The following is a 57671-nucleotide window of genomic DNA, read 5'->3' as shown; positions in this document are numbered from 1 at the left end:
GGGTGCCCACCCCCTCCCCCTGTGCGTCCGGGGCCACGGCGATGAGGAGTTCGGGGATCGTGTCCGCCGCCCAGCCGCGACCGCGCCAGTCCTCCGCGGGCATCCGGACCCAGGCGGCGCCGAGGGGTGCACCGTCATCGTCGACGGCGAACACGCCCATGTCCCCCGAGCGGCCCCAGCCGCGGATGTAGCCCGAGAGCGTCTCATCGGCGAGGATCTCCTCGTCCCCGAGCGGCCTCGCGTCGATGGACCAGTTCACGACCTGTGCGAGGAAGGGCAGAAGGGTCGCTTCGGCCGACTCCTCCGAAGGTATGGGAAGAAGCTTCATGCGTGTATTCTCTCCGACTCCTCCGGCGCGTGCACCGCCGACTGCAGTGTGAGCCCCGCGCGACCGCGAGACGAGAATGACGACTCAACCGCCTTCCTGCATCCGGGGGGTGCGGGCCCTGCGCGACCTCAAGCCGCGAGCGCGACGAGCGGACCGGGCTTCGGTTCGAACATTCCTTCGATTCTCTTGACCTCGACTCATTCGCGGGTGCAATAGAGCTTGCATACGATTCCGTTCGTCTCATCTGAACTTGATATGCATCGCCGAGGCTGCGCGGGATCAGCCCAGGCGGAACACCCGCCCGAGAGGAGGCCCCGGTGGACTCGCACAGACACCCCGCCTCCCTCGACGAGGTCCGAGCGCTCCTGCATGCGCAGACCCTCCCGGATCCGCTCCTCGACTCCCTCCGGGAGCTGCTGTCCTCACTGGAGCAGAGGAGGGGCGAAGGTCACGCGGTGCCGCCTGCGCATGGCGAGCCCGGTGCGGAGCCCCTCGCCGCGGAGGAGCGCAGCCAGGGCAGGATGCTCGCACAGCTGACGGCGGGCAGCCGCGCAGGCGACAGGCTGCGGGCGCATCAGCTGGAGGAGCGTGCGCGGTTCGCGCTCTCCCGGATCCTCTCCACCAGTGCGGGCGAGGACGAGCTCTCCCTGCTCTTCGAACCCGTGGGGGCCTTCCCCTCGCCGCGGGGCATCATGGAACCGACCGCCCGTGTGGGAGAACCGGATGCCTGTGCGGGAGAGAAGCTCACGCCGGGAGCCGATGCTGATGCCGCACCGACAGGGCTCCCCACGGCCTCTCCTCCAGCATGGCCGCCCGCGGGCTCCCCGCTGGCCGCGGCGGCCGGAGCCGTCGATCCCGCATCGGCCCCGGTCGCTCCGGCGTTCGTCCCGAGCCTGCCGGGGCAGAGCGATGGGAGCCTCATGGGCTTCCTCCGCATGCTCTTCGCGCGTGAGGACCTCATGGGCCTCGCAGCCGCGCACGGCTCCACCCTGCAGACGGAGCGCACCGCCTGTGCGGAGGCAGTTCTCGTCCTGCTCGGCATGCCGGACCTCCTGCGGGCCGTGAGCGAGGGCGCGCTGCCGTACAACCGCCTCGGTCGGCTGCTGCCCAAGACCAGGCTGATGTCGCTCGCACAGCTGCAGCTGCTCGACGTCTTCGTCGTGGGTCTCGACAGGAAGCTCTCGCTCCACCGCTATCTCTCCGCCGCCCAGAAGTTCATCTCCGCCCTCGACGGCGCTGCGCTCACCCCCGCTCAGGTGCGCCGCGAGCGCAGGGTCGTCCTCGAGCGGCACGACGACGGCACGGGCTCCCTCACGCTGCAGGGTCCGCTGCTCCTGCTGGAGGCCCTCTACCAGCGCACCCGCGGGATGGCGCGGGCGATCATGCGCAGTCAGATCAGCTCGCTGCAGTGCGAGCTCGCCGGAAACGCTGCCGGAGAGGCTGATGGTGGGACCGCCGGCGACGATGCGGCCCGAGAGGCAGCCGCACAGACCCCGTTCGGCTCACCGGCGCACCCCGGCGGGTTCGATCCCGCGCATGTGACAGCACTCGACGGCCGGGGCTTCGGCCAGCTGATGTTCGATCTCCTCTCGGGGGCTCTGCCCGAGACCACGACGGCTCTGCTGGAGGAGGACGGCGTGCGGCGGCACCATGTGCGCCTCCTGTGCCCCACCGACGGCGAATGGCTCCGTCGGCAGGCCTCGGTGAATGTGACGGTCCCGGTCACGACCCTGCTGCGCGTCGATGACCGGCCCGGCGCGATCGCGGGCGCCTCTCCGCTGCCGGCGGAGTTCGCGCGGGAGATCGCGGCCCGTTCGACCGTGTGGAATCGCATCCTCACTGACCCCGCCCGCGGGACCGTCCTCGACGAGCCCTCGCGCACCTACGCCCCGGATCGCGCGACGCGCACAGTGGTCAACACCAAGTGGCAGACGTGCACGGCACCCGGATGCACGGCGCCGGCGCAGACTGCGGAGTTCGAGCACGCCGTGCCCTTCGACCACTGCGATCCGGCCAGAGGCGGCCCCACCCATCCCTCGAACGGCCACCCGATGTGCCGCAGATGCCATGTGCTCAAGACCGCCGGCATCATCAGGATGGAGCGCGTGGGCGCGGATGAGATCGTCTGGTCACTCCCCCTCGGCGTCACCGCCTCGGTGATCGCCGCACCCATCGACGCAGGTGGAGCGCTGAGATGTGCATCTTCACCGCCGGGGGACAGCTGTGTCCGCGCAGCATCCGAGAACGGTGCAGCATCCGTGAGCGGTGAGGTGCCTCCGGTGATGCTGCCCGGGCACTCGAAGACGCCTCGATCCCTTGGCTCACCTGGTCATGACGACTCCCCTGGTCGCGGTTCCGCTGAGCGTGGCTCCACTGTGCAGGGCTCCCCTGAGCATGATTTCCCCGCCGCGGGAGGCATCACCGCAGTGACGACCCCTTCGCAGGCAGCGCGGCTCGCAGCGCGGGTGATCGCGCGGATGGAGGCCGATGAGGCGCGGCGGGAGTCGATGCGACGGGCAGCGGCAATCGCGGAGGACCGGGCGCTCCGGCACACGCGGCAGGAGGCACGCGTGCTCGGGCGGCGCGAGGAACGGCTCACCGGCAAGCTCGAATCGCTGCGGATCGAGCGCTCCCGGCTCGCCGGTGCGCAGCGGTCCCATGAGCAGAGCCTCCAGCGGATCAGCAGAGACAGGGAGGCACTCGATCATGAGAGCCTGCGCCTCGAACGCATCGGCGAATCCGTCCGGCGGCGGGAACAGCGGGTCGCGCAGGTCGAACGCGCGTGGTGGGAACGCACGCGTGAAGCCCATCTGCGACTGCGCGCTGAGGCCGCAGAACGAGAGGCAGGCGAATGGGAGTCCCCGGAGGAGTTCATGCGTCTCCTCGCCCGGCCGGGCGTATGCCCGCACTCGGACCTCGACGCCGAGCTCGCGCGCATGCGCGCCGAGGAGTCCCGCCAGCATGGGTCCCACATGCTTGGGTCCCACGTGTTTGGACCCCACGTGCAGGAGATGCCGATGCAGGAGGAGGCCGGAGCTCCGAACGACGCAGAAGCCCCCGCATGTCCTCGGTGCGAGGCCGAGTATGCCGCGTTCCTCATGGAGATCAGCGCTCTCAGCAGAGATGACATCGATGAGCTGCTCCGCGAGGAGGAGGCCGCTCTGCGCCACGAGCGGGAGCGAGAGCGGGCACGGGAGACGAAGCGGCAGCGAGAGGCCTTCCGCACCGCGAAGCTCCGAGAGCTCGAGGCCACGCAGATCCGGGAAGCGGAAGCGGCTTACCGGAAGGAAGGGCGGAGACTGGGCCGCGAACGCGCCCACAGCGAGTACGCACAGGCGCTGTCCTCCCTGTGCGCCGCGCAGTGCTGCGTGTCCGCCCGTGCCACAGCTCGTGCCGCAGACGGAGATTCGGACAGACACGCGGACGGAACTGCACAGGCGCACGCACCCGGCACTGGAACCGCCGGGGGAAGCCGTTCGACGGAGCAGGCCGGCGGAGCGCCCGGGGATTCCGCGGCACCCGTGATCACCGCACAGCAGCCGGTCATCACCGAGCCCACGCGGAGGACGGCAGTGACCCGGCGTCGTCGAAGCCGATTCAGCGACGACACGCCCCCGCCGTTCTGAACCCCGCGCTCAGCGCTTCCGGGCCCCACAGACAGCGGCCCCCGCGCTTCCAGATCCACAAGCAGCATTCCCGAGCCGCTCCGCGCTCAGCGGTTCTGAACCTGCGCTCAGCAATCCTTCACTCAGCGCTTCCGGTTCCGCAGGCATCCCTGGCCCTCAGCGGATACCGCGGGCGAGGGCGCGGTCGATCCAGCGACGGCCCCGGGCCCGGAATCCGAGGGTGAGCGCGCGAGCGCCCATGAACACGAAGACGAACGCGGCCCAGATGCCCGCCGCTCCCGCGAGGGAATGGCCGAAGAGCACGGGGGCGGCACCGTTGCCCAGCCCCTCGGCACCCAGCCCCTCGGAGCCCGGTGCGCTGTTCGCTCCCCCGCTGGTGAGCAGCCACAGTGCCGCTGCGAACAGCGCGAAGGAGACGACCTGCGCGAGCGCGAGGTAGCGGGCGTCCTCGGCCCCCATGAGCACCCCGTCGAGCACGAAGACATAGCCGGCCAGCGGCAGGCTCAGCGCGAGCACCACCACGAGCGTGCTCGTGAGCGCCTGCACGGCCGGGTCCTGCGTGAACGCCAGCGGGACCCACGCAGCCCCCAGGGCCAGCAGCAGACCGCACGCCGCGCCGAAGCAGATCCCCCAGCCCGTCAGCCGGCGGGTGACCGCGATCGCCCGTTCCGCATCGGCCGCACCCAGCCGCAGCGCCACGAGCGCCTGCCCCGCGATGGCGAGGGCGTCGAGAGCGAGCGCCAGGGCGAAGAACAGCGTCTGGACGATCTGCACGGCGGCCAGCTGCGTGGTCCCCAGGCCCGTGGCCGTGAACACCAGCAGCACGAGCGCCGCGCGCAGCGCCGCGCTGCGCACGAGGAGCCAGCCCGAGGTCTTCGCAGACGACCACACCCCCGCCCAGTGCGGCGCGAGCGAGGCCCCGTGCCGTGCCGCCGCCCGGAAGGCGATCACGAGGTACACCGCCGCCATGCCCGCCTGCGCGATGACGGAGCCGAGCGCCGAACCCGCCACTCCCAGCCCGAGCCCGTAGATGAGAATCGCATTGAGCCCGATGTTCGCACCGAAGCCCAGCCCGGCGACCAGCAGCGGGGTCTTCGTGTCCTGCAGGCCGCGCAGCAGGCCCGTCGCCGCGATCACGAGCAGCATGAAAGGCAGGCCCCACCAGGAGATGGTGAGGTAGCTCAGCGCCTCCCGCTCCACCTCGGGAGACGGGCCGAATGCCGCCACGACCGGCCCGAGCAGCGGCAATCCTCCCGCCAGCAGCACCGCGGAGGTGAGCACGGACAACCACATGCCGTCGAAGCCCGCGGACACCGCGCCCGGGACGTCACCGGCGCCCACGCGCTTCGCCACCCGCGGCGTCGTGGCGAATGCCAGGAAGATCATGAGCCCGATGACCGTCTGGAGCACCGTCGTCGCGATGGCGAGCCCGCCGAGGCTCTCGGCCCCCAGATGGCCGATCATGGCGGTGTCGGCGAGCAGGAAGAGCGGTTCTGCGATGAGCGCCCCGAGTGCGGGCACGGCGAGGCGGAGGATATCGCGGTCGAGGGGTTTCACCCGCGCGAGTCTAGCCCTGCGCCCAGCCGCGAACTACTCCGGCCGGCATGCGAACTGTTCCGATCGAGGGACAGGCTATTCCGGCCGATGGGCGAGCATGAGCTCCTCGAACACACGGTCGGAATATGCCGCCAGCGCATCCTCATCCGCATCGTGCCACTCCGGATACGAGGTGAAACCGCCCTCGTCCTCGTAGCCGAGCTCAGCGACGATGCCCCGCCATCTCTCCAGCGCAGCGTCGATCCGCCCCACGACCTCCTCGTCGACGGTGCCGTCCGCGATCTGCTCGGCCACGATCGCCTCCGTCGCCTCGCGCAGGGTCCTGCTCGCCTCCTCGTCGAGTTCGTGCACATCACCGCCGGTGTCCGCCAGCGTCTCCATCAGCCTGCTCGTGCCCTCGAGATCCGCCCTCCGCGAGTTCTTGAAGGCCTCGCCCATCTGGTCGAAGACCAGCTGCTGAGCCGCCAGCGGCAGATCGCGGTACTTCCCGCCCGCCACGAAAGCGCCGGCCCCGCGCCCGAACCCCGCGGCCTGCGAATAGGTCACGTGCGGCGCGACCTCGTGCAGGCCGGTCATCGTCGCCGAGAGCGTCGTCGCCAGCGCACAGTCCACGGCGTTGCGCTGCAGCGCCTCGTAGGTCTCCGTGTACTCCAGCGAGGTGCCGGTGGCCCCGAGCTCCTCGACCTGGGCGAGTGTAGCCCGCGATCCGATCGAGACGACCCTGCCCTGCCAGTCATCGAGGTTCGCGGCCGGTTCCGTGCACATCGCCATGACGGAGCTCGTCGCGTTGAAGGGGATGAGCGGCGTCACGCCCTTCTCCTCGTACTGCTCCAGCAGCCCCTCCGTGCCGTAGGCGACCTCCAGCATCGCCGCGTTCACCGTCAACTCCTCCGCCAGCGGCGAGGTGCCCGCCAGGCCCGTGCCCGCCGCGAGCGCAGAGAAGGCGGGATAGTCGTCCGGCTGGTAGATCGGGATCATGTAGGCGAGGTCCAGCCGGCCGTCGCTCAGCGCGGCATCGACCTCGGTGAACGGCGCGACGCTCGGCCCGTAGGCGATGTCGATGGAGATCAGCCCGTCCGAGAGCTCCTCGACGCTGCGCTTGAGCTCCGTCGAGCGGTAGGCGGCGACGTCCTCCGGCGAGGAGGCCGTCGACTGGAGCTTCAGCGTCACCGGCTCCATGTCCCCCAGCGCCGCGAGATACTCCTCCTGCGAGGCCCCGGGAGCCACGCCCTCTCCCCCTCCGGCTCCCCCGCCTCCGCCGGCCACCTTCCCGCCGCACGCGGCCGTGAGTCCCAGAACGGCGCCCGCCGCGACCACGCCCAGCGACCTGCGGGCGCGCGTCCCTTCATATGACCCCATCGTCATCCCCTGTCCCCGTCATCATGCGGCTCGCTGCCCGCTGACAGGAGCCGAGAGCAGCCACGCCGCACCGTGCGGCGTGACCGTGTCACAGCGCCGTCCGCCCGCTCACAGCAGCGTCCGGAGCCAGTCCCGGGTGAGCGCCGGATCGATCACATCGTCGATGTCGAACAGCATCGCCGCACTCATCGCCCTGCCCTGCTCATAGGACTCGGCGATCAGCTCGGCCTCCCGCTCGGCGCGCGACTGCGCATCCCCGATCGCCGCGAGCTCCTTCGCGTACCCCAGCCTCACAGCGCCTTCGAGGCCCATCGGCCCGATCTCACCGCTGGGCCAGGCCACGGTGAACTGCGTCGACCGGAAGCCCCCGGCCGCCATCGCCATCGCCCCCAGCCCGTATCCCTTGCGCACCACGACCGCGCCCACCGGCACCGTGAGCGCCGCACCCGCGACGAACAGATCGCCGAATGCCCGGACGCCGGGCTCGTGCTCGGCCTCCGGCCCCACCATGAAGCCCGGGGTGTCCACGAACGAGACGACCGGCAGACCGTGGTCCTGCGCGAGTCGCAGATGCTGCGTCATGGTCCGCGCGGCATCCACGTCGATCGCCCCGCCGAGGTGGTGGTTGTCGTTCGCGATGACGACCAGGGGCCTGCCCCCGATACGGATGAAGCCCGTCACCGCACCCGGCCCGTACTCCCGCCGCACCTCCGTGAACGAACCCGGATCGGCCACCGCTCCGATCGCCTCCCGCATGGAGAAGGCCCGCAGCCGGTCCGCCGGCACGACCGTCCGCGCGCGCTCGGCCTGCGCGGCGTCCGTCTCCTCAGCGTCCGCCTGCGCCTCCTCCCGGGCGCTGCCGGTGAGCACCGAGAGCGCCTCCCTCACATGGGCGACGGCCTCGGCCTCATCGGCGGCGAGCACGTCGATGACCCCGTTGCGCAGGTGGACTTCGGCCGGCCCGATGTCCTCGGGCCGGTGGCGTCCCAGCCCGCCGCCCTCGATCATGGCAGGTCCTCCCATGCCGAGGTTCACCTCGGGCGTGGCGATGATGAGATCGCACACCCCGGCCAGCGCGGCATTGCCCGCGAACGTCCGCCCCGAGACCACCGTGATGAGCGGCACCTTCCCCCGCAGCCGCGCAAGCGAGGCGAATGTGGGCACCTGCAGTCCGGCCGACGGCCCCTTGTCCGTGTCCCCCGGCCGCCCGCCGCCGCCCTCCGCGAACAGCACGAGCGGCACCTGCCGCTGCTCAGCCACCTGGATGAGCCGGTCCGTCTTCGCATGGTTGCGCGTGCCCTGCGTGCCGGCGAGCACCGAGTAGTCGTAGCTGATCACCACGACCTCGCGGCCGTCCACGCGCGCCGTCCCGCCCAGCAGACCGTCGCCGGAGGTCTTCGCGATGAGCTCCTCGACGCTGCGCCTGCGCGTCTGCGCCGCGATCACGAGCGGACCGTACTCCACGAAGCTCCCCGCGTCGACGAGAGCGGCGATGTTCTCCCTCGCCGTGCGCCGTCCGCGCGCATGGGTCTTCGCGACCGCCTCCCCGCGTGCCTCGTCCAGCACCGCGGCATGGCGCTCGCGCACCTCGGCCACCCCTGGATGGGGCTGCGCACCGCGTTCGGCCGCATCCGCACCGCCGCGGGCACCGCCCAGCACCGCGAGCGCGCTGCCCGCGCTCACGTAATCGCCCACCTCCACGAGATGGCGCACCTCCGCGGCTGCCGGACCGGCCACCGGATGGTGCATCTTCATCGCCTCGAGCAGCACGTACTCCCCCGGCCGCTCCCCCAGCGCCACGACGGTGCCGGTCAGGGGCGCGCGCAGCAGCTCCTCCCCCTCGCACAGCGCGGGCTCGGCCGCGCGGCTCGAGTCACCGGCGCCCGAGACCGGCCCCGATCCCCCGATCCGTCCATCCGTCGCGCCGGCACCCGCCGTGCCGCTGCCCGCCGTGCTCGCGCCGGAGGCCTCCCGCTCCGCGTCGATCCTCCGCGCCCGCTCCGCGATCTCTCCGGCAGCGGCGTCATAGGCGGTCGTGGTCGCCTCGCCGAGTGCGAGCAGCTCGTCGATCGCGAGCAGCAGGCCGATGTTCGTGTCCAGTCCCCGCACCTCGGTCTCGGCCAGCGCCTGTGCACCGGCCCTCCGCGCCGCCGCGAGCCCGGCCGCGTGCACGACGACCTTGCCGAGCAGCGAATCGAAGCCGCCGGTGACGGTGCTGCCGCTCTGCGCCCACGTGTCCACCCGCACACCCGGTCCCGTGGGCCAGGTCAGCGACTCGATCGTCCCGACGCTGGGGCCCGGCTCGCCGGAGTCCAGCACCGTCTCCGCCGTCACCCGCAGCTGGATCGCGCACCCGCGCGGCTGCGGCGCGATGCTCTCCCCGGCCGCGGCCGTCCCCAGCGCCTCCGGCACGCGTCCCGCCGCGACGTCCAGCTGACAGGCCACGAGGTCGAGGCCCGTGACCTCCTCCGTGACCGTGTGCTCCACCTGGATGCGGGGGTTCACCTCGAGGAGCACGTGCTGCCCGCCGTCCGCCACGAGGAACTCCACCGTCGCGAGCGAACGGTACCCGGCGGAGGCCACGAGCCGCTGCGCATCGGCGTGGAGCCGCTCCCGCAGCTCCGCACCGAGACCCGGCGCCGGGGCGATCTCCACGAGCTTCTGCCTGCGCCTCTGGATCGAGCAGTCGCGGTCGCCCAGCACCGCCACGCCCTCCGGCGTGCCGAGCACCTGCACCTCGATGTGCCGGGCACCGGTGACGAGCGCCTCCGCGAAGACCCGGTCGTCGCCGAACCCGGCCGCGGCCTCGGCCGCACAGGCGGTGAGGGCGTCATGCAGCTCCTCCTGCTCCCGCACGAGGCGGATGCCGCGGCCTCCGCCTCCCGCGAGCGCCTTGACCGCGATCCCCGCCGGATGCGCCGCGAGCAGCGCCCGGGCCTCCGCGAGCGCCTCGCCCGCACGCCCTTCGCCGTCGGTTCCCTCTCCCTCCGGGTCCGCTCTCAGCAGCCCCGTCGCGGCGGGCACCGGCACGCCCAGCTCCTCGGCCCGGGCGCGGGTGGCCCGCTTGTCCCCGAACAGCTCGAGCGCCTCCGGCGAAGGGCCCACCCAGGTGAGCCCCGCCTCGGCGCAGGCCCGGGCGAGCCGGGGCGACTCCGCGAGGAAGCCGTACCCCGGATGCACCCACTGCGCGCTGGACTCACGTGCGGCGGCGATGAGCGCGTCGACGTCGAGGTACGCGGCCGCGCCCCGGCCGGGCAGGGTCACGACCTCGTCCGCGAGCCGGATGTGGAGGCCGGCCGCCCCGCCCAGCGCCGCCTCGTCCGCCGAGCGCACCGCGACGGTGCACATCCCCGCGGTCCGTGCCGTCCGGATGATCCGCGCGGCGATCTCCCCGCGGTTGGCGATGAGGAGGACAGGTGTCTCTTCCATGGGTTCCTTCGGTCGGTTCGAGGCGGTCTCGGCGTCTCAGCGTTTCGGCGGTCTCGGTGCAGGGCTCGCGCGCGGCAGTGCTCAGGCGAGATGCTCCTCGAGGAGCACCGCCTTCCTGATCTTCCCCGTCGCGGTCATGGGCATCTCCTCGACGAACACGAACTCCGGCACCTTGTACACGGCCATGTTCTCCCGCGCCCACGCCGTGAGCGCCTCGGCCGTGAGCGGTCCCTCGGCGGGCGCGCCCTCCGCAGCCGGCACGTCTGCTGCCGGCACGACGAACGCGACCGGCACCTGTCCCCTCTCCGGGTCCTCCCGCGGGGCGACGGCCACGGTCTGCACGCCGGGGTGCATGCGCAGCAGGGACTCGACCTCGGAGGGGAAGACGCTCATCCCCTTGACCTTGATCATCTCCTTGGTCCGCGCGAGGTAGGTGAGCGCACCGTGCTCGTCGAACCGCCCCGTGTCCCCCGTGCGCAGCCAGCCCTCCACGAGGGTGTCCGCGGTGGCGCGGGGATTGTGCCAGTAGCCGGTCGTCACCGAGGGCGAGTGCACGAGGATCTCCCCCTCCTGCCCCACCGGCACGGGATGCAGCTCCTCGTCCACCACGACGATCTCCGTGCCGGGGACGGGGAAGCCGCAGTACACCGGCTGCGCGCGCAGATCCATGTCACCGGTCTGCAGTCCGAGCGTGAACGTGTCCGAGGTGTGCGTCTCCGTCATCCCGAAGGACGCCTCGCGCAGGGTGATCCCCGTCCTCGCCTCCCACTCGCGCCGCAGCCCGATGTCGAGCTTCCGCACGAAGGAGACCGCCTGGCACTGCTCCAGCGAGGACAGGTCGAGCTCCCGGCACTCCGGGCTCGCGAGCAGCTCGAGGAGCTCCCCGTAGCCGTCGGCCGGGGAGACGATGCGCGTCACCCCGCGGTCCGCGATCGTCTCCAGGGCCACGCGGGGGTGCCAGCGGCCGAGGACCGCGATCTCCCCGCCGCCGTAGATCGGCAGCAGGAGGCTGAGGTTCTGCCCCGCGATCCAGAACATCGCGAGGAACCCCAGCGTCACCTCGCGCTTCTCACCGGCGACAGCCGTCCCCGATCCGGCCATCGCCGAGGCCGCGGTGTAGGCCATGTGCCCGATCGTGTGCTCGCAGCCCTTGGGCCTGCCCGTCGTGCCGCCGGTGTAGTTGAGGGCGGCGAGGCGGTCGGGGTCAACCGGAACGGGTTCGGCCGGCGCGCTCGCGAGCACCCGCTCCCAGTCGCCGGCGTCCTCACGGGACGGCACTGCCGACGGCAGGCCCGCGGTCGGAGCGGGCGCACCGGGGACCGCGAACACGGCCGCAGGATCCGTCCACGTCACCGCGACCTCGTGGTCGAGCCGGGCGAGGGCGGAATCGACCACCGCACGCGCCGCAGGAGGCGCGAACAGGTGTACGGCGCCCGAGTCCTCGAGCTGATGCCGCAGCTCCTCCGCGCGGTACATCGGATTGCTGGGGACGTACACCGCGCCCAGCCAGGCCACGGCGAGGAAGGTGTGGACGTACTGCGGGCAGTTGCCCATGAAGACGGCCACGCGGTCACCGGTGCCCACTCCGTGCGAGGCGAGCCAGCCGGCCGTCGCAGCGACCCGCCCGGCGAGCTCGGACCACGTCTCCTCCCATCCGTAGTAGCTCACCGCCACGGCGTCGGGGCGCTCGGCCGCCCAGTGCCGCACGGTCTCGGCCAGGCCCGGTCCAGCCGGCAGGACCGCGGGCCTGCGCGGCACCTCGGCCGGCCACAGGGTGCGGAGGGCGGCGAGCTCGGCGGCCGCGGCCTCCCACTCCGCTCGCCGCGACCCGCTCCCGGCGCCCGCGCCCGATCCGCTCCCAGCGTCCACGCCCGGTCCGCTCCCGGCAGGCACCCCGACGCTGCCGCTCACTGCGCCGCCTTCTCCCGGGCGGAGGTCGCCTCGGCCCTCACCGTCCGGCGGAGGATCTTGCCCGAGCTCGTCTTGGGCAGCTCGCCGACGATCCGCACCTCGGAGGGCGCCTTATAACTCGCGAGGTGCGCGCGGCAGTGGGCGATGATCTCCTCACCCGTCGCCTCGGCCCCCGGCTGGAGCGTCACATAGGCGACCACCGTCTCGCCCCGGTACTCGTCCGGCACGCCCACCACGGCGCCCTCCTGGACCGCCGGGTGCGTGTAGAGCACGTCCTCGACCTCACGCGGCCACACCTTGAAGCCGGATGCGTTGATCATGTCCTTCTTGCGGTCGACGATGAAGACCCAGCCGTCCTCGTCCATGAAGCCCACGTCCCCGGTGTGCAGCTCCCCGCCGGGCAGGGAGCTCGCGGTCGCCTCCGGGTTGTTGATGTACTCGGCGGCGATCATGGGCCCGGAGACGCACACCTCGCCCACCTCGCGCGGCCCCAGGGGATTGCCCGCGTCGTCGAGGATCCGCACCATCGCGTCCGCCTGCGGCAGGCCCGTCGAGAGGTTGCCGGACTCGGGATCGACGGGCGCCCGCAGGCCGCGCGGCACCGTCACGCACTGCGCGCAGGTCTCGGTGAGGCCGTAGCCCTGTCCGATGTAGTGCCCGGTCTTCTCCTCGAACCGCTTGACGAGGCCCTCCGGCAGCGGTGCGCCGCCGGACATGATCGAGGTGAACGAGTCGAAGGCATCCGCGCCGAACTGGGGGTGCGCCATCATCGCGGTGTAGACGGTCGCGGGTCCGGCCATGAACGCCGGCTTCTCCCGTCGCAGCAGTTCGAGGAACGAGCCGGGGTCGAAGCGGTGGTTGAGCACGAGGGTGGCGGCACCGGCCACCCCGGCCACGAGCTGGCAGTTGAAGCCCGTGATGTGGAACAGGGGTGCCAGCGAGACGACGCCGGCGCCCGGCCCCAGGGAGGCGTTCCTGGTCGCCATCCGCGAGTTCGAGGACAGCGTCGCGTGCGTGAGCTTCGCACCCTTCGACCGGCCCGAGGTCCCGGAGGTGTAGCCGATGAGCGCGGCGTCCCCGGGCGTGACCTCCACCGGCGCGAAGTCCGCGTCCAGCCGCTCCTCCATGACGGTGCGGAAGTCCGGCAGCGGCACCTCCGGCAGGTCCCGGAATGCGCCGAACACCGCTTCCGGGCCGTTCTCCGCCCAGTCCAGGTCATCGACGAGGACGACGGTCGGCACGCTCTCCGCGTACTCCTTCACCCGCATGAGGTAGAGCGCCTTCGAGACGACGAGGCCCTTGACATCGGCATCGGCGAACACGTGGGCGAGCTCGTCGCGGTACATCGGATTGAGCGGGACGACGACCGCGCCCGCCTTCCAGACGCCGTAGGTCGCGATGAGGAAGTGCGGGCTGTTCTGCAGGTAGATGCCCACGGCGTCGCCGGGGCGGATGCCGCTCTCGACGAGATAGGCGGCGAAGGCGTCCGTCCGCCGGTCGAGCTCGGCATAGGTGACGTCGTGCCCGTAGTAGGCATAGGCGCGGACATCGCCGTGCTCGCGGACGGTGGCCGCGAAGTCTGCGAGGGTGGTGGATTCGGAGAGTCCGTCGGGCTCCGTCCTGCCCAGCGTCTTCAGCCAGGGGCGGTCGTCGAACCAGCTCATGCGGGTGCTCCTTCCTCCGGCATCGGCTCTGACGCCGGATCGCTTCCGCACGGGTTCCTTCGCCCGTGCGGTATGGCGGGAGCGCCGTCCGAGGCGGGCGGACTGCGCTCCCCGGCACCGGTGCGGCACCGGGAGCGCTCTCCCGGTGCCGCACCGATCCCGCGGGTCGTGCTCAGACCACTTCGAAGAGGCCGGCCGCACCCATGCCGCCGCCCACGCACATCGTGACGACCACGTGCTTGACGCCGCGGCGCTTGCCCTCGAGCAGCGCGTGGCCCACGAGGCGGGCGCCCGTCATGCCGTAGGGATGGCCCACGGAGATGCCGCCGCCGTCCACGTTGTACCGCTCGGGATCGATGCCCAGGTGGTCGCGGCAGTAGAGCGCCTGGACCGCGAAGGCCTCGTTGAGCTCCCACAGGCCGATGTCGTCGACCGTGAGCCCGTGCCGCTCGAGCAGGCGCGGGATCGCGTAGATCGGACCGATGCCCATCTCCTCCGGCGCATTGCCGGCCACCGCCATGCCCCGGTAGATGCCCAGCGGCTCGAGTCCCCGCTTCGAGGCCTCGTCCGCGCTCATGAGCACGGACGCCGAGGCGCCGTCGGAGAGCTGCGAGGCGTTGCCCGCCGTGACGGTCGGTGCCGCGGAGGCGACGCCGGGTTCGAGCACCGGGTTCAGCGACTGCAGGCCCTCGAGCGTGGTGGAGGGCCGGTTGCCCTCGTCCTGCTCGAGCGTGACCTCGACCTCGCTCGTCTCGCCCGTCGCCTTGTCCACGACGATCTTCGTCGTGGTGAGCGGCACGATCTCGGCGTCGAAGCGGCCGGCCTCCTGGGCGGCCGCCGTCCGGCGCTGCGATTCGAGCGAGTACTCGTCCTGCGCCTCGCGGGAGACGCCGTAGCGCTCGGCCACGACCTCCGCGGTGTGCAGCATGGGCAGGTAGAGCTCGGGCAGGTTCTCGACGAGCCAGGGGTCCTTCGCGCGGAAGGTGTTCTGCTTGTCGTTCTGGCACAGCGAGATCGACTCGACGCCGCCGCCCACGGCCACCTTCATGCCGTCGTGGACGATCTGCTTGGCCGCCGTCGCGATCGCCATGAGGCCCGAGGCGCACTGGCGGTCCACGGACATGCCTGCCACGGAGGTGGGCAGGCCCGCGCGCATCGCGGCCTGGCGCGCGACATTGCCGCCCTGCGCGCCCTGCTGGATCGCAGCGCCGAGGACGACGTCCTCGATCTCCGCCGGGTCGACGCCGGCCCGCTCCACCGCATGGCGGATGGCGTGCCCGGCGAGCTCCTGCGACTGGGTGTTGTTGAATGCTCCGCGGTACGCCTTGCCGATCGGCGTGCGCGCGGTCGAGACGATGACTGCCTCGGTCATGATGCTCTCCTTCTCACCGGCCTGAGCCGGACTCAGGGCCGGCTCAGGCCTTGGGGCCGCCGGCGACGTAGATGACCTGGCCGGAGACGAAGCCCGCCCCCTCGCTCGCGAGGAACGAGGCGGTGTGGGCGATGTCCTCGGGACGACCGGAGCGGGCCACGGGGATCTGCGAGACCGCACCCTTGATGAAGTCCTCGAACGGCACGCCCACCCGCTCCGCGGTGGCCTTCGTCATGTCCGTCTCGATGAAGCCGGGTGCGATCGCATTGGCCGTGACGCCGAACTTGCCGAGCTCGATGGCGTAGGTCTTCGTCATGCCCTGGATGCCGGCCTTCGCCGCCGAGTAGTTGGTCTGGCCGCGGTTGCCGAGCGCCGAGGTCGAGGACAGCGAGATGATGCGGCCGAACTTCGCCTCGACCATGTGGCTCTGCACCGCCTGGGTCATGAAGAAGTTGCCGGTGAGGTGCACGCCCAGGACGGACTCGAAATCGTCCTTCGTCATCTTGAAGAGCATGTTGTCGCGGATGATGCCGGCGTTGTTCACGAGGATCGTGGGCGCACCCAGCTCCGCGGCGACGCGCTCGACGGCGGCCTTGGCCTGCTCCTCGTCGGCGATGTTCGCGCCCACGCCCAGCGCGGTGCCCCCGGCGGCCCGGATGCGGCCGACGACGTCTGCCGTGTCCTCCTCGCGGAGGTCGATGACTGCGACGCTGTGGCCGTCGGCGGCCAGGCGCTCGGCGATGGCCGCGCCGATCCCGCGGGCGCCTCCTGTGACGATCGCGGTGCGGGGGGTGTCACTCATCGTGCGGTTTCCTTCCTGTGCTTCTTGATCTCGTTGCGGGCGATGGAGCGCTTGTGCACCTCGTCCGGGCCGTCCGCCAGGCGCAGCGTGCGCAGGTGCGCCCACGCCTCGGCGAGACGGAAGTCCTGGGTGACGCCGCCGCCGCCGTGCACCTGGATGGCGCGGTCGACGACCTTGAGCGCCATGTTCGGAGCGACGACCTTGATCTGCGCGATGACGTTCCTCGCGACCTTGTTGCCGTGCTTGTCCATCATGTCCGCGGCGTGCATCGTGAGCAGGCGGGCCTGGTCGATCTCGATGCGGGACTCGGCGATCCAGTCCTGGATGTTGGCGCGCTCGGAGAGCTTCTGGCCGAACGTCACACGCTCCTCGGCGCGCTTGACCATCATCTCCAGCGCCCGCTCGGCCACGCCGATGGAGCGCATGCAGTGGTGGATGCGGCCCGGTCCCAGCCGCGCCTGGCTGATCGCGAAGCCCTCGCCCTCGCCCTTGAGGACGTCCTTGGCGGGCACCCGCACCTGGTCGAAGCTCACCTCCGCGTGGCCCTCGCGGTCGTGGTATCCGAACACCTGGAGGTTGCGCTCGACCGTCACGCCGGGGGCGTCGATCGGCACGACCATCATCGACTGCTGACGGTGCGTGGCCTCATTGGGATCGGTCTTGCCCATGACGATGAGCACCTTGCAGTTGGGGTGCATCGCATTGGAGGTGAACCACTTGCGGCCGTCGAGGATGTACTCGTCGCCCTCGCGCTTCATGAGCATCTCGATGTTGGTGGCGTCGGAGGAGGCCACCGCCGGCTCCGTCATGGCGAATCCCGAGCGGATCTCGCCGTTGAGCAGCGGCTTCAGCCACTTCTCCTTGTGCTCCTCCGTCCCGAAGAGGGTGAAGACCTCCATGTTGCCGGTGTCCGGGGCGTTGCAGTTCGTCGCCTCGGGGGCGAGACCGCTCGAGCGGCCCATGATCTCCGCGAGCGGGGCGTATTCGAGATTGGTCAGGCCCGGCCCCCACTCCTCGTGCGGGTGGAAGAGGTTCCACAGGCCGCGGGACTTCGCCTCGGCCTTGAGGTCCTCGAGGATCTGCGGCTGGAAGTGCGGCGTGGGCGCCGCGGCCATCTGCTCCGCGTACACGGCCTCGGCCGGGTAGACGAACTCATCCATGAACGCCTCCAGGCGCTCCTGGTACTCGCGTCCGCGCTCGGTGGTCTCAAGCACGTGCACCATCTCCTCGTGTCGTGTTCTGCTGTGTGTCGTCTCCTGTGCCGCGCAGCTTCGCCTGGTATCGGCGCATGCCGCGCAGCCAGCGGTCGTAGTCGGAGCCCTTCATGCGGTACATGTCGAGCACCTCGGGGTGGGGCAGCACGAGGAAGGTGCCGGACTCCACGGCGGCCATGACGGCCTCGGCGACCTCCGCCGGCTCCAGCACGCGGCCGGCCTCCGCGACGGCCTGCTGCGAGAGCCGCTCCTCCCCCGTCTTCTCCTTCGTCCCGTCGCCCCACAGGATCTTCGTGTTAACGCCCATGGGTGCGAGCACGGCCACCTGCACGCCCTGGTCCCCGTAGGTCACGGAGAGCCATTCGGCGAAGGCGAGGGCCGCGTGCTTGGTCACGGAGTAGCCCGCGGCGCCGATCTGGGTGAGCAGGCCGGCGGCCGAGGCCGTCGCGACGAAGCAGCCCTCGCCCCTCGCGGTCCACTCCGGCACGAGGCGCTCGGCGGCGCGGATGTGCGCTCGGAGGTTGACATCGAGGATCCGGTCCCAGTCCTCCTCCGTGCCGATCCCCTTGGCCCCGGTGATGCCTGCGTTGGCGAAGTAGAGGTCGATGCCGCCCAGGGCCTCGCGTGCGGTCGCGAGGAGGGCCTCGACTCCGTCCGCGCTGGAGACGTCCCCCGTCCAGTGGTGCTGCCCGAGCGCCGCGGCGGTGCGGGCAACCTCCGGATCGAGGTCCGCGAGGAGGACCGAGGCTCCCCGCTCCGTGAGCGCGGAGGCGAGCGCGGCGCCGATCCCGCCCGCAGCGCCCGTGACGACGGCCCTTCTTCCGGTGGCGTCCATGCTCCTCCTTCTCACTGCCGCCCACTTCCTTGTGAGCGGGGACACCTCTATCTATAGTTGAGGACGGTCTCGATTTCAAGCGCTTGCTAAGCGTTCGTTCAGGAGATCGGCACTCACTCACCGTGATTCGAAGGAGCATCATGGCACCCACCGCGACCGCCCCCGCTTCGCTCACCTCCCTCCTGCTCCCCTGGGCCGCGGAGAGACCGGGGGGCGTCGCGCTCCGGACCCCGCCGGGAGAGGCCCGGGTGGAGGTGACATGGGCCGCCCTGCTCGCCCGGGTGGGACAGGCCCGCGACCGGTTCCGCGCCGCCGGCCTGTCCCCGGGCGAGCGGATCGTCCTCATCGCGCCCACGTGCCCCGAGTTCCTCGCGGAGTTCCTCGGCGCGGATGCCGCCGGCCTCATCGTGGTGGCGGTGAACCCGCTGTCCACGGTGCGCGAGCTCGCCTACCTCATCGAGGACTCCGGAGCCCGGCAGGTGGTGGCGCATCCGGCCGTCGCGACCGCCGGAGAGCGTGCCGCCGCCGAGGCGGGCATCGGCTTCCGGACCGTCCCGCTCATCGCGGCCGGTGCTCCCGCCTGCGCCGCGGACCCGGCTTCCTTCGACATCACTGAGCGCGCGCCGGACGACGTCTCCGCACTGCTCTACACCTCGGGCACCACGGGCCGCCCCAAGGGGGCCATGCTGACCCTGGGCAACCTCACGACCGCCGCGCGCACCGTCAGGGGCCTCGTGCAGGCGACCGAGGACGAGCGCTGGGCCACGGGCCTGCCGCTGTTCCACGTGTTCGGGCTGGCCGCCGTCGTCCTCCCCGCGCTCTCGATGGGCCAGCCCGTCACGCTCTTCCCCCGCTGGGACCCGCAGGAGTTCGTGCGCGCCCTGGAGCTGGACGGGATCTCCATGATCTCCGGCGTGCCCACGATGTGGATGTCGGTGCTCGCGGGAGCCTCCGAGGGCACGGCACCGGCGCTGCGGGCGGTGAGCTCAGGGGGCGCGGCGATCGCCGGCGAGGTGGTCCGGCGGTTCGAGGAGCGCTTCTCCGCCCCCGTCGTGGAGGGCTACGGCCTCACCGAGACGACGGCGCTGGGCACCTTCAACCCCATCGACGGCGAGCGCAAGGTCGGCAGCGTGGGCCGTCCCGTGGGCGAGCAGGAGGTGAGGGTGATCGGACTCGACGGCTCCCCCGTGCCCGCCGGCGAGGTGGGCGAAGTGTGCATCCGCGGTCCCGTCGTCATGAAGGGCTACTGGAACCGGCCGGAGGCCACCGCGGAGGTGCTGAGCCCGGACGGCTGGTTCCGCACGGGCGATCTGGGCAGGATGGACTCCGACGGCTACCTGTTCATCGTGGACCGCCTCAAGGACCTCATCATCCACGGCGGCTACAACGTCTATCCGCGCGAGGTCGAGGAGGTGCTCTACGAGATCCCCGGCGTGCGCGAGGCCGCCGTCGTGGGCACCCCGGACGAGAAGTACGGCCAGCAGGTCACCGCCGTGCTCACGCGGACGGCGGACGACGCCGGTGCGGCGCTGACCGCAGAGGCCGTGGAACGGGCCGCCCGGGAGGCCCTGGCCGCCTACAAGATCCCGCGGATCGTCGAGTTCGTCGAGGAGCTGCCCAAGGGGCCCTCCGGCAAGATCCTCAAGCGGGCCCTGAGCGGGCTCGGCGCGGAGCGGAAGGACACAGGGCAGCCTGTGGCACCGGTGGGCACATGAGGGCGCGCAAGGACCCGGAGGAGCTGGGCGCCAAGGGGATGCGCACGCGCACGCGGCTGATCCGCGCGGCGCAGCGGGTGTTCGAGCGACGGGGCTTCCTGGGCACCACCCTGGGCGAGGTCACGGAGGAGGCGGGCGTCGCCTCGGGCACCCTCTACACCTACTTCACCAACCGGGAGGAGCTGCTGGCCGCGCTCATCGAGGATGCCTATGCGCAGTCCGTGGTCCCGGCGCACTCGCGGCCGGTCGAGGAGGGCGATCCGGTCGAGCGGATCCGGGCCGGGAACCTCGAGTACGTCCGCGCGTTCCGGGCCAACCGCGGGCTCAACAAGATCCTCGAGGAGGCCAGGCACTACGACGAGCGGATCGAGCAGAACAGGCTGCGGCGCGGAGAGGCCTTCTTCAGCCGGAACGCGGAGACGATCAGGGCGCTGCAGGCCGACGGGCGCGTGCCGGAGTCCGTCGATCCGGACTTCACCGCACGCTCGTTGGGGCTCATGGTGAGCCGCCACTGCTACTACGTGTACGTCCACCCCGGCGATGAGCGGTACGACGGGGAGGACGGGGCGGTGCGGTTCGCCGGGGAGCTCACCGAGCTGTGGCTGCGGGCGCTGGGGCTGGAAGCAGGGCCGGACGCAGCGGCGGGTGCAGGGCCGGACGCAGCGGCGGATGACGGCGAGGGAACATCATGACGACGGGGGCAGGGATGACGAGGGCAGGGATGACGAAGAGCGGGCCGGCGAGGGCGCGCGGGGTGAGGACCGCGGTGCTGAGCGCGGGAGCGGCGGGAGCGCTGGTGCTCAGCGCGTGCGCGGGCTCTGCCGGATCCGGCGGGGCGGGCGGCGGTGCCGGAGGGAACGGCTACGAGTACGGTGCCGACGCCGCGGCTGTCGAGGAGGCTCTCACCGACCTCGAACCGGCGACCGTGACCTATCAGATCCCGGCGACCTCGCTGGACTCGCCGCAGGCGCCCATGGGGGTGCGCTACAAGGAGGCTGTCGAGGAGGCCTCCGGCGGGAAGCTCACGGTGGAGCTCGCGTTCAACCAGTCGATCGCCCCGTATGCGGAGCTCCACGACGCGCTCGCGGACGGCCGCGTGGACATGGCGTTCACGCTGCCCACCTACGAGCCCGACCGGTTCCCGGCGGTCAACGCGGTCAACGATCTGCTCGCGGGGCAGGCGGCCTCCCCGTTCGAGGGGGACCTGCTCGCGAACCTGCTGGCCGCGGACCTGGCCTGGCAGTCGCCGGAGGTGCTCGCGGAGTACGAGGAGCTGGGACTCACGCCGTTCACCCCGGTCTCGGCCACGAGCGCCTACCACTCCGTGTGCACGGAGCCCGCGACGGAGGTCGAGGACTGGCGCGGACTGCAGGTCCGCGTGGGCTCCCAGCCCCAGAACGAGCTGGTGGGCGAGCTGGGGTCCGCACCGGTCTCGATCGCGGGCGTCGAGGCCTACGAGGCGCTCCAGCGCGGGACGGTGGACTGCACGCTCGCGGTGCTCTCCGACGTCTCGCAGGGAGGCTTCTTCGAGGTCGCACAGAACCTGGGCTATCCCACCACGACGCAGTTCCCCCGCGTCTCCGGCGCGATCCTGCAGGGCACGGGCGTCGAGAGCCTGCCGCTGGCCTACCGGCAGATCCTGTTCGACTCCTTCCACGCCGCGTTCCAGGGAGGCATGGAGACCTCGATCGGCTCCCAGGCGACGGCGATCGCAGAGGCCGGGGAGCGCGGGGTGGGCGTCGAGCCGCTGTCGGAGGAGCTCCAGACCCGGATCGCCGAGGCGAACGAGGAGCGGATGCAGGAGGTCGCGGACTCCGGCACCCTGGGCGAGGACGTGCGGACGCGGGTCGACGAGTCCGCCGCCTTCTGGTCGGAGCAGCTCGAGGAGCTGGGATACACGGATCGGGGAGGCTTCGCCGAGTTCCACGAATGGTACGACCCGGAGACCGACTACACGCCGCTGTCGGACGTCCTGTTCGAGCGGGTCATGCTCGAGCACCGGCCCGCGTGAGCGCCCGGATGAGCACTCTCATGTGCACCCCGGCTGACCCGCCCGAGGCCCGCATCGCGATCTATCCCGCGCGGCTCATCCGCACGCTGGACCCGGCCGTGCCCACCGCCGAGGCCCTGGCGGTGCGGGACGGCCGGGTGCTGGCGGTGGGCACGGTGGAGGAGCTGCGCGGATACGGCGACCACGTGGTGGACGAACGGTACGCGGAGAAGGTGCTGGTGCCGGGCTTCGTCGAGGCGCACAGCCATGCCGGCTCCGGCGGCATGTGGCGGATGACGTACCTGGGCCGCTTCGACCGGCGCTCCCCCGACGGCAGGCTCTGGACGGGATGCGCGAGCGTGCCCGAGGTGCTGACCCGGCTGCGCGGGGCGGAGGCGGCGCTCGATGATCCGGACCGGACACTGGTCGCCTGGGGCCTCGACCCGATCTACTATCCGGACACCGTCGAGGCGCGCGACCTCGACGAGGTCTCGACCACCCGACCGATCTGCGTCAGGCACGCCAACGGGCACCTCATGGTGGTCAACTCCGAGGCCCTGCGCCGCTGCGGCATCGACTCCTCCACCACGGTGGAGGGCGTCGTCAGGGACAGCTCGGGCCGGCCGACGGGCGAGCTGCGCGAGTTCGCCGCGATGGCACTCGTCTCACCGCTCACCGGCGGAGGCGGTCTCGCCCCGGACCCCGCCTCCCTGCGCGGACTCGCCCAGGACGCGGTGAACACGGGCACCACGACCGTGACCGACCTCGGCTCCCGCGCAGTTCTCGACCCGGAGCGCCGCCGGGCCTACCTCGACGAGGCGGGGCCGGACCTGGGCGTCCGGCTCGACGTCTTCCACTTCGGGGCGGGATTCGGCGGCCCCGCCCCCGCGGAGGCCGCCGCACAGCTTGCCGAACTGCGCACGAGCGCCTCGGACCCGTGGCTGCGGTTCGGGAACGTCAAGCTCATGCTCGACGGCTCCATCCAGGGCTTCACCGCCCGCCTCCGTGAGCCGGGATATCTCGGCGGGGAGCCCAACGGGCTGTGGACGACGTCACCCGAGGAGTTCGAGGAGGCGCTCCTCGCCTACCACCGGCAGGGCCTGCTGGTGCACACGCACTGCAACGGAGACGAGGCCTCCGAGGTCTTCATCAGCGCATTGGAGCGGGTGCTGCGCAGGGCGCCCCGCTGGGATCACCGGCACACCGTCACCCACTCGCAGATGACCACCCCGGACCAGTACCGGCGCATGGCGGCTCTGGGCATGGGGGCGAACATCTTCGCCAACCACATCTGGGCATGGGGCGATCAGCACGTCGAGCTGACGGTGGGGCCCGACCGGGCTCGCCGGATGAATGCCGCGGCGACCGCGCTGGCCGCAGGCGTGCCCGTCGCCCTGCACAGCGACACCCCCGTCACTCCCCTGGGACCGCTCTCGTCCATGAAGCACGCCGTCACCCGGGAGACCCCCTCCGGCCGCGTCCTCGGCGGGACCGAGCGCCTCACCCCGGAGCAGGCGCTCCGCGCAGTCACACTGGGACCTGCGGTCCTCCTCCACCGGGACGGCGAGATCGGTTCGCTGGAGCCCGGGAAATGGGCGGACGCCGCGATCCTCGACGCGGATCCGCTCGACACGGACCCCCATGGACTCCCCGAGATCCGGGTCTCGGGAACCATGGTGGGAGGCCTCCACCGCGCCTCGGCCCTGGAGAGCTGAGGGGGCTCACTCGAACCGGGAGACGTCCCCCGCGCCTTCGCGCCGGACGATCGCCGCACCCTCCGTGAAGTCGATGACGGACGTGGGCTCGGTCCCCGGCTCGCCGGAGTCCACGATGAGGTCGACGTCGTTGCCGATCTCGTCCGAGACCGCGAGGGAGTCCGTCATCGCGTCCGTGTGGCCGGGCAGGATGAGCGTGGAGGAGAGGAGGGGCTCGCCCACCTCCTCCACGAGCGCGAGCGCCGTGGGGTTCTGCGGGATCCGCGCGCCCACGGAGTGCTTCTTGGGATGCATCATCTTCCGCGGCACCTCCTTCGTCGCCTTCATGATGAAGGTGTACGGCCCCGGCGTCAGCGACTTCACGGCGCGGAATGCGGCATTGTCGATGATGACGAACTGCCCCAGCTGCGCGAAGTCGTGGCACATGAGCGTGAAGTGGTGCTTCTGGTCCAGACGGCGGATCCGGATGATCCGGTCGACGCCCGACCTGTTCTCCAGCGCACACCCCAGCGCGTAGCCGGAGTCCGTGGGATAGGCGATCAGCCCGCCCGAGGCGATGACCTCTGCGGCCTGGCGGATGAGACGCGGCTGCGGATCCACAGGGTGGATCGTGAGGATCTTCGCATTCATGCGCCCATCCTAGTGCCCTCGCCCTCCGGCGTCCCGTCCAGCGCCACCACGATCTCGCGGCCGCGCCGTGCCTCGCGGCGCCCGCCTCCGGGCACCCCCGCCACCGGCAGGCTGGCCCCCGTCCGGAGATCGGAGGCGATGAGGCTGTTGATCCACCGGGCTCGCGGATCCGCATCCACCAGCAGCGCCTTGATCAGCAGCGTCGCCGGCAGCGCCAGCAGCGCCCCCAGCCAGCCGAGCACCCAGTACCAGAACAGCAGCGACAGGAAGCTCACGAGCGGCGTGACGCCCACGGACTCCCCCGTGAACTTGGGCTGGATGATCGACTGGATGACGAAGTTGAGCACGCAGTATGCGACCACCACCCAGACCGCCGCCGCCCAGCCCTGGTCCACGAGCGCGAGCAGCGCGGGAGGCACGAGGCCGATGACGAAGCCCACGTTCGGGATGTAGTTCGTGAGGAACGCCAGCACTCCCCACACGAGCGCCAGCGGCACCCCGATGACCTCGAGCGCGACGACGTCCAGCACCGCCACGATGAGGCCGAAGACCGTCGCGACCACCCAGTACCGGCGCACCCCGGCCGCGAACGAGGTCATGGCCTCGGCGAAGCCCGGCCGCTCCCGTCCCAGCGAGGCCAGACGCTGCGGGAACGACATCGTGTCCAGGGCGACGAAGAAGACCGCCATCACGACGGTGACGAGCAGGGTGAGCACCAGCGTGGCGTTCGAGAACAGCGGTGCGAGCGTCGAGATCACGCGGGAGGCGTCCAGCGCCGCGAGCTGCTGCTGCAGGACCCCCGGGGTGAGCCCCAGGGTCTCGAGCCACTGTCCCGTGTCCTGCACGATCGCCACGACCTCGCCCGCATAGCCCGGCATGATGAGCACGAGCTCCGCGATCGACCATGCGGCGAGCGCGAAGAACGCCGCGAGCACCACGAGCACGATGAGCACCGTCGCCATCGCCGCGAGGAACCGCGGCACCTTCGCCCGGACCAGCAGCGCCTGCAGCGGGTGGACGATGATGACGAGGTTGAGCGCGAGGAACACCGGTGCCACGATGTCCTGCAGCTGCCGGAACACGACCATGACGACGGCGAGCCCCGCGAGCCCCAGCGTCACCGTCGCGAACCGGGGCAGCGCCGGCGGCGGTGCCGTGGCCGACGGCGATGCCCCGGCACCGGCCGCGCTCATGTCCGCTTCCGCTTCTCCCTGATCCGCATGCTGATCTCGATGGGCGTGCCCTCGAAGGCGAAGGTCTCGCGCAGCCGGCGCGTGATGAAGCGCCGGTAGCCGGGATCGAGGAAGCCGGTCGTGAACAGCACGAAGTGCGGGGGCCGGTTCGAGGCCTGCGTGCCGAAGAGGATGCGCGGCTGCTTGCCGCCCCGGAGCGGGTGCGGATTCGCCGCCACGAGCTCGCCGAGGAACGCGTTGAGCCGGCTCGTGGGGATGCGCCGGTCCCAGTTCTCCAGCGCCCTCTCCATCGCCGGCACCAGCTTCTCCGCGTGCCGGCCGGTCTTCGCGGAGATGTTCACACGCGGGGCCCACGCCACATGGGCGAGGTCCTTCTCGATCTCCCGCTCCAGCCAGTCGCGGCGCTCCTGGTCCGTGAGATCCCATTTGTTGAACACGAGCACGAGCGCCCGGCCGGCCTCGGTCGCGTTCCGCACGATCCTCACGTCCTGCTCGCTCAGGGGCTCACTCGCCTCGAGCAGGACGAGCGCGAGCTCGGCCCGCTCGAGCGCCGTCTGCGTCCGCAGTGCCGCGTAGTAGTCCGCGCCCGAGGCCTGCCGCGCCCGCTTCCTGATGCCCGCCGTGTCCACGAACCGCCACGGGCGCCCGCCCAGCTCCACGAGCTCGTCCACGGGGTCGCGCGTGGTCCCGGCGACGTTGTCGACGAGGACGCGCTCGCTGCCGAACAGCTTGTTGAGCAGCGAGGACTTGCCCACATTGGGCCGGCCCACGAGCGCGATCCTGCGGGGGCCGCCGGGCTCCTCGGCGTCGTCCACCAACGAGTTCTCCGGCAGCATCTCCATGATCTCGTCGAGGAAATCCGCCACGCCGCGCCCGTGCATCGCGCTGATGGGGTGGGGCTCGCCCAGGCCCAGCGACCACAGCTCCGCGGCCTGGAGCTCGCCGCGCTCGTCGTCGACCTTGTTGGCCGCCAGCAGCACGGGCTTGCCCGCGCGCCGCAGCATCCGCACCACGTGCTCGTCCGTCGAGGTGACCCCCGTGGCGACGTCGACGACCAACACCACGCCGTCGGCCTGCTCCACGGCGATCTCCGCCTGCTCCGCGATCCTCGAGGCCATGCCCTTCGCATCGATGTCCCAGCCACCGGTGTCCACGAGGGTCAGCGGCCTCCCGCCCCACTCCCCGCGATAGCGCACACGGTCGCGGGTGACGCCGGGGACGTCCTCGACCACCGCCTCCCGCCGGCCCAGGATGCGGTTGACCAGTGTGGACTTGCCCACATTGGGCCGGCCCACGATCGCGAGCACGGGAGCCGGCCGGACCAGCCCGCCGGCCGCCTCGGGGTCCTCGAGATCGGCCAGGAGCTCCTCGTCCTCGGCCTCGAGGTCGTAGTCGGCGAGCCCGGAGCGCAGGGACTCCGCGCGCCTGCGGGCATCGGCCTCGTCGATGTCCGCGAGCCGCTCGGCGAGGTCCTCGTCGGGGAGCGGGATGAAATCATCCGCCTCGGGCATCGGCTCGGTCATGAGGCCTCCTTCGCGAGAGTGAGGACCGCTTCGACGGCCTCGTCGAAGCCCACGTGCGTCGTGTCCAGCGTGTGCACGCCGTCGGCGGCGGTGAGGAAGCTCGTGGTGGCCGAGTCCTTCGCATCGCGCTCGGCCACGAGGGCGCGCGTCGCGGCGAGCGCGGCGGCATCGGCCGTGCCGTGGTTCTCACCGGCACGGCGCGCGATCCGCACCTCCTCGTCCGCCGTCATGAGGATCCGCACCGGCGCCTCAGGCGCCACCACCGTCGTGATGTCGCGGCCCTCGACGACGATCCCGCCGGCGGCATCGGCGATGACCTCGCGCTGCCGCTCGATGAGCTCCTCGCGCGCCTCCGGCACCGCGGAGACGGTCTGCACGCCCGCGGAGACCTCGTCGGAGCGGATCTCGAGCGTGACGTCGATGCCGTCGACCTCGACCCGGAAGTCGTCCGGATCCGTTGAGATCTCGAGATCGGCACCGCGCACCAGTTCGACCACGTCGCCGGGATCGCTCACCCCGCGGTTGAGCGCCAGCCAGGCCATCGCCCGGTACATCGCGCCCGTGTCGAGGTAGGCGCATCCCAGCCGGCGGGCGACCTCCTTGGAGGTGCTGGACTTGCCCACTCCGCTGGGGCCGTCGATGGCGATGACTGTCATGTGCGTCCTTCGTTCGGGGTGTCTGGTTCGGTGGTCGGCCCGGGCAGCTCCGCCTCCGCATGCTCGGGCAGCCGCCAGCCGCGGGCGAGCAGGCCCGTCACGAGGTCCTGGGCATGGGCCGGCAGCACGAACAGGTCCAGGCTTCCCAGCCTACGCCCTGTCGCATGGTCGATCCGCACGTCCTCGATGTTGATGCCCAGCTCGCCCACCTCGGCGAACAGGCGCCCGAGGTTGCCCGGCTCATCGCCGATGACCACGGTGACCGTCGCATAGGCCGTGGGCGCCTGACCGTGCTTGCCCGGGATCCGCAGCCGGCCCTCGTTGCCCGCCGCGAGCGCACCGGCGAGGACGGCGAGCGCCCCGGGATCGAGCGCGAGCGCGTCGATGACTCGGTCGAGGTCCTCCCGGAACTCCGCCAGCACCGCGCGCACCTCGGCGGCGTTGCCGGCCAGTATCTGGGTCCACAGCCCCGGATCCGAGGCGGCGATCCGGGTGACGTCCCGCAGCCCCTGACCGGCCAGCGCCACACCCTCGACGGGCATGCGCGCGAGCCGGGCGGCCATGAGCGAGGACACCACCTGCGGGGCGTGGGAGACCCGGGCGACGGAGGAGTCGTGGAACTCCGGTTCGAGATGGAGCACGGTCGAGCCCACGGCCCGGGCGACCGCCTCGACCTGGGCCAGCCGGTCCGGTGGCGTGTCCGCGTCCGAGCAGATCACCCACGGCCGGTCGCGGAACAGGTCCGTGCGCGCCCAGGTCGCGCCCGAGCGCTCGCGGCCGGCCATGGGGTGCGAGCCGATGTAGCGGTCGAGCTCACTGCGCTCCGTCGCCCGGCGCACCCGCTCCAGCAGCACGCCCTTGACGCTCGCGACGTCCGTGACGGTGGCCTCGGGCAGCCGGCGCAGGTGCTCGACGACGAGCCCGGCGGTCACATCCGGGGGTGCGGCGACGATCACGAGGCCGGTCTCCGGCGGGGCCTCGCCCACGCTGCCCGCGCCCAGGTCCGCGGCGAGCCGGGCCGAAGTGGGCGAGACGTCGGCGAGCGTGACGGTGCAGCCGGCGCGGGTGAGCGCCAGTCCCAGGGAGGTCCCCAGCAGCCCCGCACCCACGATGTGCACGCGGGCGGGAAGGTGCGGATCCGCCGGACCAGCGCTCACAGGCCCACGGCCTTCATGAGCTCGCCGACCTCGTGCGGACGCAGATCGCGCATCTTGCCGGGCCGCTGCTCCGCGAGCGCGATGGGGCCGAACTGCGTGCGCACGAGCCGCTCGACCGGCGTGCCCACGGCCTCGAGGAGGCGGCGGACGATCCGGTTCCGGCCCGAGTGGAGGACGACCTCGACGAGCGCCCGCCCCGGCGTCGAGTCGAGGAGCCGGAAGGAGTCCACGTGCGCCATCCCGTCCTCGAGCTCGATGCCGTCGCGCAGGCGCGCGCCCGCGTCCTTGGGCACGGGGCCGCGGACCTGCGCGAGGTAGGTCTTGGGCACCTCGTAGCGGGGGTGCGTGAGGCGGTTGGAGAGCTCGCCGTCGTTCGTCAGCAGCAGCAGGCCCTCGGTGTCGTAGTCGAGGCGGCCCACGTAGAACAGCCGCTCGGGGCGGTTCCTGAGGTAGTCCGCCACCGTCTTGCGGCCCTCGGGATCGCTCATCGAGGTGACGACCTTCGCGGGCTTGTTGAAGGCGAGGTACACCTTGTCCGTGTGCGCCGTGATGCGGAGGGTGTCGACGTGCACCGTCTGCTTCTCCGGGTCGATGCGCGTGCCGAGCTCCGTGACGATGACGCCGTCCACCTCGACGCGCCCCTCCTCGATGAGGCGCTCGCACGCCCGGCGGGAGCCGAGCCCGGCGTCCGCGAGGACCTTCTGCAGACGGACGCCGTCCGCGGCGTGCACATCGGAGACCGCTCCGTGCCCCGTCTGCGCCGGCTTGCGGGGGTTGCTGCGCACGCGACGGGCGGGACGCTTGCTGCGGTGGCCCGGCGAGCGGGGATCTGAGGAGTTCATACGTCTATTATCCCGAACTCCCGCTCGGATCCGGCACCTGCCTCGCCTGTGCGATTCGCCTCATCCCCCTCCGGCAGGAACGGAGCGATGTCCGGCAGGTCCTCGATGCGCCCGAGTCCTGCCGCCTCGAGGAACGCCGGGGTCGTGACGAACCGGACCGCGCCGGTCAGCTCCTCCGTGCCCGATTCCACGATGAGGCCGCGCATGAGCAGCGTGCGCACGACCCCGTCGACGTTGACCCCGCGGATCGCGGAGACCCGCGCCCGCGTCACCGGCTGCCGGTAGGCGATGATCGCGAGGGTCTCCAGCGCGGCCTGGGACAGCTTCGCGCTCTGGCCCGCCGTGAGGAAGCCCGCCACCGCATCATGCTGCTCGGCACGGGTGTAGATGCGCCAGCCGCCGGCCGCGCGCGCCAGCCGGAAGCCGCGCGCCCGTGCGCCCCGGTGCCCGTCGAAGTCCGCGGCGAGCTCCTCGAGGGCCGCGGAGACCTCGGCCTCCTCGACGCCGAGGCCCTCCGCCAGCTCGTGGGCGCCCACCGGCCGGTCAGTCACCATGAGGATCGCCTCCAGTGCGGTCAGGAGCTCCGGCGCAGTGCCGTTCCCCGGTCCCTCGGCCTCATGCCTCATGGCTCTCCTCGTCCTCGTGTGCCTCTTCGCCTTCCGCACCGTCGGAGCGGCTGCGTTCCTGATCCTCCCGCAGACCCACGCTGAGCGGACCCAGCGGCTCGGGCTGGTCCACCTCGATCAGCCCTGTCCGGATGAGGTCCAGCACGGCGAGGAAGCGGGCGACGACCACGAGCCGCGACTCCGCGTCCGCGACGAGGTCTGCGAAGTCCGCGCGCTCGGCCTCCCGCAGGCGCGCGAGCAGGACCGCCCGCTGCTCCGGCACGGAGACATGGGCCTCGTGCAGGTGGTCGAGCGCAACCTGCGGCGGTGTCCTGTCGCGGGAGACGACGGCGGCGAAGACCGCGGCGAGCACCGCGGGCGAGGTCGAGAACTCGAGCGGCGGCAGCAGGCCCGCGAACTCCGCCTCGAGCCCGGCCGAGCGCGGCACCGCTCTGGCGGCAGCGCCCATCCGCTCGCCCAGCACCTGCGAGACCGCCTTGAAGGCCCGGTACTGCAGCAGGCGCACGAAGAGGAGGTCGCGGGCCTCGAGCAGTTCGAGGTCGAGCTCGTCGTCGACCTCTCCCCCCGGCAGCAGGCGCGCGGTCTTGAGGTCGAGGAGCGTGGCGGCGACGACGAGGAAGTGCGTGAGCTCGTCGAGCGACCGCGTCCCCCGCAGCGCGGACACGTAGTCGAGGAACTCGTCCGTGACCTCTGCCAGGGCGATCTCCGTGACGTCGAGGGACCGCTTGGCGATGAGGTCGAGCAGCAGGTCGAAGGGCCCCGAGAAGTTCTCCAGGACCACGGTGAAGCCGGTCCGCTCGCGCCCCTCCCGGTCGCTGTGCGCCCCGGGGCTGCGCTTCAGGGCGAGCCCCCGCGGGAGATCAGCTCCCTCGCCAGCCTGCGGTAGGCGTCCGCCCCGGCATGGGAGGGCGCGAAGGTCGTGATGGGCTCGGCGGCGACGGAGGCGTCGGGGAACCGGACGGTGCGGCTGATGACGGTGTCGAAGACCGTCTCCCCGAAGGCCTCGACGATGCTCGCGATGACCTCGCGCGAGTGCAGGGTGCGGCCGTCGTACATCGTCGCGAGGATGCCGTCGATCCTGAGGCTCGGGTTGAGGCGGTCCTGGACCTTCTCGATCGTCTCCACGAGCAGCGCCACGCCGCGCAGCGCGAAGAACTCCGTCTCCAGCGGGATCACGACGCCGTGCGCGGCGGTGAGCGCGTTGACGGTGAGCAGGCCCAGGGAGGGCTGGCAGTCCACGAGGACCACATCGTATTCGTCGGCGACCTTCGCGAGCGCCCGCGTGAGCACCTGTTCGCGGGCCACCTCGCCCACGAGCTGGATCTCCGCGGCGGAGAGGTCGATGTTCGCCGGCATGACGTCGATGCCCGTGTGCGCCGTCGAGTGGATGACCTCGCGCGGGTCGATGCGCGAGCTCATGAGCACGTCGTACACGGTGCGGTCGAGCGCATGCGGGTTGATGCCGAGCCCCACGGACAGGGCGCCCTGCGGATCGAAGTCGACGAGGAGGACCCTGCGTCCGTAGCCGGCGAGCGCGGCCCCCAGGTTGATCGAGGAGGTGGTCTTGCCCACCCCGCCCTTCTGGTTCACCATCGCGATGATGCGCGCGGGACCGTGCCCGTCGAGTGCGGGCGGCACCGGGAACTCTCGGACGGGCCGGCCGGTGGGCCCCATCTCGTCTGTCACGATGTCGAGCCTCTCGTCTGCCACGGACTGCCTCATCTCCTGTCTTGCCTGTCTGGAGCCTGCCGCCGCGCGTGCGCGCACACCCGGCCGCCTGCGTCCAAGCCTATCTCGGACGCGGGGCGGCTGCGCCCGCACGCGGGTGCGAGACGGCGTAGACCTCGCGCAGCGTCTGCGCCGTCACCCGCGTGTAGATCTGCGTCGTCACGACCGAGGCGTGCCCCAGCAGCTCCTGCACGACCCGGATGTCGGCCCCGCCTTCGAGCAGGTGGGTGGCGAAGGAGTGGCGCAGGGTGTGCGCGGTGACATCGGCGATGCCGGCCCTGTGCGCGGCCTCCTTGACGATCGCCCAGGCCGACTGCCGGCTCAGCCGGGTGCCGCGCTGGTTGAGGAAGACCGCGCCGCGGGAGGCGTCCGAGGCCGCGGCGAACCCGGGCCTGACCCGCACCGTCCACGCCTCCAGCGCGGCCGCGGCGTGCGAGCCCAGGGGCACGAGGCGGTCCTTGCCGCCCTTGCCGTAGAGGCGCACCACGCGGTGGTCGAGGTCGAGGTCGTCGAGGTCGAGGCCCACCGCCTCGCTGATACGCGCACCCGTCGCGTAGAGCAGCTCCAGCAGCGCCGCGGCCCGGCGGAGGACGGGAGCGTCCCCCGCCGTCTGTGCGAGCAGCGCCTCGACCTCGTCGATCCGCAGCGCCTTCGGCAGGCTGTCCCGCAGGGCCGGGGGCGGCAGCTGCGCGAGAGGATCGCCGGGGGCGGCGCCCTCCGCGGCGAGGTGGTCGTGGAAGCGCCTCACCGCCACGACGATCCGCGAGACGGAGGCCGGGGCGAGCCCCGCCTCGTCGAGGGCGCGGCGGAAGCCCAGCGCATCGGCTTCGGTCACGGCACCCGGCTCCGCGATCCCCTGCGTCTCCAGCCACAGGAGATAGCGGCGCAGATCGCGCGCATAGGCGTCGACGGTGTGGGCCGAGAGCCCGCGCTCGAGCTGCAGGTGCGCGAGATAGTCCCCCGCCGGGGAGACCAGGGATCGCGGTCCCTCCGGCAGCAGCTGGGCACCGTGCCGGGCCACGTCAGTGCGCCCCGGTGCCCGTCGGTCCGGTGCCCGTCGGCCAGGGCTCGTCGGCGGAGCGCAGCCCCGTCCAGCCCCGGCCCCGGGCCGCGTGTGCGTGGAGCACCGCGAGCTGGGCGATCGCATTGCGCACCCGTCCGGTGAGGACTGCCTCGAGCGCCTCGTCCAGCGGGACGCGGCGGAGCACGATGCCGCGCTCCTCCCCCTCCCGCTCCGTGAGCGCGTGCGCGGGCAGCCGGCTCAGCCCCCGCGCGAGGTAGATGCGGACCCTCTCGTCCGAACCGCCCGGGGAGGTGAACAGATCGGCGAGCGTGTGCCAGTCCTCGGCGCACAGGTCCGCCTCCTCCCCCAGCTCGCGCCGTGCGGCCACCGCGGGATGCTCCCCGGCCACGTCGAGAAGACCCGCGGGCACCTCCCAGTCGCGGGTGCGGATGGGGTGCCGGTACTGCTGGATGAGCAGGATGCGATCGGCCTCGTCCACCGCGGCGACGGCAACGGCACCGGGATGGGCCATCGTGTCGCGGGTGAGCGGCTCCTCGGACTCCGGCAGGGAGAACGTCTCGCGGACGATGTCCCACACGAAGCCCGAGTAGACCGTCTCCCGCTCCGTGACCGGGACCTCGACGGGCTCATCGGCGATCATGCGGACTCCTGCCGCTGCGCGAGGGCCGCGCCCACGAGGCCGGCGAAGAGCGGATGCGGGCGGGTGGGCCGGCTCCGCAGCTCGGGGTGCGCCTGCGTGCCGACGTAGTAGGGATGGACCTCGGCGGGCAGCTCCACGTACTCGACGAGGGCCCCGTCGGGCGAGGTGCCCGAGACCACGAGGCCGGCCTCCACGAGCCGCTCACGGTAGGCGTTGCCCACCTCGTAGCGGTGCCGGTGGCGCTCCGAGGCCTCCTCGGCCCCGTAGGCCCGCGCCACGACGGATCCCGGACGCAGGACGGCGGGGTACAGGCCCAGCCGCATGGTCCCGCCGAGGTCTCCCGCGCCCTCGACGACGGCGCGCTGCTCGTCCATCGTCGCGATGACGGGTTCGGACGTGCCCGGATCGAACTCCGTCGAGGAGGCGTGCGCCAGGCCGAGTTCGGTGCGCGCGTACTCGATGACCATGCACTGCATGCCCAGGCACAGGCCGAGGGCGGGCACGCCGTGCTCGCGCGCCCAGCGCAGGGCGCCGAGCTTGCCCTCGATGCCGCGGATGCCGAAGCCGCCGGGCACGCAGATCGCGTCGAGCCCGGAGAGCTGTTCGGCCGCGCCGTCGGCCGTCTCGCAGGTGTCCGAGGCGATCCAGCGGATCTGCACGCGCGTGCTGTGGGCGAAGCCGCCGTGGCGCAGCGCCTCGGTGACGGAGAGATAGGCGTCGGGCAGGTCCACGTACTTGCCCACGAGGCCCACCGTGACGGTGTGCTCCGGTGCGTGCACCTGGGTCAGCAGGCGGTCCCAGCGGCTCCAGTCCGCGTCCCGCAGCGGCAGGCCGAGGCGCCGGATCGCATACGAGTCGAGGCCGCCCGCGTGGATGACGCTGGGGATGTCGTAGATGCTGCGCGCATCGACGCACGGGACCACGGCCTCGGCGTCGACATCGCATGCGGCGGCGATCTTGCGGCAGATGGACTCCGGCAGCTCGCGGTCCGCACGCAGCACGATCGCATCCGGTGTGATGCCGATGCTGCGCAGCTGAGCCACGGAGTGCTGCGTGGGCTTGGTCTTGAGCTCGCCGCTGGGGGCGAGGTAGGGCACGAGGGAGACGTGGACGAAGAAGACGTCGTCGCGGCCGAGGTCGTGGCGCACCTGGCGCGCGGCCTCGAGGAACGGCAGCGACTCGATGTCGCCCACGGTTCCGCCGATCTCCGTGATGATGACGTCCGGGGCCTCGCCGGCGGGCCGTGCGGCCTGCGCGCGCATGCGGGCCTTGATCTCGTCCGTGATGTGCGGGATGACCTGGACCGTGTCGCCCAGGTAGGCTCCGCGGCGTTCCTTCGCGATGACGGAGGAGTAGACCTGTCCGGTCGTGACGTTTGCTCCGGCGTCGAGCGAGCGGTCGAGGAAGCGCTCGTAATGGCCGATGTCCAGGTCGGTCTCCGCGCCGTCGTCGGTCACGAAGACCTCGCCGTGCTGGAAGGGGTTCATCGTGCCGGGATCGACGTTGAGATAGGGATCGAGCTTCTGCATCGCGACGCTGAGTCCGCGCTGCGTGAGGAGCTGTCCGAGGCTCGAAGCCGTCAGTCCCTTCCCCAGGGACGAGGCCACGCCGCCGGTGACGAAGATGTGTCGGGTTCTGGTCGCACCATCTGTGCTCAGTCGGTTCACCACGGACTTCCACCCTACCAGCGAGTCGGGCCCGGCACGGGGGTTCACGGTTACCGCTGTGTGAACTCCCAGGCTCGCGCGCCGTCAGCGGCGGTGCGCGAGCGCCGCGGCGTAGGTCTCGAGCAGCTCCTCGGCGAGGAACTCCGCGCCGGAGACGTCGTCGACCCGGCGGCGGACCGCGAAGCCGGCCTCGACGCGCTTGGCCGGCGAGTCGAGCAGATCGCTGATCGCCCCGTTGAGCCCGGCGGGATCGTCGACGTCCACGCGGACGGCCGCCTCGCCCCACACCCGCGCCGTGCGCTCGCCGCCGAGCACCACGACGGGCCTGCCCAGCTGCATGAGGGACTCGGGCTCCGCGAGCGTCATGTCCGCGGTCGCGACGACGACGTCCGCGGCCGCGAGGACGTCCACGGCCGTGCCCTCGGGGGCGAGCACGACGGGGTGACGGCCCACGAATGCCTGGCGCACCGTCGAGCGCTCGCGGCCGGCGCCCGTGAGCGCGAAGACGACGCGCCGGTCGGGACGGTGGTCGAACATCGTGACCGCGGCCTCGAGGAAGGTGGTGAGCTCATCGCCGTCGGTGACGGACATCGGAGCGGCGACGAGGAAGGCGCCCGCGGGCACTCCCAGGTTCTCGCGCACCTGCTTCCTGCCCACCGCCGGCGCCAGGCGCTCGGAGACGTCCGGGGAGAGCAGCCGTGCGCGCTCGGCGACGGGCACGGCGTCTGCGAAGCGGTCGACGACGGGCGCGGTGGTGCCGAGGACGACGGCGGCGGTGCGAGAGACGATGCCTGCGGCGGCCGCGTCGAGCGTGCTCTGCGGACGGAAGCGGCCCACCGTCGCGACGAGGGCCGGGCGCAGGCGCGCGGGCAGTCCGGTCATGCCGAGGCCCGCGAGCGCGGCGGCGTGCAGGCCGTGGGCGTGGACGACGTCGACGTGCCGGTAGAGGCGGTGGAGGTCGAGGGCGATGCCGGGGTCCGCGAGCCCGATGTGGTCGCGCAACGGCAGGTGCACGGCGACGAGCTCGCTGCCGCGATCGCGGCCGACTGCGGGTGCGGAGCCCGAGGAGGGGACGACCGCGGGCAGGAACCCGAGGGCCTCGAGAACGGAGTGCCGGGCGGCGACGCCGACCCGGTGGCCCCCTCCCGTCTGCGCCTCGGCCACGACGGCCCCGGCCTCGCCCACAGGGCCCCGCGTGCCGGCGAGCACGTGGAGGATGCGGGTCTGCGGCGGCAGCTGGGCCTGCTCGTGGTCTGCGTGCATGTGCGGTTCCCTCCCGGACGTCACGGACGTGATGCGGCCGGGTGCCGGCCGCGCTGGTGACAAGACTACCGGCTGCGTACCTTCGACGATCACCGGTCCGCCGGCGCGGCCCCCGCCGCGGCATAGGCCTCGAGCAGGATCTCCGCCGCGCGGGCCTCGTCCGGGAGCTCGAGGGCGCGCTGGGCGGCCCTGTGCCCGAGCTCCTCGCGGAGGGCGGGATCCTCGATGATCCGCCTGAGCGCGGCGGCGAAGGCGGCGGAATCGCCCTCCGGGACGAGGATCCCGGCATCGCCGACGAGCCCCGGCGTCCCGCCCGTCGCGGTGGCGACGATCGCCTTGCCCGCGAGCATCGCCTCCTGCAGGACGAGGGCGCGGGCCTCCCAGCGGCTCGTGAGCACGAAGGCGTCCGCGAGCTGGTTGAGCGCACCCACATCGCCGCGCTGGCCGAGGAAGTGTACGGAGGGCCGGCGCCCGGCGGCCGCGAGCTCCGCGACCCGGGACCTGAGGCGATCGAGCTCCTCGGGATCGGCGGCTCCGGCGATGAGGCAGTGCACTTCGGGGTGCTCGGGGGCCAGCAGCGCCAGCGCCTCGAGGAGGAGGTCGTAGTCCTTCTGCGGGGCGACGCGGCCCACCGCGAGCAGGATGAGCCCGCGCCGGTCGAAGGCCAGCTCGCGGGCCAGGCGCGAACGCAGCAGGGCCGAGTTCACGTCCTCGCTGAACCGCGGAGGCGGCGCGGCGGCAGGAGCGAGGGAGGCGCGTGAGGCGCCGAGCTCCCGGGCGAGTCCGACGAGGTCCTCGCTCGCGCCCAGCACGGCGTCCGCGGAGCGTGCGATGCGCCGGGCGACGAGGCGCTCGGCGGCCGCTCTGCGGCCCGTGCTCATGATCGTGTTGTGCCAGCTGGAGAGGAACCCGGGTCTCGGCCGCAGCCCCGCAAGGGCGGCGGAGACCAGCAGCGAGGCACGGAAGCCGTGCGCGTGCACGACGTCCGCGCGGAAGGCCGCGATGAGGCGGCGGAGGCGCCGCACCGTCCGCACGTCCCGCGGGCCCACGCCCACGGGGATCTCGAGCGGGGCGAACATGACGCGCGGCCGGTCGTCGAAGCCGAACTGCTCCTCTGTGGCCGCGGGACCGATGACGCCCACGCGATGGCCGGCCTCGGCGAAGCTCCTGGCAGCGGCGGCGACATGGGTTCCGACCCCGCCGGTGGAGGTTCCGAGCACAAGGAGAATCCGCATGGGTCGAGTCTAACGGCGAGCGGTGCGCGCACGGGCTCGCCGCGCGGCCCTCAGCGCAGCTGCTTCCCCGGGCTCAGCGCAGCTGCTTCACCTGCATGAGCGCACGGCGGTCCGCCGCGAAGGCGGTGAGGACGACGACGGTCAGGCCCACGAGCCCCGCGCAGACGCCCGCGAGAACGGCGACGACGGCCGGGTGCGGAGAGAGGCCTGAGAGCAGGGCGGTGAGGCCGGAGGCGGCCAGCTGCGCCGTGAGGAACCCCGCCGCGCCGCCTGCCGCAGCCCCCGCCAGACCCACGACGAGCGTGCGGCCCAGGCCTGCGAGCGCAGCTCGGCCGCGCACCCGCGCGATGCCGACGAGCAGGCTGATCCCCGCCGCGCTCATGCCCACGGCGTGCGCGAGCCCGAGCGCCACGAGGGTCTGCCGTGCCGGGTCCGCCGCGATGAAGGGCACGGCGGCGAGCACCGCGAGCGCCACGAGGGACCAGCCGATCACCGCGGCCGCCGTGGCATGACGGGAGCGCTCCAGCGCGTAGAAGACGCGCGTCCCCCAGGCCATGAGGCACCAGCCCGGCACCGCCGCGGCGATGAGCAGGACCGTGAGCCCGAGGGCGCTCAGCGAGGCGGCCGATTCCGCACGGGCCACGTCCAGGACGGAGAAGAAGGTCTGCAGGGGCGCCGCGGCCGCGGCCAGCACGGCCGCGCCCGCACAGCCGAGCAGCACGACGAGCCGCGTGGTGCCGGCGATGAAGGCATCGGTCGCGGCATCCGCGTCCGGTTCCGCCTCAGTGCCGCCGGCCTCGGCGCGCTCCGGGGCTGATTCCGTCCGCTCCGCGACGAGGGCGGCGAGCTTGGGGAAGGCGACGGTGGCGACCGGGACGGCCAGCACCGCGTACGGCAGGAGGTACACGGCCTGGACGTAGCCGAACACCACGAAGACCCCGCTGCCGCCCACGCGGTTGGACACGAGCATGATGACGAGCGTCGCCGCCTGCTGCGCGAGGAGGACGGACATGCCCGCCGCCGCCAGCCGCACCGCGCGGTGGGCCACGCCCTCCGGGAAGCGCCATGTGGGCCGCACCCGGATGCCCGTCCCGCGCACCGGCAGCGCGAGCGGCAGCGTCATCGCCGCCACGCCCGCCGTGGTGCCCCAGGCGAGCAGGGCGAGCGCATCGCCGCCGGCCTCGGCACCGGGCCCGCGCATCTGGGCATAGCCCGCGTAGACGCCGATCACTACGACCGAGGACACGAGCGGCATGAACGCCGGCCACAGGAACCGGCGGTGCGCCTGCAGCACGCCCGTGAGCACTCCCCCGATCCCGTAGAGCACGAGCTGCGGGGCGAAGACCAGCAGGAAGCCTGCGATGAGCCCGGCGGCCTCGGGGGAATCGGCCGGGGCGAGCGCGGCCGCGAGCGGTTCGCGCAGCACCGCGACGAGCACCGCGAGCGGCAGGGTGAGGGTGACCGACCACGTGAGCAGCGCCGAGGCGATGCGCGAGGCCGTCTCCGCGTCCCCGCCCGCCCGGGCCCGCGCCGCCAGCGGTGCCGCCAGCAGCGGCACGACCGCACCGGCGAGCGCTCCCCCGGCCACGACCTCGTAGAGGATGTTGGGCACCTGGTTCGCGGACTGGTAGGCGGTGCCCACCGCGCCCGCGCCCACCGTGGGCGAGAAGACGATCCAGCGGATGAAGCCGAACAGCCGCGCGGCCAGGGTCGCGAGCGAGACGAGGAGCGCGGCCGAGGCCGCGAGGCGGAGGAGTCGGGGCATCAGCGGCCGAGGGCGTCGAGTTCGCGCAGCCCCGGGGTGGATTCGATGACCCGGGTGAAGGAGACCTTCTCGCTGGCGAGGGTGAGCGCGGCGAGGACCGCGAGCTCGCACACGAGCCGGCCGCGCGAGGCCGTCAGCGCACTGCGCAGGCCGAGGGCCGCACCCAGGGCGTTGGCGCCGGTGTCGCCGAGCATGCTCCGCCCTGCCAGATCGTCCGGCAGCAGCACGCCCGCGGTGCCGAGGACTCCGCCGGCCAGCACTGCGGAGGCGCTGCGCGCCTGCGCGGGAACCGTGCCCGTCCCACCAGCGCCCGTCCCGGCACCGCTCGTCCCGACCGTGCCGCCCGGGAGCGCCGAGGCCGCCGTCTGCAGCCCCAGGATGACGCCTGCCGCCTTGAGGGCGCGGCCGGGCCGCAGATCGAAGAGGTTCATGAGGTTCGCGGTGCCGGCCACCACACCGCCGGCGAGCACGGCATCGCAGGCGCGGCCGAGCACGGTCTGCGCATCCCTGCGCAGGAGCGCGCAGGCGGCGACGGAGGCGACCGGGATGCCGATCACCTTGAGCGCGCCCGTCGTGACCTCGCCGCGGGCGAGCGCGCTGAGATGGCCGCGCAGGCCCTTCGAGGACCCCGTCTCGTGGAAGTCGTCATTGGCGCCGAGCGCACCGGACGCGCCCACCGCGAGCAGGCACGCCGCGCGCACGCGACCCCCCGGAGCGAGCACGCAGGCGGCCAGCAGACCTGCCGTCTGCGCGGGCCCCTCGAGCAGGGACACGGGGGCACCGGCGTGGTTCTCGCGGACGAGGTCGGGGAAGCGCTGGGCGGCGGTCTCACGGAGCGCGTTCACACCCCGGGCGGCGAGCGCCCCGGCTGCGGCGGCCAGTCCCGTCCGGACCAGGCTCGCGCGCACGGTGCCCCTGTGCATCGGTCCTGTGCGGGTCATGAGGCCTCCGGCAGGACGGAGTCGGCGGACTGGGTGGTGCCGTAGTGCCCGCGGGTCCCGGCGTCGGCGGCCCGCACCGCGAGCGGCACGAGGACGGGGCCGGCGGCCAGGTCGAGCGAGTCCACCGTCGTGAGCCCCTCGCCCTCGCTGCGCAGCTCCGCGATGAGCCCCTGGACCGCCGAGGCGCGGGAACCGGCGATCACGGCATCCGCGGAGTCCCCGAGCTCGCGGGAGAACGCCGCGGCTGCGGCGATGTCCGCCTCCGTCGGCGCGTCGGCCCCGGCATCGCCCGCCTCGTCCGTGGGCGCGGCCTCCTCGGCGGAGTCCGTGGCCTCGGTTCCGTCCGCCGCAGGCCCCTCGGCCTCGGCGGGATCCGCCGGTGCGATGACGACGACGGCATCGGCGGCTGCGCGCTCGCCGGAGGTGAACCGTCCGGCGTCCGCGAGGACGGAGAAGAGCGCCTCGGCGGTCTGCTCGTCGACCCCGCTGCTGCGCGGGGCCTCGGTGCCCTCACCCTCCTCGGCGCCCTCCGTCGGCTGCGTCTCGGAGCCTGCGCCCTCCTCGCCCTCTGCAGGGGCGAGCGCGCGCACGACGGCGACGCGCACCGCCTCGGCGTCATCGGCCGGCAGGGAGGCATCGGCCTCGCGCAGCGCTGCGAGGAGCTCTGCGTCCCCCGCATCGAAGGCGGTGTCGGAGAGCGCGACATCGGAGGCGACCGTGCCGCCGGCCGTGCCGATCGACTCCGCGACCGCGTCGCCGGCCGGAGCATCGGCGCCGGCCAGGCGCACGAGCGCCACCGAGGTCCCGCTCAGGGCGTCCTCGGTCAGCTCACCGGCGCTCGCATCGATGAAGGCGGAGAGCTGCGCGGCGTCGTTGCGCGCGTGGTCGAGCTCCGCCCGGAGATTGTCGCGGTCGGTGCGCAGCGCATCGACCTGCCCCTGCAGGGACGTGCCGATCGGCTCCTGGAGCGGGCCCGCTCCCAGGACGATGCCCACCGCGAGCGCGAGGAACACCGAGATGAGGGAGACGAGGTGGTAGCGGAAGTCGATCACGGGTGGCTCAGTCCTCGGGGATGTGCGATGGCGGTTGCGGAGGGGGTCTCGGACGCGGGCGGGGCGAGGCTCACCGGGTCGGCGGCACCGCCGCCGAACAGCGAGGAGACCCACTGGAAGAAGCCGTCGAGCTGGGCCATGACGAGACCCAGCAGGGTCTGTCCGGCTGCGGTCGCCGCGAGCGCCGCGCCCAGCGCGACGAGGCCGGCCACGGCGAGCAGCACGAGCTGCCAGGCCCCGATCCGCTGCCGGTAGAGCAGTGAGACGCCCTTCGCGTCGATGAGCTTGCTGCCCACGCGCAGGCGTGTGAGGAACGTCGAGGCCATGCCCTTGCGACCCTTGTCCAGGAACTCGATGAGGGTGTCGTGCGTGCCTACCGCGACGATGAGCTCGGCGCCCTTGTCGTCGGCCAGCAGCATCGCGATGTCCTCGCTCGTGCCCGAGGCCGGGAACTTCACGCAGTCGAGGCCCAGCTCCGTGAGCCGCTCCACACCGGGAGCCCGGCCGTCGCGATAGGCGTGGACGACGAGCTCCGCGCCCGAGGTGAGCGCGGCATCGGAGACCGAGTCCATGTCGCCGACGATCATGTGCGGGGTCAGCCCCGCCTCCATGATCGCATCCGCGCCGCCGTCCACGCCGATGAGGACCGGCCGGTGCTCGCGGATGTAGGTCGCGAGCATCGCGAGGTCCTCTTTGTAGTGGTACCCGCGCACCACGATGAGCGCATGGCGCCCCGTGAAGGAGGTGCGGACGAGCGGGACCTCGAAGTCGTCGGCGAGCAGGTCCGAGTCCTTGCGGATGTACTCGATCGTGTTGTCGACGAAGTCCGTGAGGACCTCGCCCATGCCGGCCTCCGCCGCCTTCGTCGCCTTCTCCACCGTCCCGGCGGTCTGCACCGTGCCCCTGGCCACGGCCTCGTCTCCGGAGAGGAGGACGCCGTCCTCCAGCACGTACTCCTCGCCCTCCGTGAGGCGTCCGTCGAAGAGCTCCTCACCCGCATCGTCCACGAGCGGGATGCCCGCGGCGACGATGATGCCGGGGCCCAGGTTGGGGTAGCGGCCGGACACGGACCTGTGCGCGTTGACCACGGCGGCGGGCCGGCAGGCCACCAGGGCCTCTGCGGACACGCGGTCGATGTCCGCGTGGCGGATGACGGCGATGTCGCCGGGCTGGAGTCGTTTCGTGAGGTCCTTGGTCCGGCGGTCGAGTCGCACGACGGCGGGCCCCACCCGCTGTTCGACCTCGACCCGCTCACGTGATCTGCGCAGAATCATGGTGGCGTCATTCTCTCACGGGTGCGCTCATGCCCGGTCTGCGGTGCGCGGGAAGTCCGCCTTCGCCTGCGCCGCCGCGCCCATGAGCTCCTCGGCGTGCTCACGCGCCGAGGACGAGTCCGCGACGCCGGCGAGCATCCGGGCGAGCTCCTCGGTGCGGTCCTCGCCGGCCAGCTCCCGCACGCCGGACACGGCCCCCGTGCCCTCATCCGTCTTGCGCACCACGAGGTGGTGGTCGGCCCAGGCGGCGACCTGCGGCAGATGCGTGACGACGATGACCTGGGAGGATGCTGCGAGCCGGGCGAGTCGCCTGCCGATCTCCACCGCCGCCTTGCCGCCCACCCCGGCGTCGACCTCGTCGAACACGAAGGTGGGGAAGGCCTCGGTCCGGGCGCGGACCACCTCGATCGCGAGCATGACGCGGGAGAGCTCACCGCCCGAGGCCGTCTTCCCGATGTCATCGGGCTCGGCGGCCGCGTGCGAGGTGAAGAGGAGCCGGACGTCGTCCGCCCCGTGGGCGGCCGGAGCGGTGCGCTCGACCCGGAAGCTCAGCGCGGCGTGCGGCATCGCGAGCGCGGAGAGCTCATCTCCGACCGCCGCGGCGAAGGCCTCGCCCGCCTGTGTGCGGACCGCGTGCAGCTCCTCGGCGGCGGCCTCGAGCCGGGCGCGCGCGGCCTCGACGGTCGCGGCCATGTCCGTGAGGGAGGCCTCCGAGTTCTCGAGCTCGAGCAGCTCGCGGCCGGCCTGCTCCTCGAATGCGAGCACCGCCTCGAGGTCCTCGCCGTAGGCCGAGAGCGAGCCCAGCGCGGCCCGGCGGGCCTCGGCATCCTCGAGCGACATGCCCTCCTGGTCCGCGAAGCCCGCGAGGTAGGACGAGAGCTCCGCCCCCAGGTCGGCGGTGCGGACGGAGACGTCCTCGAGCGCCTCGAGCCGGGCCGCGAGCGTCTCGTCCACCCCGGCGGCGCGCGACAGGGACTCCCGCGCCTCGGCCAGCAGCGCGACCACGCTGGTCCGCTCCGACCAGTCGTCGCCCATGAGCAGCGCGTGCGCGCCTCCCACCGCCTGCTGGAGGTCCTCGGCCGCGCCCAGCCGGGCGGCCAGAGCCGCGAGCTCCGCGTCCTCGCCGGGCTGCGGCCGCACGGCGTCGATGGTCTCGAGCGCCCTGCGCAGGAAGTCCAGCCGCGCGGCCCGCTCCGAGCGCGTCTCCTCGAGCCTGCGGTGCTCGGCCTCGAGCTCGCGGTGGGCGGCGTAGGCCTCGGCATAGGCTGCCCGCGCCTCGGCGCCGCGCGCGCCTGCGACACCGTCGAGGAGCGCACGCTGCTGGGCCTGTCCGCGCAGGGTGAGCTGCTCGGCCTGCCCGTGCATGCTCACGAGCTGGGAGCCGACCTCGCGCAGCACCGCGGCCGGGACCGTGCGGCCGCCTGCCGTGGCCCGGGCGCGCCCGGAGCGGGGGATGATGCGGGTGAGGACGGCCTCGGCATCGACGTCGCCGCCGGCCTCGGCGATGCGGGCGGCGACGGCGGAGACCTCCCGTCCCTCGGCGTCGATCGCGCTCGCGGGGTCCACCTCCTCATCGGCGCCGGGCAGGGCGAAGATGCCTTCGACGACCGCCCGGTCCGCGTCCCGGCGGACGGCCGAGGTCTCCGCGCGCTGCCCCAGCAGGAGGTCGAGCGCCGTGACGAACATCGTCTTGCCCGCCCCGGTCTCGCCCGTGACGACCGTGAGCCCGGCGCCCAGGTCGATCCGGGCGTGCGTGATGACGCCGAGGTTCTCGATGCCGATCGATGTGATCATCGTGCCTCCGCCGCCGGTCCCCGCCAGCCGGCCACCGGGAGCCGGAACTTCTTGACGAGCCTGTCGGTGAAGGGCCCCCGGCGCAGGCGCGCGAGGAGGAGCGGCCGGGGCGAGCGGCAGGCCTCGATGTGCGCGCCCACCGGCAGCTCGAGCTCCTGCCGGCCGTCGCACCAGAGGACGGCCGTGTCCTTCGCGGGCCGGGGCAGGTACTCGACGGCGATGACGGAGTCCGGCGAGACGACGAGCGGCTTGGCGAAGAGCGCGTGTGCGCTGATCGGAACCATGAGCAGGGCCTCGACATCGGGCCAGACGATGGGGCCGCCGGCGGAGAACGCATAGGCCGTCGAGCCGGTCGGGGTGGCGAGGATCACCCCGTCGCAGCCGTACGTCGAGACCGGCCGGTCGTCCACGCCGGTGCTCAGCTCGATCATCTGGCTGCCCGGCCCCTTCTCCACTGTGGCCTCGTTGAGCGCCCAGGCGCGGTGGATGAGCTCCGCGCCGCGGCGGACCGTGATGTCGAGGGTGAGGCGCGACTCGATGTCGTACTCGCGGGCGGCGGCGCGGGCGACGGTCTCGTCGATGTCGTCCGACTCGCTCTCCGCGAGGAAGCCCACGTGCCCGAGGTTCACCCCCATGATCGGCACGCCTGCGGGGTGGTACAGCTCCGCCGCGCGGAGGATGGTGCCGTCGCCGCCGAGGACGATGATGAGCTCGCAGCCCGCTGCAGGTGCGACCGCGGCGGGCTCCGGTGAGGTCCGCGGCCCGGCAGCTGCCGACGGTTCCGGCGGTTCCGGCGGTGGGACGATCCTCACCCCTTCGGGCAGCCCCTCCTCCGCGGCGGGCCCTGCGGCGGCGACCACGGCCTGGTGCTGGTCCGCCGACATCACCGGCGTGATGCCCTTCGCCACGAGGGCGCGGCACACCCGCACGGCGGCCACCCTCGCCCTCTCCCTGTGGGGGTGGAGGACGACCAACATCTGTCTGCTCACGCGGTATCCCTCTCCGTCACCGATGTCCTCGCTCCGGACCGATACTATGCGGCACCTCTGCTGCGCGTCGCGTCCGCGGCCGTGCAGGCGGCGCGCTCATGCCCCTTCCGCACCGGCGAGCCGCACGGACAGTGCGGCGGAGACGGCGGCCTCGGTGTCGGGGCGGAGGGCGAACGCGCGTCCCGACACCACTTCGACGGCTGACGGGGCGAGGCTCGAGACCGGTCGGGCTGCAGCCCCGGGGCTGCCTGTCGGGACGGACCCGTGTGCCGCCCGCGCCCAGACGAAGGCCTCGCGGTTGCCGGAGGGGCCCGGCAGGTGCGAGGCGGAGACGGCGAGCGGTGCGGCGCCCGCCTCCCGGAGCGCGTCGACCACGCCGAGCACGGCGCGCACCCGGTCCGCATGCCCCGTCACGACGCCGTGCTTGTCGAGGGCCGCGCGGCCCAGCTCGAACTGCGGTTTGACCATGAGGCCGAGGAGTGCGCCCTCACGGCACACCGAGAGGAGCCCGTCGAGCACGAGGGTGAGCGAGATGAACGAGAGATCGGCCACGACGAGGTCGACCGTGCCGTCTGCGTGGAACGGCGGTGCGGGCGCTCCGGAGAGGGTCTCGGGTGAGAGCGCGCGCACGTTGGTGCCGGGGAGGTCGCTGACGCGGGGGTCCGCGCGCAGCTGCTCCGCCAGCTGTCCGCGTCCCACGTCCACGGCGTGGACTGCTGCGGCTCCGTGTGCGAGCAGCACCTGGGTGAAGCCTCCCGTCGAGGCGCCCGCATCGAGGCAGATCGCACCGGTGAGGGAACTGCGCAGACCCGCGTCCTCGAGCGCGCCCAGCAGCTTGTGCGCGCTGCGGGCCACCCACGCGTCCGGTGCGTCGAGGCGCAGCACCGCACCGGCGGCGACGCGGTCCGAGGGGCGCACGGCGGCGGCGCCGTCGACCCGCACCCGGCCGGCGCGGATCTCGCGTGCGGCGCGGTTGCGCGAACCGGCGAGGCCCGCGGCGACGAGGGCCACGTCGAGGCGGGCCGCGGCGAGCGCGAGGGCGGAGCCGCCGGGGAGGTCCGCGCCGGAGCTCACAGCTCCTCCAGGGCCGTCTCGATCTCCCCGAGCAGCGCCTCGGCGCCCGCGGTGAGCGCGCTGCCGTCCGCAGCAGAGGCCGCGCCGTCCTCGGTCGGAGGGCTGCCTTCGGCATCGGCCGAGGCGCCGCCCGCGGCCAGGGCGTCGAGTTCGCGCAGGCGCTGCTCCCATGCGCGGACGGGCACCCCGTCTCCCGGCAGGGGCGCGTCCGCCTGCTGCGGTGCCTCTCCGCTCATCCGAGCCTCCGCAGCCGCCCCCGGTGCTCGGGCACGAGGGCGGTGAGATCGTCGAGGACGAAGTCCGGACGCCGGTCGGCGGGCGCCGTGCGCGCGGCCTCCTCGGTGTCCACGCCCGTGAGCACGAGTCCGGAGGGGAAGCCAGCGGCGTGTGCACCCGCGATGTCCGTGTCGAGGCGGTCCCCGACCATGAGCGGTCGCTGCGCTCCGATCATGCGAGCTCCTGCGGCCATCATCGCCGCCGAGGGCTTGCCTGCGACGCGCGGTCGCTGCCCCGTCGTCTCCGCGACGATCCGGACGAATGCGCCGTTGGCGGGCATCGGGCCGCGCTCGGTGGGCAGGGTGGGATCGAGATTGGTCGCCCACCACTCCGCGCCCGCGCGGACGGCGACGCAGGCCTCGGCCAGCGCATGCCAGTCCGTGTCCGCGGCGAAGCCCTGCACGACGGCGGCAGGCGCCTCGGCCGCTGAGGCGACGGGGACGAGTCCTGCGGCCTCGATCTCGCCTGCGAGCGCGGGAGCGCCGACCACCAGCACGCGCGCGCCCGCAGGCACCGAGGCGGCGAGCGCCTGGGCCGCGACCATGCCCGAGGACATCACCTGCTCGGCGCGGGCGTCCACGCCGAAGCTGCTGATGTGGGCCGCCGCCTCCGCCGCCGTGCGCGAGGCGTTGTTCGTGAGGAAGCCATAGGGCACGCCGGCCGCGGCGAGGCCGCGCAGGACCTCGGCCGCGCCCGGGATGGGCCGGGCACCGGCGTACACGCAGCCGTCGAGGTCGAGCAGGATGCCGTCGAACGGCTCCCCGACCGCGACCTGCGGGTGCGCGACCTCAGTCCTCACGGTGCGCGTCCTCCGTGTCCTCCGCATCTTCCTCTGCGAGGAGCTCATCGAGCTCGTCGACGATCGCGGGATCGAACTCGGCATCGACTGCGGAGAAGTCGGCGGCCGGCTCCTCCGCCTGCTCGCGGTGCGCGTCGTCCGGACGGTCCTCCTGTGCGTCCGCAGGAGCGTCGTCCGGAGTCTCGGCGACCGTCAGTCCCTCCTCGGAGACGGAGTCCGCGGTCGCCGTGGGGGCCTCGGCGGTGTCATCACCTGTGGCGTCGTCAGCGGCGAGCTCGGGCTCCGCCTCTGCTTCTGACTCTGCGCCCTCCTCGTCCTCGGGCAGCTCGATCTCCTCGAGGGTGACGATCTCGACGCCCTCGTTCGGGTCGATCTCCTCGTCGCCGAACAGTGTGCCCGTCGCCTTGGCCGTGCGGCGGGCGAGCTCCTCGTAGCGGTCCGCGAGATCGGCATCGCCCTCGAGGCGGATGACATCCGAGTACACGGACAGCAGGCGGACGAGGGTGCCGTTGGCGTTGCCGGTGAAGGGGCGGGTCTCGAGCAGCCTGCGCGCGGCTCCGATGTCGCCCTGGTCGATGTGCGCGCCGGCGGCGACCATGAGCAGCTCGGTGTAGAGATCGGAGCCCAGCTCCTTCTCCTCGGCCTCCTCGAACAGCTCGAGCGCCTTGGCGGGCCGGCCGCGACCCCGTTCGGCGTCCGCGATCAGGGGCAGATTGTCGTTCGACCCGGAGATGCGGCGATGCGTGCGCAGCTCCCGGGCGGCCTCGTCGAAGAGGTCGAGCTGATAGGCGATGATGCCCGCGGCCTCGCGGACGGCGCCCACGCGGGAACCGCGGCGCACCGCGGCCTGCGAGTGCTCGTGCGCGAGCTCCGGATCCGTCTCGATGAGGACGCTGGCGGCGGCGAAGTGCTTCGCCACGGCCTCGGCGGCCTCCTTGGACAGCGTCCGCAACTGTGAGCGGAACTCACCGGGCAGCTCTCGGCCTGTGATGTCCTCGGGGATCTGCGGGGCACGCGGACGGGTCTCGCGCCGGGGCGCCCTGTCATCGCGACGGGAGCCACCGCGGCGGTCGTCGCCACGGCCGAAGCCCCGGCGGTCTCCCCCGCGACCCTTCCTGTCATCACCACGGCCGGCCCGGTCATCCCGGCGCGGCCCGCGATCATCCCGGCCGTGCCCGCGGTCGTCCCGGCGCGGCCCGCGATCACCGCGGTCCTCCCAGCGGCGGTCACCACCTCGGCGGTCGTCGCGGCCGAAGCCACGGCGATCCTCTCCGGCCCCCGCCCGATCCTCACGGCGGGGAGCTCGATCGTCACGGCGCGGCCCGCGATCCTCATGCCTGGGGCCGCGGTCGCCGCGATCCTCCCAGCGGCGGTCACCGCCGCGCTCATCACGACCGGAGCTCCGGCGGTCACGTGAGTAGCCGTTCCGGTCATCCCGGCGGGGACCGCGCTCACCGCGGTCCTCCCACCGACGATCGCCGCTGCGACGCTCGTCGCCGCGCCGCTCATCGCGGCCGTACCCACGGCCGCCGCGGTCCGCTCCTCGGTCGTCCCGACGCCGGTCGTCGCCGCGCCGGTCGTCCCGACCGTACCCGCGATCGTTCCGGCGCTCACCGCTCCCGCCGCCGCGGGACTCGCCGCCCCGGCCACCCTGGCGGTTGTCACGGCCCCGGCTGTCACGCCCCTGGCCGCCGTTTCCCGGCCGCCCTCGGTGCCCCTGTGGACCGCGCCCCTCGCGTCGGGGGCCCCGTCCGCGGCCTCCGCCCTCTTCTGACCTGTGCTCCTGTGACTCAGCCATCGCCGTCCTCGGTCGTCGCTATTGAAGTTCTCTCTCACCGGCCATGCGTCCGAGATCTGTCCTTCGATCCAGTTCTGCGCAGAGGGGCGGCGCCCGGCTGCCGCCGGGGTCCGATCAGCCAGTCTATAGGCGCGCCGGGCTCGTATCACGCCGCCGAAGCACCCCCACGACGTGCCGTTCCCCACTCGCGTCACCGCGCTCAGCCGTCGCGCCCGAGCATCGTCGCCGGCAGGTGCCCCTCACCCGGACCACCTTCCACCCCCGCCCACTCGCATCTTTCCCGACCCGCCCGCCTTCCCCTCCGGTTCCTGGCATCACAGTCGGCCGATACCTGCGAGCGGGATCGGACTCTCCGAAAGTTCACTAGTGAGGACTGCTTGAAAGCATCAATTTCATCAGTGACGCATGAGCCAGGGCGAGGCAGGAGGCGGCAGGGATGAAGGCTTTGATCCGCAGATACGCAGGGGTCTATCACTCAGGGAGTGTTGCCCCTCACACCGCACGGAGCGTTTCATATCAGCAGGCCCCGCAGGCGCAGAAGTTCCACTTCACCAAGGTCTTTTGTTACTGTCGAAGCCGAAGCGGGTGCCTCGCGGATGCTCCGAGGGCACGCCGAACGAACGATCTTCTGCGAAGGACTGCTGTGATGAGCTCTGCTGCAGCTCAGGAAAACCATGCCGGCACGGACGACGAACCGGACGTCAGAATCAACTGGCGGGTGCTCATCGCCTCCGGCGTGATCATCCTCGCGATCGCACTCTGGGCGATCCTCTTCCCGGAGAACGCGGACACGGTCATCTCCTCCACCGTGACCTGGGTCTCCGCCAATTTCGGGTGGTACTACATCCTCACCGCCACCCTCATGATCGTGTTCGTCGTCGTCATCGCCGCCTCCCGGGTGGGCCGGGTGCGGCTGGGCCCCGACCACTCCCGCCCGACCTACAACCTCTTCACCTGGACGTCCATGCTGTTCGCCGCGGGCATCGGCATCGACCTCATGTTCTTCTCCGTCTCCGAGCCCGTCGCCCACTACATGCAGCCGCCCACGGGCGAGGGCCAGTCGGTCGAAGCTGCCCGCCAGGCAGTGGTCTGGACGCTCTTCCACTACGGGATCACCGGCTGGGCGATGTACGCGCTCATGGGACTGGCCTTCGCATACTTCGCCTACCGCCGCAACATGCCCCTGTCCATCCGCAGCCTGCTCCAGCCCCTCCTGGGCCGGTGGATCAACGGCGTCGCCGGAGACGCCGTCGACGTGGCCGCGGTGCTGGGCGCCGTGTTCGGCATCGCGACCAGCCTGGGCATCGGCGTCGTCCAGCTCAACTACGGCCTCCATGTGATGTTCGGCCTGCCACTCGGCACAGGTGCGCAGATCGGGCTCATCGTCCTCGCCGTCGTGCTCGCCACCGTCTCCACCGTCTCCGGCGTCGAGAAGGGCATCCGGCGCCTCTCCGAGCTCAACGTCGTCCTCGCGATCGTCATGCTCGTCTGGATCGTGCTGGCGGGCAAGACCCGGTTCCTCCTCGACGCGCTCGTGATGAACGTGGGCGATCTCGTCGCCCGGTTCGCAGACATGACGCTCGAGACCTTCGCCTGGGAGCAGCCGGACGAATGGATGAGTGCCTGGACGCTCTTCTTCTGGGCCTGGTGGATCGCCTGGGCGCCCTTCGTCAGCCTCTTCCTCGCCCGCATCTCACGCGGCCGTTCGATCCGCCAGTTCGTCACCGGCGTGCTCATCGTCCCGCTGCTCTTCATCGTGGTCTTCATCTCCGTGTTCGGCAACAGCGCCCTCGACATCGTGCGAAGCGGTGGAGAGGCCTTCGCGGCCTCGACCATCGAGCTGCCAGAGCAGGGCTTCTACGATCTCCTCGCGCTCTATCCCGGTGCCCCGTTCCTGGTGGGGCTGGCCACCGTCGTGGGACTCCTGTTCTACGTCACGAGCGCGGACTCCGGCGCCCTCGTCCTCTCGAACTTCACCTCGACGATCAGGGACCCCAAGCTCGACGGCGCCAAGGGCGTGCGCGTCTTCTGGTCGGTCACCACGGGCCTGCTCACCCTGGCGATGCTGATCGTGGGCGGCGTGCCCACTCTGCAGGGGGCGACGGTGATCATCGGGCTGCCCTTCAGCATCGTCCTCTACCTCGTGATGTTCTCCCTGTTCAAGGCCCTCCGAGTCGAGCGGCATCAGATACAGGGCTACTATGCCGCCCTGCCCGCCAACCTGTCCGCCGGCGGCAGCACCCTCAGCTGGAAGCAGCGGCTCAAGCGGACCATGGCCCATCCCACCGCGGCCCAGGCCCAGCGCTTCCAGTCCGCCGTCGTCGAACCGGCCCTCAGCGATGTCTGCGAGGAGCTGTGCGCCAACGGCCTCGAGGCCACCGTGCGGCGAGAGCCGGTCGCGGACATGTCGGTCGACTACGTGGAGATCTGCGCCGTGTTCGACGGTGAGCGGCCATTCACCTATCAGGTGCACCCGGTCCCCCGCAATGCACCCGGAGTGGGAGGCTATGCGGGCGCATCGACGCAGAGGACCTTCCGGCTCGAGGTCTTCACCGAGTCCGGATCGCTCGGCTACGACGTCTATGACTACTCGCGCGACCAGATCATCACCGATGTCATCACCCGGTACGAATCGCACATCGAGTTCCTGCGGATCGCTGCCTCGGACTCCGGCACGCTGGCCGTCGACGGCGCTCCCGCGGAGAACCCCGACTGGCAGGACGACTTCGCCCAGGAGACCTGACAGCATGGTCGGGGACCCTGACAGCGCGGCTGCGCGCTCCCCCGGCCTCAGCCGCACACGACGATCCGCACCACGCTCACGAGAGCACAGCCCCCGTGACCCACTTAAGGAGAGAACCCATGCCCACTACCCTGTACATCGACGGTCAGTGGACCACCGCGCAGGCAGGCGGCACCCGCGAGATCCGGTGCCCGGCCGATGGCGAACTCGTCGCCGTCGTCGACGAAGCCACCGAGACCGACACCCTCACCGCGATCCAGGCCGCCCGCCGCGCTTTCGACGCAGACACATGGTCCTCCGTGCCCGCCGCCCGGCGCGGCGACTTCCTGCTGGCCGTCGCCGGCCGCCTGCGCGAGAGGAAGGAGGAGTTCGCGAAAGCCGAGACCGCCGACACCGGCAAACGCATCGATGAGTCCCGCACGGACATGGACGACATCGCGAACTGCTTCGACTACTTCGGCAAGATCGCGGACTCCCACGCCGGCCGGGTCGTCGACCCCGGCGACCCGGCCGTGCGCAGCCGCATCGATTACGAACCCGTCGGCGTGTGCGCACTCATCGCCCCCTGGAACTACCCCCTCCTGCAGGCGGCATGGAAGATCGCCCCCGCCCTGGCCGCAGGCAACTCCTTCGTGCTCAAACCCTCCGAACTCACACCCCACACCGCGATCCTCATCATGGACGTCCTCGACGAGCTCGGCCTGCCCGCCGGGGTCGGCAACCTCATCCTCGGCGCCGGCCCCACCGCCGGCGGGCCCCTGTCCACCCACCCCGACGTCGATCTCGTGTCTTTCACCGGGGGTCTGGAAACCGGGCGGCTGCTCATGGCCAATGCCGCAGCCACCGTGAAGAAAGTCGCGCTCGAACTCGGGGGCAAGAACCCCAATATCGTCTTCGCCGATGCCGATTTCGACGCGGCCCTGGACAATGCCCTCAATGCCGCGTTCGTCCATTCCGGCCAGGTCTGCTCCGCCGGCGCCCGCCTCCTCGTCGAGGAATCCCTCGCCGAACGATTCACCGATGAACTCGTCCGCCGGGCGCAGGCGATCCGCGTGGGCGGACCCTACGACGAACGCTCGCAGACGGGCCCGCTCATCTCCGCCGCCCACCGGGACAAAGTCACCGCCTACGTACAGGCAGGCATCGACGAGGGTGCGCGCCTGCGCTGCGGCGGGACCTGGGGCACCGGGGACCTGGAGAAGGGCTTCTACTACATGCCCACCGTCCTCGACCGGGTGGAACGAGGCATGTCCGTCGTGACCGAGGAGGCCTTCGGACCGGTCGTCACGGTCGAGACTTTCACCAGCGAGGACGAGGCCGTCACGATCGCCAATGACACGATCTACGGGCTCGCAGGGGCGGTGTGGACGCAGGATGCGGGCAAGGGCCAGCGGATCGCCAAGCGGCTGCGGCACGGCACCATCTGGATCAATGACTTCCACCCCTATCTGCCCCAGGCCGAATGGGGCGGGTTCAAGCAGTCCGGGTTCGGCCGGGAACTCGGTCCCACCGGTCTGGGCGAGTACCTCGAGGCCAAGCACATCTACCAGAACACCGAACCGGCCGTCACCGGCTGGTTCGCCGAAGACTGAAACGGCAGAGCACAGGGACAGCCGAGAACAGGGACAGCAGACGACCGCGCCGGCAGCACGCACCAGCGCACGGAAGGCAGCACACACTCATGGAGACACTCCACACCTTCGACTACCTCGTCATCGGCGGCGGCAGCGCAGGCGCGCCCCTGGCCGCACGCCTGAGTGAGAACCCAGACGTCACGGTCGGGCTCCTCGAGGCCGGGCCCACCGATGTCGATGACCCGGCCGTTCTCACCCTCGAGGACTGGCCAGCCCTCCTGGAATCCGGGTACGACTGGGACTACCCCATCGAGGACCAAGAACGGGGGAACTCCTTCATGCGCCACGCCAGGGCCAAGGTCCTCGGCGGCTGCTCCTCCCACAACTCCTGCATCGCGTTCTGGGCCCCGGCCGAAGACCTCGACGCCTGGGAACACGAATACGGGTGCACCGGGTGGGGCTCGGAGCACACCTTCCCCCTCTACACCCGCCTGGAGAACAACGAGGACACCGACGGCTCTCATGGCAGGCACGGCCCCGTCGAGCTCATGAACGTCCCACCCAACGACAAATCCGGAGTCAACCTCCTCGATGCCTGCGAACAGGCCGGCATCCCCCGCGCCCGCTTCAACACCGGTAAGACCGTGGTGAACGGGGCGAGCTTCTTCCAGATCAACCGGAAACAGGACGGGACCCGCGCCTCAGCCTCCGTGTCCTACCTCCACCCCGTCCTCGACCGGGAGAACCTCCAGGTCCTCACCGACACCCACGTGACGAAGATCGAACTCGATGAGGACAACCGGGCCACCGCCGTCCACATCGTCGCCGATGCCCACGGCCGGCAGGCCCGCATCGCAGCCAGCAGGGAGATCATCATCTCCGCCGGCGCGATCGATTCCCCCAAGCTGCTCATGCTCTCCGGGATCGGCCCGGCACAGCACCTGCGCGAGGTCGGGGTGGAGGTCCGCGTGGATTCCCCCGGGGTGGGCTCCCACCTGCAGGACCACCCCGAGGCGGTCATCCGCTGGGAATCGAAGAAGCCCATGCCGCGGACCTCGACCCAGTGGTGGGAGATCGGCATCTTCCACCCCACCGTCGAGGGCCTCGACCGGCCCGACCTCATGATGCACTACGGGACCGTGCCCTTCGATATGCACACCCGCCGCCACGACTACCCGAGCGCGGACGAGGAGTTCTGCCTCACCCCCAACGTCACCCGGGCGAAATCCCGCGGCACCGTCCGCCTGCGCTCCTGCGACTACCGGGACAAACCCAAGGTCGACCCCCGCTACTTCACCGACGAGGAAGGGCATGACCTGCGTGTGGCCGTCGAGGGCATCAAGCTCGCCCGCCGGATCGTCGCCCAGCCGGCGATGGCCGAATGGGCCGGCCGTGAGCTCTCTCCCGGCAGTCAGGCAGTCACGGACGAGGAGATCGGCGAGTACGTCCTCAAGACCCATAACACCGTCTACCACCCGGCCGGCACCGTGCGCATGGGCGCCCCCGACGACCCCGACTCCCCGCTCGACCCACAGCTGCGCGTGAAAGGGGTGACAGGCCTGCGCGTCGCCGATGCCTCCGTCATGCCCGAGATCGTCACCGTCAATCCCAACATCACCACGATGATGATCGGGGAGAAAGCCTCCGACCTCATCCGCGGCGGGGCCTGACACCGGCGCCCCGCGCCCGCGGATCGCAATGCCCGCGCACAACGGCTCATCGTGCGCGGGCATCGTGCTGTCCGCACCCCGGCGCGGATCCGGGACGGGGTGCCGAGGCGGTGCGGAGCTTGTACCGTGGACACGTCAGCAGTCGCACACCCGTGAGGAGACCCCACCCCATGTCGCAGACGGCAGCCCACCCGCTCTCGCTCCCGTCCATCGGCCTCGGCACCTACCGGCTGCGCGGTCTCGACGGTGCGCGGGCAGTCGCTCGGGCGGTGGAATCCGGCTACCGACTCCTGGACTCCGCGTTCAACTACGAGAACGAGGCCGCTGTCGCCGAGGGCGTCCGGCTTTCGGGGATCGACCGCGACGAGATCTTCTTCACCTCCAAGCTCGCCGGTCGGCACCACGCACGGCCGCTGGCCGACGAAGCGATCCAGGAGTCCGTCCTCCGCACCGGCCTCGGCCGGATCGACCTCATGCTCATCCACTGGCCCAACCCCTCGCAGGGCCTCTACGTCGAGGCCTGGGAGGCGCTCGTCGACGCACGCGAGGCGGGCCTCGTGCGCCACATCGGCGTCTCGAACTTCCTGCCCGAGCATCTGGAGCGGATCGAGGCCGCGACAGGCGTCATGCCGGAGGTCAACCAGATCGAGCTCCACCCGCGCTTTCCACAGGCGGAGCAGCTCGCGCACCACAGGGAGAAGGGGATCATCACGCAGGCCTGGAGTCCTATCGGCCGCGCCGGTGCCTACGGCAGCTCGGTCCTGGACGAGCCCGTGGTGCGGGAGGTCGCCGAGGCACACGACATCACTGCGACCCAGGCTGTGCTCGCCTGGCATGCGGCCCGCGGCGTCCTCCCCCTGCCCAAATCGGCACATCCGCAGCGGCAGCGCGAGAACCTTGCCGCGCTGGACGTCGCGCTCGGGGAGGACGAGACAGCGGCGATCACCGGTCTCGGCCGTGCTGACGGGCGCCTCAAGGACCAGGACCCCGCCGTCTACGAGGAGTTCTGACTACCAGGAGGCTGAGGCCTCTCGCACCGGCTCACAGCCGGGCGAGGAGCGCCGGCAGCTCCTCCTGCAGGTCGCCGCGGAGCGTCTCCTCTGCCAGGTCGTCGTACGGGGTGGGTTCCGCGTTGACGACGAATGCCCGGGCTCCCTGATCGCGCGCGAGAGGGAACAGCCCCGCGACGGGATGGACCGTCAGTCCCGTGCCGACTGCGATCATGACATCGCAGCGCTCGGCCGCCGCGATCGCCGCGTCGATGACCGCCGGTTCCAGCACCTCCTCGAAGAGGATCGTCGCGGCTCGAATGATGCCGTCGCAGTGCGGGCACGGAGGATCGGTCTCTCCCGCCGCCACGCGGCACATGGCCTCCTCCATGGGGCCTGCGGCGCCGCAGTCCTCACACCGCCATGTCCGTGCACTGCCGTGGACCTCGTGCACGGAGCTCGGGGCGGAACCGGCGGCCTGATGCAGACCGTCCACGTTCTGCGTGATGATCTCTGTTTCATGGATGCGGGCCGCCTCCGCGATCGCCCGGTGCGCGTCCGTGGGCTCCTTCTCCCAGACCGCGGCCTCGGCCCTCTGACGCCAGGCGCGCTCCCGCACCGCTCTGTCGCCGAGGTACCAGGACAGCGTCGACGTCCGCTCGGCCTCGGGGTCCCTCGTCCACACGCCCTGCGGACCCCGGAAGTCGGGGATCCCCGCAGCCGTCGAGATGCCTGCTCCGGTGAGAAGGGTGAGCTTCATGCCCCCGACCCTAACGGACCGGGACGGCCTGGACTCGCCCGGACGCGGAGCCGAGCACACCTCTGGCCGATCGTTCGCCGGAGCCGAGTCCACACGGCGGGCACTCCCCATACCCTCGGTCCTGTGGGGTCCTCGCGGGCGGGGCTGCTCTTGGAAGCAGTTTGAGGTCCTCACGACCACCACCCTGGCCACCAGGGCAGGGGGTTGCGTCTGGTGAATAGGGAAAGGCCCCAACCCCCCACACAAGGGGATCAGGGCCTCTCAACCATACAAAACATTGCGGCAGTGACTTACTCTCCCACACCCCCTAGGGTGCAGTACCATCAGCGCTGGCAGGCTTAGCTAACCGGGTTCGGAAAGGATCCGGGCGTTTCCCCACCGCTATAACCACCGCAAAACCACAACCACACACAATCCCCACACCCACAACCATAAAGGAAAGGAGAAGATCATACCGTGTGGCAGGAAACCA

General features: G+C 72.0%; 45 protein-coding genes and 1 rRNA gene (1 of these 46 running past the window's edge). 10 read left to right on the top strand and 36 right to left on the bottom strand.

The genetic code is table 11. The features are described 5' to 3' along the window. A protein-coding gene (locus K318_RS0113390) for a GNAT family N-acetyltransferase (protein ID WP_029089846.1) crosses the window boundary here: on the bottom strand, positions 1–328 show its 5' portion. Its footprint begins 161 nt before the window's first position; only the first 328 of its 489 coding nucleotides appear in the window; it begins with the start codon at positions 326–328; the stop codon falls past the left edge of the window. Positions 329–645: 317 nt separating this feature from the next. Between K318_RS0113390 and K318_RS0113385 the strand changes: the two genes are divergently transcribed. After that, positions 646–3954 carry an HNH endonuclease signature motif containing protein gene (locus tag K318_RS0113385; protein WP_029089845.1) on the top strand — a complete coding sequence of 1103 codons (3309 nt, stop codon included), beginning with the start codon at positions 646–648 and terminating at the stop codon, positions 3952–3954. A 156-nt stretch (positions 3955–4110) separates the two neighbouring features. On the opposite strand, the gene K318_RS0113380 is transcribed toward K318_RS0113385, so the two are convergent. The 9 genes from K318_RS0113380 to K318_RS21955 form a co-directional block, all read right to left on the bottom strand. Continuing rightward, positions 4111–5511, bottom strand: a complete 1401-nt coding sequence (locus K318_RS0113380; protein WP_029089844.1) for an MATE family efflux transporter — start codon at positions 5509–5511, stop codon at positions 4111–4113. A gap of 75 nt (positions 5512–5586) precedes the next feature. Continuing rightward, positions 5587–6876, bottom strand: a complete 1290-nt coding sequence (locus K318_RS21960; RefSeq protein ID WP_156914021.1) for a TRAP transporter substrate-binding protein — start codon at positions 6874–6876, stop codon at positions 5587–5589. A 102-nt stretch (positions 6877–6978) separates the two neighbouring features. Further along, on the bottom strand, positions 6979–10299 hold the full coding sequence (locus K318_RS0113370) for an acetyl-CoA carboxylase family protein (protein WP_029089843.1): 3321 nt from the start codon (positions 10297–10299) through the stop codon (positions 6979–6981). Positions 10300–10380: 81 nt separating this feature from the next. Next, positions 10381–12210, bottom strand: coding sequence for an AMP-binding protein (locus K318_RS0113365; RefSeq protein WP_211233335.1), 1830 nt, complete (start codon positions 12208–12210; stop codon positions 10381–10383). Then, positions 12207–13874 (bottom strand): class I adenylate-forming enzyme family protein, encoded by a 1668-nt coding sequence (locus tag K318_RS0113360; protein WP_029089841.1) that lies wholly within the window; start codon positions 13872–13874, stop codon positions 12207–12209. Before K318_RS0113360 ends, K318_RS0113365 begins: the two co-directional genes overlap by 4 nt. A 172-nt stretch (positions 13875–14046) precedes the next feature. Further along, a complete protein-coding gene (locus K318_RS0113355; protein WP_029089840.1) occupies positions 14047–15246 on the bottom strand; it encodes an acetyl-CoA C-acyltransferase in 1200 nt (399 codons plus the stop codon). A 43-nt stretch (positions 15247–15289) separates the two neighbouring features. Then, the gene (locus K318_RS0113350; RefSeq protein WP_029089839.1) at positions 15290–16048 is read right to left on the bottom strand and encodes an SDR family oxidoreductase; all 759 of its coding nucleotides are present in this window, start codon (positions 16046–16048) and stop codon (positions 15290–15292) included. Then, positions 16045–17262: an acyl-CoA dehydrogenase family protein gene (locus K318_RS0113345; protein ID WP_211233334.1), complete on the bottom strand. Its 1218-nt coding sequence runs from the start codon at positions 17260–17262 to the stop codon at positions 16045–16047. Before K318_RS0113345 ends, K318_RS0113350 begins: the two co-directional genes overlap by 4 nt. Beyond that, positions 17255–18097 (bottom strand): SDR family oxidoreductase, encoded by an 843-nt coding sequence (locus K318_RS21955; RefSeq protein ID WP_051298010.1) that lies wholly within the window; start codon positions 18095–18097, stop codon positions 17255–17257. The genes K318_RS0113345 and K318_RS21955 overlap by 8 nt, the downstream gene beginning before the upstream one ends. Positions 18098–18237: 140 nt before the next feature. Between K318_RS21955 and K318_RS0113335 the strand changes: the two genes are divergently transcribed. Genes K318_RS0113335 through K318_RS0113320 form a run of 4 tightly spaced genes read left to right on the top strand, consistent with a single transcriptional unit; the run spans position 18238 to position 23517 of the window. Continuing rightward, positions 18238–19812: a class I adenylate-forming enzyme family protein gene (locus tag K318_RS0113335; protein ID WP_029089837.1), complete on the top strand. Its 1575-nt coding sequence runs from the start codon at positions 18238–18240 to the stop codon at positions 19810–19812. After that, entirely contained in the window at positions 19809–20504 is a 696-nt protein-coding gene (locus K318_RS21950) for a TetR/AcrR family transcriptional regulator (protein ID WP_051298009.1), read from the top strand. The genes K318_RS0113335 and K318_RS21950 overlap by 4 nt, the downstream gene beginning before the upstream one ends. Continuing rightward, entirely contained in the window at positions 20501–21823 is a 1323-nt protein-coding gene (locus tag K318_RS0113325; RefSeq protein WP_245579912.1) for a type 2 periplasmic-binding domain-containing protein, read from the top strand. The genes K318_RS21950 and K318_RS0113325 overlap by 4 nt, the downstream gene beginning before the upstream one ends. A gap of 8 nt (positions 21824–21831) precedes the next feature. Next, positions 21832–23517, top strand: coding sequence for an amidohydrolase (locus K318_RS0113320; RefSeq protein ID WP_245579911.1), 1686 nt, complete (start codon positions 21832–21834; stop codon positions 23515–23517). 6 nt (positions 23518–23523) lie between these two features. Here K318_RS0113320 and K318_RS0113315 read toward each other — a convergent pair whose 3' ends face one another. From K318_RS0113315 to K318_RS21890, 24 genes are all read right to left on the bottom strand, one after another. Beyond that, complete coding sequence (locus K318_RS0113315) at positions 23524–24147, bottom strand: L-threonylcarbamoyladenylate synthase (RefSeq protein WP_029089834.1); 624 nt, start codon at positions 24145–24147, stop codon at positions 23524–23526. Beyond that, positions 24144–25340 (bottom strand): AI-2E family transporter, encoded by a 1197-nt coding sequence (locus K318_RS21945; protein ID WP_051298008.1) that lies wholly within the window; start codon positions 25338–25340, stop codon positions 24144–24146. The genes K318_RS0113315 and K318_RS21945 overlap by 4 nt, the downstream gene beginning before the upstream one ends. Continuing rightward, on the bottom strand, positions 25337–26863 hold the full coding sequence (der, locus tag K318_RS0113305; protein WP_029089833.1) for a ribosome biogenesis GTPase Der: 1527 nt from the start codon (positions 26861–26863) through the stop codon (positions 25337–25339). Before der ends, K318_RS21945 begins: the two co-directional genes overlap by 4 nt. Beyond that, on the bottom strand, positions 26860–27519 hold the full coding sequence (cmk, locus tag K318_RS0113300) for a (d)CMP kinase (protein ID WP_029089832.1): 660 nt from the start codon (positions 27517–27519) through the stop codon (positions 26860–26862). Before cmk ends, der begins: the two co-directional genes overlap by 4 nt. Continuing rightward, positions 27516–28676 carry a prephenate dehydrogenase gene (locus tag K318_RS21940; protein WP_084500219.1) on the bottom strand — a complete coding sequence of 387 codons (1161 nt, stop codon included), beginning with the start codon at positions 28674–28676 and terminating at the stop codon, positions 27516–27518. The genes cmk and K318_RS21940 overlap by 4 nt, the downstream gene beginning before the upstream one ends. Beyond that, positions 28673–29518, bottom strand: a complete 846-nt coding sequence (locus tag K318_RS0113290) for a pseudouridine synthase (protein ID WP_029089831.1) — start codon at positions 29516–29518, stop codon at positions 28673–28675. Before K318_RS0113290 ends, K318_RS21940 begins: the two co-directional genes overlap by 4 nt. Continuing rightward, positions 29515–30144 carry an SMC-Scp complex subunit ScpB gene (gene scpB, locus K318_RS21935; protein ID WP_035282035.1) on the bottom strand — a complete coding sequence of 210 codons (630 nt, stop codon included), beginning with the start codon at positions 30142–30144 and terminating at the stop codon, positions 29515–29517. The genes K318_RS0113290 and scpB overlap by 4 nt, the downstream gene beginning before the upstream one ends. Beyond that, on the bottom strand, positions 30134–30925 hold the full coding sequence (locus tag K318_RS21930) for a segregation and condensation protein A (protein WP_051298007.1): 792 nt from the start codon (positions 30923–30925) through the stop codon (positions 30134–30136). The genes scpB and K318_RS21930 overlap by 11 nt, the downstream gene beginning before the upstream one ends. Before the next feature lie 56 nt (positions 30926–30981). Further along, a complete protein-coding gene (locus K318_RS0113275) occupies positions 30982–31866 on the bottom strand; it encodes a ParA family protein (protein ID WP_029089830.1) in 885 nt (294 codons plus the stop codon). Positions 31867–31933: 67 nt separating this feature from the next. Next, positions 31934–32893 (bottom strand): tyrosine recombinase, encoded by a 960-nt coding sequence (locus tag K318_RS0113270; RefSeq protein WP_029089829.1) that lies wholly within the window; start codon positions 32891–32893, stop codon positions 31934–31936. A gap of 1 nt (position 32894) precedes the next feature. After that, a complete protein-coding gene (locus tag K318_RS21925) occupies positions 32895–33536 on the bottom strand; it encodes an NUDIX domain-containing protein (protein WP_035282033.1) in 642 nt (213 codons plus the stop codon). Next, entirely contained in the window at positions 33533–35206 is a 1674-nt protein-coding gene (locus K318_RS0113260; protein ID WP_051298006.1) for a CTP synthase, read from the bottom strand. The genes K318_RS21925 and K318_RS0113260 overlap by 4 nt, the downstream gene beginning before the upstream one ends. An 81-nt stretch (positions 35207–35287) precedes the next feature. Next, entirely contained in the window at positions 35288–36466 is a 1179-nt protein-coding gene (locus K318_RS0113255) for a glycosyltransferase (protein ID WP_051298005.1), read from the bottom strand. Between the two features lie 89 nt (positions 36467–36555). After that, on the bottom strand, positions 36556–37701 hold the full coding sequence (locus K318_RS21920) for a glycosyltransferase family 4 protein (RefSeq protein WP_035282029.1): 1146 nt from the start codon (positions 37699–37701) through the stop codon (positions 36556–36558). Positions 37702–37774: 73 nt separating this feature from the next. Then, a complete protein-coding gene (gene murJ / locus K318_RS21915) occupies positions 37775–39466 on the bottom strand; it encodes a murein biosynthesis integral membrane protein MurJ (RefSeq protein ID WP_051298004.1) in 1692 nt (563 codons plus the stop codon). Next, positions 39466–40407, bottom strand: a complete 942-nt coding sequence (locus tag K318_RS0113240; protein WP_245579910.1) for a hypothetical protein — start codon at positions 40405–40407, stop codon at positions 39466–39468. The genes murJ and K318_RS0113240 overlap by 1 nt, the downstream gene beginning before the upstream one ends. Next, positions 40404–41459, bottom strand: coding sequence for a copper transporter (locus tag K318_RS0113235; protein WP_029089825.1), 1056 nt, complete (start codon positions 41457–41459; stop codon positions 40404–40406). The genes K318_RS0113240 and K318_RS0113235 overlap by 4 nt, the downstream gene beginning before the upstream one ends. Continuing rightward, positions 41456–42733 carry a putative cytokinetic ring protein SteA gene (steA, locus tag K318_RS21910; RefSeq protein WP_051298003.1) on the bottom strand — a complete coding sequence of 426 codons (1278 nt, stop codon included), beginning with the start codon at positions 42731–42733 and terminating at the stop codon, positions 41456–41458. Before steA ends, K318_RS0113235 begins: the two co-directional genes overlap by 4 nt. Positions 42734–42760: 27 nt before the next feature. Beyond that, positions 42761–44527: a DNA repair protein RecN gene (gene recN, locus K318_RS21905; RefSeq protein WP_035282027.1), complete on the bottom strand. Its 1767-nt coding sequence runs from the start codon at positions 44525–44527 to the stop codon at positions 42761–42763. Continuing rightward, complete coding sequence (locus K318_RS0113220; protein WP_029089824.1) at positions 44524–45516, bottom strand: NAD kinase; 993 nt, start codon at positions 45514–45516, stop codon at positions 44524–44526. The genes recN and K318_RS0113220 overlap by 4 nt, the downstream gene beginning before the upstream one ends. A 96-nt stretch (positions 45517–45612) precedes the next feature. Then, positions 45613–46590, bottom strand: a complete 978-nt coding sequence (locus tag K318_RS21900) for a TlyA family RNA methyltransferase (RefSeq protein ID WP_156914019.1) — start codon at positions 46588–46590, stop codon at positions 45613–45615. Beyond that, on the bottom strand, positions 46587–46826 hold the full coding sequence (locus tag K318_RS25630) for a hypothetical protein (RefSeq protein ID WP_029089823.1): 240 nt from the start codon (positions 46824–46826) through the stop codon (positions 46587–46589). Before K318_RS25630 ends, K318_RS21900 begins: the two co-directional genes overlap by 4 nt. Then, positions 46823–47665, bottom strand: coding sequence for an HAD-IIA family hydrolase (locus K318_RS21895; RefSeq protein WP_051298002.1), 843 nt, complete (start codon positions 47663–47665; stop codon positions 46823–46825). The genes K318_RS25630 and K318_RS21895 overlap by 4 nt, the downstream gene beginning before the upstream one ends. Next, positions 47655–48584, bottom strand: a complete 930-nt coding sequence (locus K318_RS21890) for a hypothetical protein (protein WP_156914017.1) — start codon at positions 48582–48584, stop codon at positions 47655–47657. The genes K318_RS21895 and K318_RS21890 overlap by 11 nt, the downstream gene beginning before the upstream one ends. A 252-nt stretch (positions 48585–48836) precedes the next feature. Between K318_RS21890 and K318_RS23890 the strand changes: the two genes are divergently transcribed. The 5 genes from K318_RS23890 (at position 48837) to K318_RS0113180 (ending at position 56460) form a co-directional block, all read left to right on the top strand. Then, entirely contained in the window at positions 48837–49082 is a 246-nt protein-coding gene (locus K318_RS23890; protein WP_051298000.1) for a hypothetical protein, read from the top strand. 1027 nt (positions 49083–50109) lie between these two features. Then, positions 50110–52206, top strand: coding sequence for a choline BCCT transporter BetT (gene betT / locus K318_RS21885; RefSeq protein WP_084500211.1), 2097 nt, complete (start codon positions 50110–50112; stop codon positions 52204–52206). 119 nt (positions 52207–52325) lie between these two features. Next, entirely contained in the window at positions 52326–53798 is a 1473-nt protein-coding gene (locus K318_RS0113190; protein WP_029089822.1) for an aldehyde dehydrogenase family protein, read from the top strand. Positions 53799–53887: 89 nt separating this feature from the next. Continuing rightward, positions 53888–55450 (top strand): GMC family oxidoreductase, encoded by a 1563-nt coding sequence (locus K318_RS0113185; protein ID WP_029089821.1) that lies wholly within the window; start codon positions 53888–53890, stop codon positions 55448–55450. Between the two features lie 170 nt (positions 55451–55620). Next, positions 55621–56460: an aldo/keto reductase gene (locus K318_RS0113180; protein ID WP_029089820.1), complete on the top strand. Its 840-nt coding sequence runs from the start codon at positions 55621–55623 to the stop codon at positions 56458–56460. Positions 56461–56491: 31 nt separating this feature from the next. On the opposite strand, the gene K318_RS0113175 is transcribed toward K318_RS0113180, so the two are convergent. Together K318_RS0113175 and rrf are read right to left on the bottom strand one after the other, a co-directional pair. Then, complete coding sequence (locus tag K318_RS0113175) at positions 56492–57199, bottom strand: SIR2 family NAD-dependent protein deacylase (protein ID WP_029089819.1); 708 nt, start codon at positions 57197–57199, stop codon at positions 56492–56494. Positions 57200–57476: 277 nt separating this feature from the next. Beyond that, positions 57477–57594, bottom strand: a 5S ribosomal RNA gene (rrf, locus tag K318_RS0113170). Positions 57595–57671: the final 77 nt, after the last annotated feature.

Source organism: Brevibacterium album DSM 18261 (assembly GCF_000426445.1).
GTDB classification, from domain to species: domain Bacteria; phylum Actinomycetota; class Actinomycetes; order Actinomycetales; family Brevibacteriaceae; genus Brevibacterium; species Brevibacterium album.
This window is presented reverse-complemented; position numbering and strand designations above follow the sequence as displayed.

Bases quoted from the DNA above. Each gene is read 5' to 3' on its own strand.
- K318_RS21960 (WP_156914021.1), bottom strand. From the start codon at position 6,876: ATGACGATGGGGTCATATGAAGGGACGCGCGCCCGCAGGTCGCTGGGC.
- K318_RS0113370 (WP_029089843.1), bottom strand. From the start codon at position 10,299: ATGGAAGAGACACCTGTCCTCCTCATCGCCAACCGCGGGGAGATCGCC.
- K318_RS0113360 (WP_029089841.1), bottom strand. From the start codon at position 13,874: ATGAGCTGGTTCGACGACCGCCCCTGGCTGAAGACGCTGGGCAGGACG.
- K318_RS0113355 (WP_029089840.1), bottom strand. From the start codon at position 15,246: ATGACCGAGGCAGTCATCGTCTCGACCGCGCGCACGCCGATCGGCAAG.
- K318_RS0113350 (WP_029089839.1), bottom strand. From the start codon at position 16,048: ATGAGTGACACCCCCCGCACCGCGATCGTCACAGGAGGCGCCCGCGGG.
- K318_RS21955 (WP_051298010.1), bottom strand. From the start codon at position 18,097: ATGGACGCCACCGGAAGAAGGGCCGTCGTCACGGGCGCTGCGGGCGGG.
- K318_RS0113335 (WP_029089837.1), top strand. From the start codon at position 18,238: ATGGCACCCACCGCGACCGCCCCCGCTTCGCTCACCTCCCTCCTGCTC.
- K318_RS21950 (WP_051298009.1), top strand. From the start codon at position 19,809: ATGAGGGCGCGCAAGGACCCGGAGGAGCTGGGCGCCAAGGGGATGCGC.
- K318_RS0113325 (WP_245579912.1), top strand. From the start codon at position 20,501: ATGACGACGGGGGCAGGGATGACGAGGGCAGGGATGACGAAGAGCGGG.
- K318_RS0113320 (WP_245579911.1), top strand. From the start codon at position 21,832: ATGAGCACTCTCATGTGCACCCCGGCTGACCCGCCCGAGGCCCGCATC.
- K318_RS0113315 (WP_029089834.1), bottom strand. From the start codon at position 24,147: ATGAATGCGAAGATCCTCACGATCCACCCTGTGGATCCGCAGCCGCGT.
- K318_RS21945 (WP_051298008.1), bottom strand. From the start codon at position 25,340: ATGAGCGCGGCCGGTGCCGGGGCATCGCCGTCGGCCACGGCACCGCCG.
- der (WP_029089833.1), bottom strand. From the start codon at position 26,863: ATGACCGAGCCGATGCCCGAGGCGGATGATTTCATCCCGCTCCCCGAC.
- cmk (WP_029089832.1), bottom strand. From the start codon at position 27,519: ATGACAGTCATCGCCATCGACGGCCCCAGCGGAGTGGGCAAGTCCAGC.
- K318_RS0113290 (WP_029089831.1), bottom strand. From the start codon at position 29,518: ATGAACTCCTCAGATCCCCGCTCGCCGGGCCACCGCAGCAAGCGTCCC.
- scpB (WP_035282035.1), bottom strand. From the start codon at position 30,144: ATGAGGCATGAGGCCGAGGGACCGGGGAACGGCACTGCGCCGGAGCTC.
- K318_RS0113275 (WP_029089830.1), bottom strand. From the start codon at position 31,866: ATGAGGCAGTCCGTGGCAGACGAGAGGCTCGACATCGTGACAGACGAG.
- K318_RS21925 (WP_035282033.1), bottom strand. From the start codon at position 33,536: ATGATCGCCGATGAGCCCGTCGAGGTCCCGGTCACGGAGCGGGAGACG.
- K318_RS0113255 (WP_051298005.1), bottom strand. From the start codon at position 36,466: ATGCACGCAGACCACGAGCAGGCCCAGCTGCCGCCGCAGACCCGCATC.
- K318_RS21920 (WP_035282029.1), bottom strand. From the start codon at position 37,701: ATGCGGATTCTCCTTGTGCTCGGAACCTCCACCGGCGGGGTCGGAACC.
- murJ (WP_051298004.1), bottom strand. From the start codon at position 39,466: ATGCCCCGACTCCTCCGCCTCGCGGCCTCGGCCGCGCTCCTCGTCTCG.
- K318_RS0113240 (WP_245579910.1), bottom strand. From the start codon at position 40,407: ATGACCCGCACAGGACCGATGCACAGGGGCACCGTGCGCGCGAGCCTG.
- steA (WP_051298003.1), bottom strand. From the start codon at position 42,733: ATGATTCTGCGCAGATCACGTGAGCGGGTCGAGGTCGAACAGCGGGTG.
- recN (WP_035282027.1), bottom strand. From the start codon at position 44,527: ATGATCACATCGATCGGCATCGAGAACCTCGGCGTCATCACGCACGCC.
- K318_RS25630 (WP_029089823.1), bottom strand. From the start codon at position 46,826: ATGAGCGGAGAGGCACCGCAGCAGGCGGACGCGCCCCTGCCGGGAGAC.
- betT (WP_084500211.1), top strand. From the start codon at position 50,110: ATGAGCTCTGCTGCAGCTCAGGAAAACCATGCCGGCACGGACGACGAA.
- K318_RS0113190 (WP_029089822.1), top strand. From the start codon at position 52,326: ATGCCCACTACCCTGTACATCGACGGTCAGTGGACCACCGCGCAGGCA.
- K318_RS0113185 (WP_029089821.1), top strand. From the start codon at position 53,888: ATGGAGACACTCCACACCTTCGACTACCTCGTCATCGGCGGCGGCAGC.
- K318_RS0113180 (WP_029089820.1), top strand. From the start codon at position 55,621: ATGTCGCAGACGGCAGCCCACCCGCTCTCGCTCCCGTCCATCGGCCTC.
- K318_RS0113175 (WP_029089819.1), bottom strand. From the start codon at position 57,199: ATGAAGCTCACCCTTCTCACCGGAGCAGGCATCTCGACGGCTGCGGGG.